General features: G+C 70.0%; 51 protein-coding genes, 1 tRNA gene, 3 pseudogenes and 1 riboswitch (1 of these 56 only partly in view). Of the genes and pseudogenes, 29 read left to right on the forward strand and 26 right to left on the reverse strand.

Translation table 11 applies throughout. The features are described from left to right. A protein-coding gene (locus F8566_RS21825) for an ABC transporter ATP-binding protein (protein WP_318836430.1) crosses the window boundary here: on the reverse strand, positions 1 to 152 show its 5' portion. The gene continues 1603 nt to the left of window position 1, outside the view; the window shows 152 of its 1755 coding nt (coding positions 1–152); its start codon is at positions 150 to 152; its stop codon lies beyond the left edge, outside the window. An 83-nt stretch (positions 153 to 235) separates the two neighbouring features. Between F8566_RS21825 and F8566_RS21830 the strand changes: the two genes are divergently transcribed. Then, a complete protein-coding gene (locus tag F8566_RS21830; protein WP_151562711.1) occupies positions 236 to 649 on the forward strand; it encodes a MarR family winged helix-turn-helix transcriptional regulator in 414 nt (137 codons plus the stop codon). Between the two features lie 19 nt (positions 650 to 668). On the opposite strand, the gene F8566_RS21835 is transcribed toward F8566_RS21830, so the two are convergent. Further along, a complete protein-coding gene (locus F8566_RS21835; protein WP_151562713.1) occupies positions 669 to 1493 on the reverse strand; it encodes an NAD(P)H-binding protein in 825 nt (274 codons plus the stop codon). Between the two features lie 158 nt (positions 1494 to 1651). Here F8566_RS21835 and F8566_RS21840 point away from each other — a divergent pair, with 158 nt between their 5' ends. Both F8566_RS21840 and F8566_RS21845 read left to right on the forward strand, forming a co-directional pair. After that, complete coding sequence (locus F8566_RS21840) at positions 1652 to 2686, forward strand: hypothetical protein (RefSeq protein ID WP_151562715.1); 1035 nt, start codon at positions 1652 to 1654, stop codon at positions 2684 to 2686. 17 nt (positions 2687 to 2703) lie between these two features. Next, positions 2704 to 3705 (forward strand): AraC family transcriptional regulator, encoded by a 1002-nt coding sequence (locus tag F8566_RS21845; protein ID WP_151562717.1) that lies wholly within the window; start codon positions 2704 to 2706, stop codon positions 3703 to 3705. Here F8566_RS21845 and F8566_RS21850 read toward each other — a convergent pair. Together F8566_RS21850 and F8566_RS21855 are read right to left on the reverse strand one after the other, a co-directional pair. After that, positions 3690 to 4598 (reverse strand): SDR family oxidoreductase, encoded by a 909-nt coding sequence (locus F8566_RS21850; RefSeq protein ID WP_151562719.1) that lies wholly within the window; start codon positions 4596 to 4598, stop codon positions 3690 to 3692. The genes F8566_RS21845 and F8566_RS21850 overlap by 16 nt on opposite strands. Continuing rightward, positions 4599 to 5372, reverse strand: coding sequence for an SDR family oxidoreductase (locus tag F8566_RS21855; RefSeq protein ID WP_151562721.1), 774 nt, complete (start codon positions 5370 to 5372; stop codon positions 4599 to 4601). Positions 5373 to 5427: 55 nt separating this feature from the next. Between F8566_RS21855 and F8566_RS21860 the strand changes: the two genes are divergently transcribed. Genes F8566_RS21860 through F8566_RS21875 form a run of 4 tightly spaced genes read left to right on the forward strand, consistent with a single transcriptional unit; the run spans position 5428 to position 8844 of the window. Next, positions 5428 to 6177, forward strand: a complete 750-nt coding sequence (locus F8566_RS21860; protein ID WP_151562723.1) for an enoyl-CoA hydratase family protein — start codon at positions 5428 to 5430, stop codon at positions 6175 to 6177. Between the two features lie 26 nt (positions 6178 to 6203). Next, on the forward strand, positions 6204 to 7052 hold the full coding sequence (locus F8566_RS21865; RefSeq protein ID WP_151563101.1) for a CoA transferase subunit A: 849 nt from the start codon (positions 6204 to 6206) through the stop codon (positions 7050 to 7052). Continuing rightward, positions 7049 to 7780 carry a CoA-transferase subunit beta gene (locus F8566_RS21870; protein ID WP_151562725.1) on the forward strand — a complete coding sequence of 244 codons (732 nt, stop codon included), beginning with the start codon at positions 7049 to 7051 and terminating at the stop codon, positions 7778 to 7780. The genes F8566_RS21865 and F8566_RS21870 overlap by 4 nt, the downstream gene beginning before the upstream one ends. Further along, positions 7777 to 8844, forward strand: coding sequence for an NAD(P)H-dependent flavin oxidoreductase (locus tag F8566_RS21875; RefSeq protein WP_151562727.1), 1068 nt, complete (start codon positions 7777 to 7779; stop codon positions 8842 to 8844). Before F8566_RS21870 ends, F8566_RS21875 begins: the two co-directional genes overlap by 4 nt. Here F8566_RS21875 and F8566_RS21880 read toward each other — a convergent pair whose 3' ends face one another. From F8566_RS21880 to F8566_RS21895, 4 genes are all read right to left on the reverse strand, one after another. Continuing rightward, the gene (locus tag F8566_RS21880) at positions 8845 to 9792 is read right to left on the reverse strand and encodes a quinone oxidoreductase family protein (protein ID WP_151562729.1); all 948 of its coding nucleotides are present in this window, start codon (positions 9790 to 9792) and stop codon (positions 8845 to 8847) included. It lies immediately after the preceding gene. Further along, positions 9792 to 10799 carry an aldo/keto reductase gene (locus F8566_RS21885; protein WP_151562731.1) on the reverse strand — a complete coding sequence of 336 codons (1008 nt, stop codon included), beginning with the start codon at positions 10797 to 10799 and terminating at the stop codon, positions 9792 to 9794. The genes F8566_RS21880 and F8566_RS21885 overlap by 1 nt, the downstream gene beginning before the upstream one ends. 11 nt (positions 10800 to 10810) lie before the next feature. Then, positions 10811 to 11608, reverse strand: coding sequence for an SDR family NAD(P)-dependent oxidoreductase (locus F8566_RS21890; protein ID WP_151562733.1), 798 nt, complete (start codon positions 11606 to 11608; stop codon positions 10811 to 10813). Between the two features lie 116 nt (positions 11609 to 11724). Continuing rightward, entirely contained in the window at positions 11725 to 12591 is an 867-nt protein-coding gene (locus tag F8566_RS21895) for a helix-turn-helix transcriptional regulator (protein ID WP_151562735.1), read from the reverse strand. Between the two features lie 80 nt (positions 12592 to 12671). Here F8566_RS21895 and F8566_RS21900 point away from each other — a divergent pair, with 80 nt between their 5' ends. The 5 genes from F8566_RS21900 (at position 12672) to F8566_RS21920 (ending at position 17658) form a co-directional block, all read left to right on the forward strand. After that, entirely contained in the window at positions 12672 to 13268 is a 597-nt protein-coding gene (locus F8566_RS21900; protein WP_151562737.1) for a hypothetical protein, read from the forward strand. Between the two features lie 76 nt (positions 13269 to 13344). Then, positions 13345 to 14421: an ABC transporter substrate-binding protein gene (locus tag F8566_RS21905; protein ID WP_225993396.1), complete on the forward strand. Its 1077-nt coding sequence runs from the start codon at positions 13345 to 13347 to the stop codon at positions 14419 to 14421. After that, entirely contained in the window at positions 14411 to 15463 is a 1053-nt protein-coding gene (locus tag F8566_RS21910; protein ID WP_225993397.1) for a FecCD family ABC transporter permease, read from the forward strand. The genes F8566_RS21905 and F8566_RS21910 overlap by 11 nt, the downstream gene beginning before the upstream one ends. Before the next feature lie 2 nt (positions 15464 to 15465). Next, complete coding sequence (locus F8566_RS21915; protein WP_151562739.1) at positions 15466 to 16230, forward strand: ABC transporter ATP-binding protein; 765 nt, start codon at positions 15466 to 15468, stop codon at positions 16228 to 16230. A gap of 66 nt (positions 16231 to 16296) precedes the next feature. Further along, the gene (locus F8566_RS21920) at positions 16297 to 17658 is read left to right on the forward strand and encodes an MFS transporter (RefSeq protein WP_225993398.1); all 1362 of its coding nucleotides are present in this window, start codon (positions 16297 to 16299) and stop codon (positions 17656 to 17658) included. On the opposite strand, the gene F8566_RS21925 is transcribed toward F8566_RS21920, so the two are convergent. Genes F8566_RS21925 through F8566_RS21935 form a run of 3 tightly spaced genes read right to left on the reverse strand, consistent with a single transcriptional unit; the run spans position 17607 to position 21864 of the window. Further along, the gene (locus F8566_RS21925) at positions 17607 to 18809 is read right to left on the reverse strand and encodes a CaiB/BaiF CoA transferase family protein (RefSeq protein ID WP_151562741.1); all 1203 of its coding nucleotides are present in this window, start codon (positions 18807 to 18809) and stop codon (positions 17607 to 17609) included. The two genes, F8566_RS21920 and F8566_RS21925, sit on opposite strands and share 52 nt — an antisense overlap. Then, on the reverse strand, positions 18810 to 19991 hold the full coding sequence (locus F8566_RS21930; protein ID WP_151562743.1) for an acyl-CoA dehydrogenase family protein: 1182 nt from the start codon (positions 19989 to 19991) through the stop codon (positions 18810 to 18812). A gap of 52 nt (positions 19992 to 20043) precedes the next feature. Further along, positions 20044 to 21864 (reverse strand): ABC transporter ATP-binding protein, encoded by a 1821-nt coding sequence (locus F8566_RS21935; RefSeq protein ID WP_225993399.1) that lies wholly within the window; start codon positions 21862 to 21864, stop codon positions 20044 to 20046. Between the two features lie 73 nt (positions 21865 to 21937). Between F8566_RS21935 and F8566_RS21940 the strand changes: the two genes are divergently transcribed. Next, on the forward strand, positions 21938 to 22495 hold the full coding sequence (locus tag F8566_RS21940; protein WP_151562745.1) for a TetR/AcrR family transcriptional regulator: 558 nt from the start codon (positions 21938 to 21940) through the stop codon (positions 22493 to 22495). A gap of 22 nt (positions 22496 to 22517) precedes the next feature. Here F8566_RS21940 and F8566_RS21945 read toward each other — a convergent pair whose 3' ends face one another. The 3 genes from F8566_RS21945 to F8566_RS21955 are packed head-to-tail and all read right to left on the reverse strand — an operon-like array spanning position 22518 to position 25976. Beyond that, positions 22518 to 23999 carry a pyridoxal phosphate-dependent decarboxylase family protein gene (locus tag F8566_RS21945; protein ID WP_151562747.1) on the reverse strand — a complete coding sequence of 494 codons (1482 nt, stop codon included), beginning with the start codon at positions 23997 to 23999 and terminating at the stop codon, positions 22518 to 22520. Then, on the reverse strand, positions 23986 to 25377 hold the full coding sequence (locus F8566_RS21950) for an MFS transporter (protein ID WP_225993400.1): 1392 nt from the start codon (positions 25375 to 25377) through the stop codon (positions 23986 to 23988). The genes F8566_RS21945 and F8566_RS21950 overlap by 14 nt, the downstream gene beginning before the upstream one ends. Further along, positions 25374 to 25976, reverse strand: a complete 603-nt coding sequence (locus F8566_RS21955) for a TetR/AcrR family transcriptional regulator (RefSeq protein WP_151562749.1) — start codon at positions 25974 to 25976, stop codon at positions 25374 to 25376. Before F8566_RS21955 ends, F8566_RS21950 begins: the two co-directional genes overlap by 4 nt. A gap of 167 nt (positions 25977 to 26143) precedes the next feature. Between F8566_RS21955 and F8566_RS21960 the strand changes: the two genes are divergently transcribed. Together F8566_RS21960 and F8566_RS21965 are read left to right on the forward strand one after the other, a co-directional pair. Continuing rightward, positions 26144 to 26818, forward strand: coding sequence for an aquaporin (locus F8566_RS21960; RefSeq protein WP_225993401.1), 675 nt, complete (start codon positions 26144 to 26146; stop codon positions 26816 to 26818). Then, positions 26815 to 27381 (forward strand): ferritin-like domain-containing protein, encoded by a 567-nt coding sequence (locus tag F8566_RS21965; protein ID WP_151562751.1) that lies wholly within the window; start codon positions 26815 to 26817, stop codon positions 27379 to 27381. Before F8566_RS21960 ends, F8566_RS21965 begins: the two co-directional genes overlap by 4 nt. 58 nt (positions 27382 to 27439) lie before the next feature. Here F8566_RS21965 and F8566_RS21970 read toward each other — a convergent pair whose 3' ends face one another. The 8 genes from F8566_RS21970 to F8566_RS51445 all read right to left on the reverse strand — a co-directional run bounded on the left by F8566_RS21970 (position 27440) and on the right by F8566_RS51445 (position 38715). Beyond that, a complete protein-coding gene (locus tag F8566_RS21970) occupies positions 27440 to 28594 on the reverse strand; it encodes an acetyl-CoA C-acetyltransferase (RefSeq protein WP_151562753.1) in 1155 nt (384 codons plus the stop codon). Between the two features lie 39 nt (positions 28595 to 28633). Further along, on the reverse strand, positions 28634 to 29251 hold the full coding sequence (locus F8566_RS21975; protein WP_151562755.1) for a TetR/AcrR family transcriptional regulator: 618 nt from the start codon (positions 29249 to 29251) through the stop codon (positions 28634 to 28636). Positions 29252 to 29254: 3 nt separating this feature from the next. Next, positions 29255 to 30034: an SDR family oxidoreductase gene (locus F8566_RS21980; RefSeq protein ID WP_151562757.1), complete on the reverse strand. Its 780-nt coding sequence runs from the start codon at positions 30032 to 30034 to the stop codon at positions 29255 to 29257. Then, entirely contained in the window at positions 30031 to 31227 is a 1197-nt protein-coding gene (locus F8566_RS21985; protein WP_151562759.1) for an acyl-CoA dehydrogenase family protein, read from the reverse strand. Before F8566_RS21985 ends, F8566_RS21980 begins: the two co-directional genes overlap by 4 nt. A gap of 61 nt (positions 31228 to 31288) precedes the next feature. Beyond that, complete coding sequence (locus tag F8566_RS52310; RefSeq protein ID WP_151562761.1) at positions 31289 to 33277, reverse strand: SpoIIE family protein phosphatase; 1989 nt, start codon at positions 33275 to 33277, stop codon at positions 31289 to 31291. Positions 33278 to 33404: 127 nt separating this feature from the next. Continuing rightward, on the reverse strand, positions 33405 to 34688 hold the full coding sequence (locus F8566_RS21995; RefSeq protein ID WP_225993402.1) for a glycosyltransferase: 1284 nt from the start codon (positions 34686 to 34688) through the stop codon (positions 33405 to 33407). After that, positions 34672 to 37629, reverse strand: a complete 2958-nt coding sequence (locus F8566_RS22000) for a bifunctional glycosyltransferase/CDP-glycerol:glycerophosphate glycerophosphotransferase (RefSeq protein WP_151562765.1) — start codon at positions 37627 to 37629, stop codon at positions 34672 to 34674. Before F8566_RS22000 ends, F8566_RS21995 begins: the two co-directional genes overlap by 17 nt. Positions 37630 to 37950: 321 nt before the next feature. Beyond that, the gene (locus tag F8566_RS51445; protein WP_225993403.1) at positions 37951 to 38715 is read right to left on the reverse strand and encodes a CHAP domain-containing protein; all 765 of its coding nucleotides are present in this window, start codon (positions 38713 to 38715) and stop codon (positions 37951 to 37953) included. A gap of 13 nt (positions 38716 to 38728) precedes the next feature. Then, positions 38729 to 38880, reverse strand: a riboswitch (cyclic di-AMP (ydaO/yuaA leader). A gap of 718 nt (positions 38881 to 39598) precedes the next feature. Here F8566_RS51445 and galT point away from each other — a divergent pair. The 3 genes and pseudogenes from galT to F8566_RS53015 form a co-directional block, all read left to right on the forward strand. Next, the gene (gene galT, locus F8566_RS22010; protein ID WP_151563119.1) at positions 39599 to 40615 is read left to right on the forward strand and encodes a galactose-1-phosphate uridylyltransferase; all 1017 of its coding nucleotides are present in this window, start codon (positions 39599 to 39601) and stop codon (positions 40613 to 40615) included. 94 nt (positions 40616 to 40709) lie between these two features. Next, on the forward strand, positions 40710 to 42116 hold the full coding sequence (locus F8566_RS22015; RefSeq protein WP_151562767.1) for a pyridoxal phosphate-dependent decarboxylase family protein: 1407 nt from the start codon (positions 40710 to 40712) through the stop codon (positions 42114 to 42116). Beyond that, positions 42103 to 42477: pseudogene (locus F8566_RS53015) on the forward strand (GNAT family N-acetyltransferase); the annotation flags it as partial. The gene F8566_RS22015 and the pseudogene F8566_RS53015, both read left to right, overlap by 14 nt. A 72-nt stretch (positions 42478 to 42549) precedes the next feature. On the opposite strand, the gene F8566_RS22025 reads toward F8566_RS53015, so the two are convergent. After that, positions 42550 to 43167 (reverse strand): hypothetical protein, encoded by a 618-nt coding sequence (locus F8566_RS22025; RefSeq protein ID WP_225993404.1) that lies wholly within the window; start codon positions 43165 to 43167, stop codon positions 42550 to 42552. A gap of 352 nt (positions 43168 to 43519) precedes the next feature. Here F8566_RS22025 and F8566_RS22030 point away from each other — a divergent pair. The 4 genes from F8566_RS22030 to F8566_RS52660 all read left to right on the forward strand — a co-directional run bounded on the left by F8566_RS22030 (position 43520) and on the right by F8566_RS52660 (position 45843). Further along, positions 43520 to 43593: transfer RNA gene (locus F8566_RS22030), tRNA-Pro, on the forward strand. Between the two features lie 695 nt (positions 43594 to 44288). After that, positions 44289 to 44573, forward strand: a complete 285-nt coding sequence (locus tag F8566_RS22040; protein ID WP_264159375.1) for an HIT family protein — start codon at positions 44289 to 44291, stop codon at positions 44571 to 44573. A gap of 64 nt (positions 44574 to 44637) precedes the next feature. Beyond that, positions 44638 to 44853, forward strand: coding sequence for a P-loop NTPase family protein (locus tag F8566_RS22045; RefSeq protein WP_151562769.1), 216 nt, complete (start codon positions 44638 to 44640; stop codon positions 44851 to 44853). A gap of 741 nt (positions 44854 to 45594) precedes the next feature. After that, positions 45595 to 45843 (forward strand): hypothetical protein, encoded by a 249-nt coding sequence (locus tag F8566_RS52660; protein ID WP_151562771.1) that lies wholly within the window; start codon positions 45595 to 45597, stop codon positions 45841 to 45843. A gap of 172 nt (positions 45844 to 46015) precedes the next feature. Here F8566_RS52660 and F8566_RS22055 read toward each other — a convergent pair whose 3' ends face one another. Beyond that, on the reverse strand, positions 46016 to 46828 hold the full coding sequence (locus tag F8566_RS22055; RefSeq protein ID WP_151562773.1) for a MerR family transcriptional regulator: 813 nt from the start codon (positions 46826 to 46828) through the stop codon (positions 46016 to 46018). 269 nt (positions 46829 to 47097) lie between these two features. Continuing rightward, positions 47098 to 48105 (reverse strand): AraC family transcriptional regulator, encoded by a 1008-nt coding sequence (locus F8566_RS22060; RefSeq protein WP_151562775.1) that lies wholly within the window; start codon positions 48103 to 48105, stop codon positions 47098 to 47100. Positions 48106 to 48289: 184 nt separating this feature from the next. On the opposite strand from F8566_RS22060, the gene F8566_RS22065 reads away from it, so the two are divergent. The 7 genes and pseudogenes from F8566_RS22065 (at position 48290) to F8566_RS22095 (ending at position 54818) form a co-directional block, all read left to right on the forward strand. Beyond that, positions 48290 to 50323, forward strand: a complete 2034-nt coding sequence (locus F8566_RS22065) for an alpha/beta fold hydrolase (protein ID WP_151562777.1) — start codon at positions 48290 to 48292, stop codon at positions 50321 to 50323. Between the two features lie 40 nt (positions 50324 to 50363). Then, positions 50364 to 51317 (forward strand): metal-dependent hydrolase, encoded by a 954-nt coding sequence (locus F8566_RS22070; RefSeq protein ID WP_151562779.1) that lies wholly within the window; start codon positions 50364 to 50366, stop codon positions 51315 to 51317. Between the two features lie 55 nt (positions 51318 to 51372). Beyond that, positions 51373 to 52164: an SDR family oxidoreductase gene (locus F8566_RS22075; RefSeq protein WP_151562781.1), complete on the forward strand. Its 792-nt coding sequence runs from the start codon at positions 51373 to 51375 to the stop codon at positions 52162 to 52164. A 52-nt stretch (positions 52165 to 52216) separates the two neighbouring features. Then, a complete protein-coding gene (locus tag F8566_RS22080; RefSeq protein WP_151562782.1) occupies positions 52217 to 53401 on the forward strand; it encodes an MBL fold metallo-hydrolase in 1185 nt (394 codons plus the stop codon). A 62-nt stretch (positions 53402 to 53463) separates the two neighbouring features. After that, positions 53464 to 53670, forward strand: a pseudogene (locus tag F8566_RS53020) (SDR family oxidoreductase); the annotation flags it as partial. Positions 53671 to 53791: 121 nt separating this feature from the next. Continuing rightward, positions 53792 to 54507 (forward strand): annotated as a pseudogene (locus F8566_RS22090) (transposase); the annotation flags it as partial. Beyond that, positions 54504 to 54818 (forward strand): hypothetical protein, encoded by a 315-nt coding sequence (locus F8566_RS22095; protein ID WP_151562784.1) that lies wholly within the window; start codon positions 54504 to 54506, stop codon positions 54816 to 54818. The pseudogene F8566_RS22090 and the gene F8566_RS22095, both read left to right, overlap by 4 nt. Before the next feature lie 75 nt (positions 54819 to 54893). Here F8566_RS22095 and F8566_RS22100 read toward each other — a convergent pair whose 3' ends face one another. Continuing rightward, positions 54894 to 55370, reverse strand: a complete 477-nt coding sequence (locus tag F8566_RS22100) for a dihydrofolate reductase family protein (protein ID WP_151562786.1) — start codon at positions 55368 to 55370, stop codon at positions 54894 to 54896. Between the last annotated feature and the right edge of the window lie 847 nt (positions 55371 to 56217).

Below are 56217 nucleotides of genomic sequence, written 5' to 3' on the forward strand. Positions count from 1 at the left end.
AGCGCGACATCCAGCACCTCGCGGAGCATGAACGGGGAGGCCAGGGAGACCAGCGAGGACAGGCCGACGAAGAGGGCGACGACGGCGAGCCGGCCGCGGTAGGGGCGGAACAGCCGCAGGATGCGGCGGACCTCTGGTGACGTGGACTGCATGGGCGGCTCCTCGGTAGGCACGCCCGGCATAACTGAGTCAAGCTCATAGTTATTCCACTGAACTATGAGCTAGGCTCTCTTGAATGGAGAAGGATCTGGTGGAGCTTTTCGGCCAGACCGCCCGCATGATCCGCCGCAAGCAGATGGAACGCCTGGCGCCGCTCGGACTCACCCCGTCCCTGTCCCGGGCCCTGCGAGTGATCACGAGCGCCGAGGAGCCCCTGCGCATGGCGGAGCTGGCCGAGCGCCTCGGCGTGGTCCCCCGTTCGGTCACCACCGTGGTGGACGCGCTGGAAGCGGCCGGGCTGGCCGGCCGCGCGCCCGACCCCGGCAACCGCCGTTCGACCCTGGTGTCCCCCACCGCGAAGGGGCGTGCGGCGCGGACGCGGATGGCCGAGGCCCGCCGCGAGGCCGCCGAGGAGGTCTTCCGGCCGCTGTCCGCCGAGCAGCGCGAGCAGCTTCGCGCCCTGCTCGCGCTGCTCGACGAGGACGAATGATCCAGCGAGCACGAATGATCTACGAGGGCCAGCTGCCGTTGGCGGCGGCGGACTTGACGTAGTCCTCGAAGGGGCGTGGGTCTCGGCCCAGGGCACGCCGGACGCCGTCGCTGACCCGGTCGCCCGTGCCCCGGCTGATGCCGTCCAGCAGGCCTGCCAGGAGTTCGGCCACCTCGGCGGAGAGGCCCAGCGCGGTGAGCGACGCCACGAACTCCGGCACCGAGAGCGGGGTATAGCGGATCTCCCGGCCGGAGGCCTCGGCGATGAGCTCGACGGCGGTACGGAACGACAGGGGCTCGGGGCCGGAGAGCTCGTAGATCTGGCCGGTGTGGCCCTCCTGGGTGAGTGCGGCGACCGCGACGTCGGCGATGTCCTCGGCGTCGATGAACGCCTCGCGCCCCTCTCCCGCGGGGAGCGCCAGTTCGCCGGCGAGCAGCGGCTCAAGCAGGAAGTCCTCGCTGAAGTTCTGGGCGAACCAGGCCGGGCGGAGGATCGTCCAGGCGAGACCGGACTCGCGTACGGCGCGTTCGGCCTGCTCCTGAGAGGGCTGCGCCTCCCCGCCAACGCCACGAGCGGACAGGAGCACGATGCGCTGGACGCCGGCCGCGGCGGCCGCGGCCGTGAACTCCGGGACGACGGACTGGTCCACGAACTCGTTCATCGGGACCAGATAGACGGCGGAGACGCCGTCCAGAGCGGCGTTCCAGGTGGCCCGGTCGCCCAGGTCGAAGCCGGTGGTGCGGGAGGCCGCGCGAACAGGGCGGCCGAGGTCGTTGAGGCGTGCGACGACCCTGCGGCCGGTCTTGCCACGGCCGCCGAGCACGAGAATGGTCGATTCGGTCATGCTGATCATGACATCAGGGCCAGGCGAGACGATCCATGAGTGTCCGTCTCGATTCCATGCGCGATCGTCCTGAAGATCACACTTTGGGATGACGCGCCTCCCGCCGAGGACCGCTACCTTGCCACGGAGCGGAGATCGGGTATGACGAGGGTGGCCCCATGCATGAGAAGCAGTGGAACCGGCGGCGCGTGCTGACGCTCGGCGGACGTGCCGCCGCGGCGGTCGCGCTGGGGCCCCTTCTCACCGGCACGCGGACCGCGAACGCCTCGGCCGGATCCGGCACCGCGGTCTCGAGGCGCTTCGACCTCTCCGGCTCCGTTCACTCCCTGCTGTGGAACAAGGCGATCCTTCCGGGCACCGTGATCCAGTCGTTCGGCTTCGACGACCTGCGCGGCCATCTGTACTTCGTGCAGGTCCTCGACGAGGCCGGCGCCGCGCCCGCGGGCCGGCTGCACGTCACAAGGACTGACATGTCCGGCAACGTCCTCGGTGACATGATCCTGCGCGACCGGGCGGGCAAGGGGTGGGGCCACGGGATGTCGCTCGCGGTCGAGTCGACCCCCGGTCATGTCCGTCTGTGGATCGAGGTGGACGGCGCCGTGCGGACGGACGGGCTGGACTGCACCGGCCGGGCGCTCGCCCGGATCCCGTTCGTCGACGGCGCCACGTTCACCCCCGACTCGGCGGGGGTCGAGAAGCACACGCTGATCCGTGGCGCCACCGAGGTCACCTGCGCCCTCGACCCGGTCAACAACCGGCTGGTGCAGCGGTACGTCCTGGCCAACAGGGCACGGTACGCCGTCTACTCGCTGAACGAAGTGATCGCCGGCAGGTACCACCCGGTCGCCTGGTTCGCCGAGCCGATGCTCTCGCGGGCCTTCCGTCCAGGACTGCCGAGCGAGATCTTCGTGGAGGTCCAGGGCTACGCCGCCTACGACCGGCACCTGTACATCCTGGCGGCGAACCTTCAGGACGAGGCACGCCTCACCGCCGTCGATCTCAGGAGCGGACGCACCGTGCAGCGACGCTCCCTCGACTCGGGCCCTTCGTCCGCGTTCCCGCACGTCTACCGGAAGGCCGAGGGGATGGCGATCCAGCAGACCGGGGGCTCGGCGCGGCTCTGCCACGGCTTCGCCGGCGGCGACCCTGGCATCCGCACGACGACGATCTCGTATCTGGAGTCCATGGTCTGATGTGAGATCGTCTCGCTATGGACCTCCTCGACGACCTCCTCTCCGGGGTCCGGGCGCGCGGCGCGACGTTCTGCCGGTCCGTCGCCGAGCCCCCCTGGGCGGTGCATTTCGCCTCGCCGACCCCGCTGGCCCTCGGCACCATGCTGAGCGGGAACGCCTGGATCACACCGGCCGGCGGTGAGCCGGTGGAGGCCAGGGAGGGCGACATCGTCCTTGTGCGGGGCAACGGCTCGTTCACCGTGGGAGACAGCCCGGACACCCCGGCCCAGGTGGTCATCGAGGACGCCGACCGGTGCTGGCTGACGGCGGACGGGCCGGACACCGCCGGGCACAACTTCGTGCTGGGTCCACGGACGTACGGGCTCACGGCCGACGGCTCCGATCTCTTCGTCACGGCCGAGTACGCGATGCGCGGGGACGTCTGCGAGCGCCTCCTCCGGGCGCTTCCGGAGCTGGTCGTCATTCCCGGAGCACCCGAGTTCGCACCGCTGCTCGACCTGCTCGCCACGGAGATCGCCCGCGAGGATCCGGGCCAGCAGGTCATCCTCGACCGGTTGCTCGACATGCTGCTGGTCCGGGTGCTGCGCTCGTGGTTCGCCCGGCCCGACGCCGAACCGCCCGCCGGATACCGCGCGCTGGCCGATCCGCAGATCGGGCAGGCGCTCCGGCTGCTCCATGACGACCCCGCCCGGCCTTGGACGGTGGCCGGGCTGGCCGCCGAGATCGGCATGTCGCGGGCCGTCTTCGCCCGGCGGTTCAGCGAGCTCGTCGGTCAGCCGCCGCTGACCTACCTGACCGAGTGGCGGATGGCAGTGGCGGCCGATCTGCTGCGCGAGCCGGGTTCGAGCGTCACGTCGGTGGCGCGCAAGGTCGGCTACTCGGACGGATTCGCGTTCAGCAACGCGTTCAAGCGTGTGCGAGGCCAGAGTCCGAGCACGGTCCTGCGTGCCACCGCCGCCACCATGGCCGGCGCCGGCGCCGGCGCCGGCTCCACCGCCGGTGCTCAGCTCGCGCCGTAGACCGGCTCGGGCGCCGCCGACCGGGCAAGGAGATCGGTGAGAACGGGAGTCAGCTCGGCGGGATCCCAGCGGGCGCCCTTGTCGACGGCGGGGCCGTGCCGGAAGGCGTCCATCACGCAGATCTTGCCGCCCTCGGCCTCGAAGACCCGGCCGGTGACACCGCGCGACTCCGCCGAGCCCAGCCAGACCACCAGCGGCGAGACGTTCTCGGGCGCCATCGCGTCGAACTCGCCCTCGGCGGGCGCGGCCATGGTCTGCGCGAAGACCTCCTCGGTCATGCGCGTCCGGGCGGCCGGGGCGATCGCGTTGACCGTCACCCCGTACCGGCAGAGCTCGGCCGACGCGACCAGGGTCAGCCCCACGATGCCGGCCTTCGCGGCCGAGTAGTTGCCCTGGCCCACGCTGCCCAGCAGGCCCGCGCCGGACGAGGTGTTGATGACGCGGGCGTCGACCGGCCGCCCCGCCTTGCTCTCGCTCCGCCAGTACCGCCCGGCGTGCTTGAGCGGAAGGAAGTGCCCCTTGAGGTGAACGCGCATGACCGCGTCCCACTCGTCCTCGGACAGGTTGATCAGCATCCGGTCGCGCAGGAAGCCCGCGTTGTTGACCAGGACGTCGAGGCGGCCGAACGTGTCGATCGCGGTGGCGACCAGCGCGGCCGACCCCTCCTCGGTGGCGATGTCGTGGGGACTGGCGACCGCCTGCCCGCCGAGCTGCTCGATCTCCTTGACCACCTCGTGCGCGGGGCCGTCGGAGGCGTCGCCGGTGCCGTCGCGGGCGACGCCGAGGTCGTTCACGACGACCCTGGCACCCTGGCGGGCGAACTCCAGCGCGTGCGCCCGGCCGAGGCCGCGGCCCGCTCCGGTGACGACGACGACCCGGTCCTTGCAGATCATTCAGTCCTCCTTCTTGTTGACGTTGGCGGCGTCCAGGAAGGCAGGGCGCTCGCCCCCGCCGTGCAGCAGCAGCGCGGACCCGCTGATGTAACCCGCGAGGTCGGAGGCGAGGAACGCGCAGGCCGCACCGATGTCGTACGGGTCGGCCAGGCGGCCCAGCGGCACCGTGCCGGCCACGGCGGCGATACCGTCCTCGTCGCCGTAGTGCAGGTGCGACTGCTCGGTCCGGACCATGCCGAGCGTGAGCGAGTTGACCCGGACGCGCGGCGCCCATTCGACGGCCAGCGAGGTGGCGAGGTTGTCCAGGCCCGCCTTGGCCGCGCCGTACGCGGCGGTGCCGGGCGAGGGGCGTACGCCGCTGACACTGCTGATCATGATGATCGAGCCGCCGCCGTCCTGGGCCTGCATGCGCGCGTTGGCGGCCCTCGACATGATCAGTGCCGAGGTGAGATTGAGCTCGATGATCTTGGTGTGGGTGCGGACCTCGCCCTCGGCGACCGGCAGGAACGGGGTGCCGCCCGCGTTGTTGACCAGGACGTCGACCCGTTCGAGACCGTCGAAGAAGGCCTCGGCCGCGGCCGGGTCACGGACGTCGAGCGAGGCGAAGCGGGCCGTCCGGCCACTGGCGGACGGCAACGACTCCGGCTCTCGCCGGGCGACGGCGACCACCTCCGCCCCCGCGTCCAGGAGGGCGCGGCTGATGCCCAGCCCGACCCCGCGCACTCCCCCGGTGACGACGGCGAGCCTGCCGGTCAGATCCAGCGAAAGAGACATCCGGCCCTCCTCTGCTACGGTCTGTTCTAACAAATGTTTGGTGGAAAGGTAGCGCATGGGAATCTCCACCACGACCCACGCGGGCGGGGTCGCCGAGATCGTCGTCGATGCCCCGCCGGTCAACGCGCTGACCGTGCGCGGGTGGTTCGACCTTGCCGACGCCCTGCTCGCGGCCGGGCGCGACCAGAAGGTCGGCGCCGTCGTGCTCCGCTCCGAGGGACGCGGGTTCAACGCGGGCGTCGACATCAAGGAGATGCAGAACACCGAGGGCCACACCGCGCTGGTGGGCGCCAACCGGGGCTGCTACGCGGCCTTCGCGGCCGTCTACGAGTGCGAGGTGCCGGTCGTGGCCGCGGTGAACGGCTTCTGCCTGGGCGGCGGCATCGGCCTGGTCGGCAACGCGGACATCATCGTGGCCGCCGAGGACGCCTACTTCGGCCTCCCCGAGGTCGACCGGGGCGCGCTCGGCGCCGCCACCCACCTGGCGCGCCTCGTTCCGCAGCACCTGATGCGCGCGATGGTCTACACGTGCCGCAACGTGACCGCCGAGGAACTGCACCGGCACGGATCGGTGCTGGAGGTGGTCCCGGCCGCGGAGCTGCGCGCGAAGGCCCTCGAGGTCGCCGGGAACATCGCCGCCAAGGACCCGTACGTCATCCGGCGCGCCAAGGAGTCCCTCAACGGGATCGATCCGATCGACGTGAAGCGCAGCTACCGCTACGAGCAGGGCTTCACCTTCGAACTGAATCTGGTCGGCGCCGGTGACGCCCACCGCGACGCCTTCGTGCGCAAGGAGGGCCGGTGAGCCCGGTGAGTTCAGCGAGCAAGGTCATGGCGATCGACGAGATCGCCGGGTCGCTGGAGAGCGGCATGACGATCGGGATCGGCGGCTGGGGGTCGCGCCGCAAGCCGATGGCGCTGGTGCGGGCCATCTGCAACTCCCCGGTGACCGACCTGACGGTGATCTCCTACGGCGGGCCCGATGTCGGCCTGCTCTGCGCGTACGGCAAGGTGCGCAGGCTGGTCACCGCGTTCGTCACGCTGGACACGATCCCGCTGGAGCCGCACTTCCGGCAGGCGCGGCAGAACGGTGACATCCAGCTGACCGAGTACGACGAGGGCATGTTCATGTTCGGGCTGTACGCGGCGGCGCACCGGCTGCCGTTCCTGCCGACTCCGGCGGGGCTCGGCTCGGACGTGCTGAAGGTCAACCCGGAGCTGAGGACGATCCGTTCGCCGTACGAGGACGGCCAGGAACTGGTCGCGGTCCCGGCTCTCACGATGGACGTCGCCCTCGTCCACATGAACCGCGCCGACGCACGCGGCAACGCCCAGTATCTCGGCCCCGACCCGTACATGGACGACCTCTTCGCCAAGGCCGCCGACCGCACCTATGTCTCGTGCGAACGGCTCGTCGACACCGGCGACCTCCTCAAGGAGGGCCCGCTCCAGTCCCTCCTCATCAGCCGTTCCCAGGTCACCGGGGTGGTCGAGACGCCGAACGGCGCACACTTCACGACCTGCGAGCCCGACCACGAACGCGACGAGGCGTTCCAGAAGCTCTACGCCAAGGCCGCCGCCGACCCCGCCGAGTGGACCGCCTTCCGTGAGCGGTTCCTGTCCGGGGACGAGGCCGCCTACCAGGACGCCGTACGCACGTGGCAGGAGGAGAGCCGATGACGACGGCGACACGAGCCGAGATCTGCGCCGTGGCCTGCGCCGAGCTGTTCCGGGGCGACGGCGAGATCGTGGCCGCGGCCGTCGCGGGCTTCGTCCCGATGCTCGGCTCCCGGCTGGCGCGCGCGACGTTCGAGCCAGACCTCCTCACCACGGACGGAGGCCCGGTGCTGAGCGCCGAGCCCGTTCCGCTCGGCCGGTCGGCCACCGGCATCGAAGGCTGGCTGCCGTTCCGCGACCACCTCTGGCTGGTGCTGAACGGACGGCGCCACGTCGTCATGGGTCCCGTCCAGATCGACCCGTTCGGCAACACCAACATCTCCTGCATCGGAGACTGGGAGCGGCCCAAACGCCAACTCCTCGGCGTGCGCGGCGGCCCTGGCAACACCCTGCTCAACACGACCAGTTACTGGGTGCCCAAGCACTCGACCCGCGTCTTCACCGAGAAGGTCGACTTCGTGAGCGGCATCGGCCACGACCGCGGCGCGCACGAGATCCGCGCCGTCGTCACCAACCTCGCCGTGCTCGACTTCGCCACGCCCACCCGGCGCATGCGCCTCCGCTCCGTGCATCCCGGCGTCTCGGTCTCCGACGTCGTCGGCAACACCGGCTTCGACCTCGACGTCCCCGCCGACGTGCCCGAGACCCGCCTGCCCACCCCTGACGAGCTGCAGGTCATGCGCGAGGTCCTCGACCCCAAGGCCCTCCGCGAACGCGAGGTCCCGTCATGATCGACCAGGTCCTCGACACGCCCCTGACCCGCCTCACAGGCGTCCGGCATCCCGTCGTCCAAACAGGCATGGGCTGGGTGGCCGGACCGCGTCTGGTGTCGGCCGTGGCCAACGCGGGAGCCCTTGGCGTCCTCGCGTCGGCCACCATGACGCTCGACCAGCTCACCACCGCGATCCACGAGGTCAAGGACCGCACGGACGCCCCGTTCGGCGTCAACCTCCGCGCCGACGCCACCGACGCCGGCGACCGGATCGACCTCCTCATCAAAGAAGGCGTACGGGTCGCCTCGTTCGCCCTGGCCCCCAGACAAGAGCTGATCGCCAAGCTCAAGGACGCCGGCACCATCGTGATCCCGTCCGTGGGCGCCCGCCGCCACGCCGAGAAGGTCGCCGCCTGGGGCGCGGACGCGGTGCTCGTCCAGGGCGGCGAGGGCGGCGGCCACACCGGCGCCGTCGCCACCACCCTCCTCCTTCCCCAGGTCGTCGACGCCGTCGACATCCCGGTGATCGCCGCCGGCGGCTTCTTCGACGGCCGCGGCCTGGCCGCCGCCCTCGCGTACGGCGCGGCGGGCGTCGCCATGGGCACCCGCTTCCTCCTGACCGCCGACAGCTCGGTCCCCGACGAGGTCAAGCAGGTCTACCTGGGCACCACCGAGACGGTGGTCACCCGCCAGGTGGACGGCATGCCCCACCGCGTGCTGCGCAGCGAACTGGTCGACACCCTCGAACGCTCCGGCCGCCTGACCGGCCTGGTCCGCGCCCTGCGCAACGGCGCCCGCTTCAAGAAGATCTCCGGCATGTCCTGGCGCGACATGATCGCCGACGGCAGGGCCATGAAGCACGGCAAGGACCTGTCCTGGTCGCAGGTCCTCATGGCCGCCAACACCCCCATGCTGCTGAAAGCCGCCATGGTCGACGGCCACCCCGACCTGGGCGTGATGGCCTCAGGCCAGGTGGTCGCGCTCATCGACGAACTCCCCACCTGCGAAGCCCTCATCGACGCGATCGTCCGCGGTGCCGCCGACGCCATAGCCACCCAGCAGACCCACCTCGTCGACCGCTAGTCAGATCTTGAGGACCAGTTTGCCGGTGGTGGAGCCCGACTCGATGCGGCGGTGGGCCTCGGCGGCGTCCTCCAAAGGAAGCTCTTCGACCTGGAGTCGCAGGTCGCCACCGGCTGCGGCGACCGCCCGGCGTAGGGCGCGGCCTGCTTCGGCTGGGAAGGCGGCGGAGAACGCGGCGAGGTTGAAGCCTGACACGGTCTTGTTGGCGAACCACAGCTCGTTGGCTGATATGCCGACGTCGTCGGCACCGGATGCGTTGCCCATCACGACCATGCGGCCCATCGGGGCGAGCGCGTCCAGGCTGGCGCGGCGGGCCGGGCCGCCGACCATGTCGACGACGATGTCGAAGTCGCCAGTGCCGGTGAGCTCGTCGCGGAGGATCACTTCGTCGTAGCCGAAGGATTCGGCGGTTTTCACTTTGGCGGGGCTGCCCACCGTGCCGGCTATGCGGTTCGCGCCCAGGAGGCGGGCCGCTTGGCCCAGCTGGGATCCGACCCCTCCGGCGGCGGCGTGGACCAGGACGGATTCACCGGGCTCGATGCGGGCCACGCGGTCGAGGACCAGGAAGGCGGTGGTGCTGTTGGACGGCACCGCCGCGGCGACGTGCAAGCTCAGGTTGTTCTCGATCGGGGCCACCAGGTCGGCGGACGTCACCACGACCTCGGCGTAGCCGCCGCTGTCGACGATGGTGAGCGCGGCGACCGGCTGGCCGATGCGGAGGCCTTCGACATCAGGCCCGAGGGAGCGGACGTGCCCGGCCACCTCGATGCCGGGGACGAACGGCAAGGGGACGTTCGCGATGCCTTGGCGATAGAGGATCTCGGCGAAGTTGGCTCCCGCGTAGGTGACGTCGATGGCGACCTGGCCTGGGCCTGGTTCGGGTGTCTCTACGTCGGCGAGGGTCAGGACGTCGGCTTCCCCGAATTGGGGGATGGTGACTGCCTTCATCAGTATCGGCTCCCGACGGCCGCTGGTACGTCGTTCAGCTCGGCCAGGTCGGCCGGGGTGAGGTCGAGGTCGGCGGCCCCGGCGTTCTCGTTCAGGTACTTGGACTTCTTGGTGCCGGGGATCGGGATGACGTGGTCGCCCTGGGCGAGCGTCCAGGCGATGGCGACCTGGGCCGGGGTGGCACCGTGACGTGCTGCGACGCCCTTGACGATGTCGACGATCCGCAGGTTGGCCTTGAGCGCCTCCTCCTGGAAGCGCGGGTTGCGGCCGCGGTAGTCGGAGTCCTCGAAGTCGGCGGCGGTGACGGCGCCGGTGAGGAAACCCCGGCCGAGGGGAGAGAACGGCACGAACACGGCGTTGTTGTCCCTGCACCAGCCGACCACGTCGCCCGGCCCGCCGCCGGAGATGAGGTCGCCGGAGAAGCCTCCGGCGCTGCCGCCCGGCGCGTCCATCGGGTCCCGCGTCCACAGCGACAGTTCTGACTGGATCGCCGCCACCGGGTGGACATCGTGCGCTTCTTGAGCTTGCGAAACGGTCACTTCGGACAGGCCGAGGTGCCGGACCTTGCCTTCGGCGACCAGCTCGGCCATCGCTCCCCAGGTTTCCGCAAGGGGTACCTCGGGGTCGACGCGGTGCAGGTAGTAGAGGTCGACGATGTCGGTGTCCAGGCGGCGCAGGCTGTCTTCGAGCGACCTCTTCACGTGCTCGGGTGAGCCGTCACGCCCCATGGAGGTGGTCGCGCGGTCCGTGACCCGCAGGCCGGTCTTGGTGGCGAGCACGACCCGGTCGCGCCGGCCGGCGAGCGCGCGGCCGAGGAGGGCCTCATTGTCCCCGTCGCCGTAGACCTGGGCGGTGTCGAGGAAGGTGACGCCGAGGTCGACCGCCTCGTGGATCAGCGCGATCGAGGCGGCGTCGTCCCGCTCGGATTCGCCGTAGGCCCAGCTCATGCCCATGCAGCCGAGCCCGACCGCGCCGACCTGCGTGCCTGCGAACGTACGTGTCCTCATGATTCTTCCTTTCAGGCGGGGACGGCCGTGACGAGGCCGCCGTCGATGACCAGGTCCTGGCCGTTGATGTACGAGGCCTCGGCGGAGGCCAGGAAGGCGACCGCGCCGGCCACGTCTTCCGAGGAACCGAGACGGCCGGCGACCACCTGGGCCGCATAGGCGGCCGCCTCCTCCGTGGTGGGCGCGGCGCCGCGGAACATCGGGGTGTCGATGTAACCGGGACTGACGGAGTTGACCCGGATGCGCCGCGGGGCCAGGTCGGCGGCGAGGGTACGGGCCAGGTTGTGCACGGCGGCCTTGGTCGCCGAGTAGACCGAGGCGACCGGAAGGCCACGGTAGAGCGTCCAGGAGGCGTTGATGACGATGGCGCCGCCGTCGCTCATCAACGGCACGGCCTTCTGGACCGTGAAGTAGACGCCCTTGAAGTTGACCGCCACCGTCTCGTCGAAGTCGGCCTCGGTGATCTCGGCGCTCGGCTTGAACGTGCCGACGCCCGCGTTGGCGAAGACCACGTCGAGACGTCCGAACCGGTCCCGGACGGTCGCCATCAGGGTGTCGAGATCGGCCAGGCTCGCGGCGTCCGCGCGCACGGCCAGGGCGCGGCCGCCCGCGTCCAGTTCCTTGACGGTGTCCAGTTCTTTGACGGTGTCCAGTTCCTTGACGGCGGTGTCCAGGCGGGCCTGGTCGCGGCCAGTGATGATCACCTGTGCGCCCTCGGCCAGCAGGCGGGCGGCCGTGGCCAGGCCCATGCCGCTCGTGCCACCCGTGATCAGCGCGATCTTTCCGGTGAAGCGCCCCTCGTTCGTCATGACAACGATCGTGCTGGACGGCCGGGGAGGCGAACAGACGCGGCTTATCCTGGGTGTGGCACCACCAGGATGCCGGGCGCGTCTCGAAGTCGGCGCCCTTGGCCAGCGGTGCGCGCCTAGCTCGCTTGAACGAGGCGGACGTGGCGCATCAGGCGTTCGAGCCGTTCCTGGGTCTCGGTGCCGGGCTTGGGATTGTGCAGCACCAGGTGGTGACCGGGAATCTCCTCCAGCGGCATCGCCAGGGCCTCGAACGCCATCTCCCCCACGTCGGGATGGTCGATGGTCTTGACGGCGGTGGTCTCACCGGTGACCTCGTGGCGGGCCCAGATCTCGGCGAACTCCGGGCTGACCGCGCTCAGGTCCGCGGCGATCCGTCCGAACTCGGGGTCGTCCGGATAGCGGGCGGCGTCGGCGCGGAACCGGCCCGCCACCTTCTCCGCGGCCACGGCCCATTGGGTGTCCCGCGCCCGGTAACGCTCGTTGGTGAAGAACGTCACCACACAGTTGTGATCATGCACGTCGTAACCGAAGACGACCTGCGCGGCCTGGTTGATCGCCGCGAAGTTCCAGTGGCGGTCCCGGACGTAGGCGGGCCGGGGCGACCACGCGTCCAGCACCCGCTGGAGCTCGGGGCTGATCTCCGCCGTGGTGTTCGCCTCGGCCTGGGGCGGGTTGAGCCCGGCGAGGAGGTAGAGGTGCTGCCGTTCGGCCTCGTCCAGCCGCAGCGCGCGGGCGATCGCGTCGAGCACGGCCTCGGAGACCTTGATGTCGCGGCCCTGTTCGAGCCAGGTGTACCAGGACACCCCGACCCCGGCCAGGACGGCGACCTCCTCGCGCCGCAGGCCCGGCGTCCGGCGCCGCCCGGCGTCCGGCATGCCCACGTCCCGCGGCGTGAGCCGGGCGCGCCGCGTCCGCAGGAAGTCCCGCAGTTCATCGCGGCGGAGACCGTGCGACGTTCCCTCTGGGCCGTTCGCGCTGCTCATGCCCCCCACGATAACCGCGGCCCCGCGACGGTCCGGACCCGCACCCGCCCTTGATCACCCGTCGCTCTAGGCTGGCCCCCGTGATCGGTTCGGCGATGGGGCGGTGCATGCGGGGCGGATTTCTCGCTGCCGCCTGCACGCTCCTCGCGCTCGCCGGTCACTCACTGGGCGTCGGCGGCGCGTGCTGCCTGCCGCCCCTCCCCGCGGTGTTCGTGACCGGCACCGTCGTGGGCGTTCTCTGCGTCACAGTGGCCGCGCGGCTGCTCTCGTTCTGGAAGATCCTGGTCGTGGTCGGCTGGGCCCAGGTCGCCTTCCACGTGTCTTTCGCGGTCACGGCCTCCGGTCCGGCACACCACGCGGGCGCCGTGCCCCCGCCGTCCCCGGCCGGGGCTGCGGGGGCGCCGTTCGGTCCGTCGATGCTCGCCGGGCACCTGGTGGCCGCGATCGCCGCCGCCGCGCTGCTCGCCGGTGCCGACCGGGCCCTCTGGTGGCTGCTCACCGCCGTCTTCGCGATCGCGGTCACGTTCGTGTGGCCGATCCCGCGCCGTGTCGAGACGCACCGCCCGCCGTGGGCCGTGCTGGTCGCCACTGACCCGGCGCCGCTCCTCGGCGTGCTGCTCGCCCGTGCCGTCCGGCGTCGCGGGCCTCCGGTGGTACGACCGCACGCCGCCGCCTGATCCCATCGCCCCGGTGGGCAGGTCCGGCGTGCCTTCGTGCATCCGTCCACTTCACCGGAAGCAAGGGAATCCCCCTATGCACGTTCGTACGATGCTGCCTGCCTTCGCCGCGCTGACGCTCGCGACCGCCGCGGCCGGATGCGGAGGCTCCTCCTCCGGAGCCGACACCGTCTCGCCGGGCGCCGACGCCGCCCCGGCCAAGACCGGCTACCCGCTCACGTTCGACAACTGCGGCCAGAAGGTCACCTTCGCCAAGCCACCGCAGCGCGTCCTCATCCTCAACGGGACGTCGGTCGCCGAGGTCGAGAGCTTCATCCTTCTCGGCCTCCAGAAGCACATCCTTGCCAACGCCCAGTCGTACGGGGTGTCGGACGAGCCCTCGATGATCCAGGCCATCAAGTCCCTCCCCACGGGCGGCCTGACGATGAACAAGAACTTCGAGGTGCCCGCCGAGCAGGTCCTCGCCGCCAAGCCCGACCTGGTGATCTCGCACTGGTCGGGCGGCTTCGACGCCAAAAAGGGCATGGCGACGCGCGAGCAGCTCGCCGCCGCCGGCATCACCACCCTCGTCAACCCGGTCAACTGCGCGTACGGCAAGCCGACCGCCACGCAGGCCGAACGGACGAGGTACAAGAACGCCTCCATCGAGTCGTCGCACGACTTCCTGCGGCTCCTCGGCCGCGTCTTCGACGCCCAGCACAAGGCCGCCGAGGTGACCGGCGAGCTCCGGCGCCGCATCGAGGCCGTCCGCGCCCGGACCGCGGGCAAGGCCCCCAAGAAGATCCTCATCGCCTATCCCGGCATGGCGATGATGAACGCGAACGGCCTTCCCGCCGTCTGGACCGGCGGCGTCGCCGACCAGGTGCTCAAGGCCGCCGGAGGCGTCAACTCCTTCGCGGGCCTGGCGCCCGAGGCGGTCTCGTCCATCAACAAGGAGCAACTGGCCACCGCGCAGGTGGACGTGCTCGTGGTGGGCGCGTTCCAGCCGTCGGAGGACCCGGCGGCCGAGGCCCGGAAGCTCTTCGCGCAGTACCCGCAGTGGCAGGCGTCCAAGACCCGCTCGTTCGCGACGGTGGCCGACGGCGTGTTCCTGGGGCCGCTGAACGCCGTGGCCGTCGAGAAGCTCGCCAAGGCGGTGCACGGTGTCGGCTGAGTCCACACGTGGGCCGCACCTGGTCTCCGGGCCGATGACCGGTGTGCTCATCGCCGGGCTGGCCGCCGGACTGGTCCTGATCACTGTCGCGGCCATCTCGATCGGCTCGGTGAACCTCCCGTTCGGCGCCGTCTGGAAGACGATCGGCACGCGGCTCACCGGCGCCGGCGCGGGCGACCCGCTGCGCGACCAGGTGATCTGGGACATCCGGACGCCCCGCGTCCTGGTCGCCGCTCTCGTCGGTGCCGCGCTCAGCGTCGCGGGGGTGGCGCTCCAGGCCCTGGTCCGCAACCCGCTCGCCGACCCGTACATCCTCGGCATCTCGTCCGGGGCGTCGCTCGGCGCGGTCCTGGTCGTCGCGTTCGGCGCCTCCGCGGTGGGCGGGCTCGGGGTCACGGGCGCGGCGTTCGCCATGTCCATCCTGAGCGTGCTGGCGGTGTACGCGCTGTCGCAACGGGGCGGGCGGCTGCTCGACTCCCGGCTGGTCCTGATCGGCGTCGCTGTGGGCTACCTGTGCTCGGCCGCGACCACGTACCTCCAGTTGCAGGTCAACCCGACCGAGCTGCACGGCCTGATGTTCTGGCTGATGGGCAGCGTCGCGGGCGCCACCTGGTCCGACCTCGGGATCCCCGCCGCCGTGATCGCCGCCTGCATGGTGTTCCTGCTGCTCCAGGCCCGCAACCTGAACGCGCTGATGGCGGGCGAGGACGCGGCGGCGGGCCTCGGCACGTCGGTGCGGTCGCTGCGGATCGCGCTGCTGGTGATCGGCTCGCTGCTGACCGCGACCGCCGTGAGCGTGGTCGGCGGGATCGGCTTCGTCGGCCTGATGATGCCGCACGCCGCCCGGTTCCTGGTCGGCGGCGACCACCGGCGCGTGCTGCCCGTGGCGCTGCTGATGGGCGCGGTGTTCCTGGTCGCGGTCGACATCGCCTGCCGCACGGTCGACCGGCCGAACGAGCTGCCCGTCGGCATCTTCACGACCGGGCTCGGCGTGCCGTTCTTCATCTGGCTGCTGCTGCGGCGCCGATCGGGAGGTGCGTGAGGATGCGGCTGGTCATCGAAGGTGTCACGGCGGAGATCGACTCCACCCCGATCGTGTCCGGCGTCGATCTCGTCGCCGAACCCGGCCAGTTCGTCGGGCTGATCGGGCCGAACGGGAGCGGCAAGTCGACCCTGCTGCGCACCGTCTACCGGGCGCTGCGGCCCGCCACCGGGGTCGTGTCGCTGAATGGGGCGGACCTGTGGCAAATGCCCGCCAAACGGGCGGCGCGGCATCGTGCGGTGGTGACGCAGCACGGCGACCTGACGGCGGAGTTCTCCGTCGCGGAGGTCGTCGCGATGGGGCGCGCACCGCACAAGGGACTGCTCGATCGCGAGCACGCCGCAGACCGGGCCGCGGTGGCGGAGTCGCTCAAGCGGGTGGAGATGGCGTGGGCCGCCGACCGGCTGTTCTCGACGCTCTCGGGCGGCGAGCGGCAGCGGGTGCTGCTGGCCCGCGCGCTCGCCCAGGAGGCGCCGCTCCTCGTGCTCGACGAGCCGACCAACCATCTGGACGTACGGGCGCAGCTCGGCTTGCTCGACCTGATCCGTTCGCTCGGGCTCACCCTGCTCACGGCGTTGCACGACTTGGATCACGCGGCCGCGTACTGCGACCACGTCGTCGTGCTGGAGAACGGTGCCGTACGGGCGTCGGGACCTCCGCTGGAGGTGCTCACGCCGGAGTTCGTGGCTGAGGTGTTCGGGGTCCGGGCGCATATCGGCCCGCATCCGATCACCGGCCGGCCGCATATCGCCGTGGCGTCCATGTGAGTCGGATATGAGTCGATATGATCCGTTCTCACGCGTGCGGCCCCGCGCCGCGAGAAGGAGACGCCGGTGTCCCTCGACCCCCCGCCCCCGGCCGCCGCCCCAGTACCCTCCGCCGCCGCCACACCACGCCGTGCCCGCGTGGTCCTCGCGTTGCTGATGGCGTTCATGGCGCTCAACTTCGCGGACAAGGGAGTGCTCGGCCTCGTCGCCGACCCCATCCGCGACGATCTCGACCTGACCGCCACCGAGTTCGGCACCATCGCGAGCGCCTTCTACCTGCTCTTCAGCCTGTCGGCGGTGCTGGTGGGATTCCTCGGCAACCGGATGCGCGCCCGGCCGCTGCTGGCTCTGCTCGTGCTGATCTGGTCCGTGGCGCAGCTTCCCATCCTGCTGCCCGTGGCCGGGTTCGCCGCGTTGCTGGGGACGCGCGTCCTGCTCGGCGCCGGTGAGGGGCCGAGCCTGCCGCTGGCCAACCACACCGCGTTCGGCTGGTTCCCGCAGGATCGGCGGTCGCTGCCTGCGGCGCTCATGACCGTGGGCGGCGCTCTCGGCGCGGTCATCGGCGCGCCGCTGGTCCTCGTCGTCAACGGCGTCCTCGGCTGGCGCGGCTCGTTCGGGGTCCTGGGCGTGCTGGGACTGCTCTGGCTTCTGGCGTGGTGGCGTTGGGGCGGCGACGGCCCGTACTCGTCGGCGACGGCGGCGGAGACCGACAAGTCCAGGGAGAGCGAGAAGGCCGAGGACGCCGAGCCGGATGTCCGTCTGCCCTACCGGCGCGTCTTCCTCACCGGCACCTGGCTCGGCGGCACGTTCTCGATGTTCACTGTCATGTGGTCGCTCGCGCTGGCGCTCACGTGGCTCCCCACGTGGCTGGAGGACCACGTCCACTTCAGCGACGCCGAAGTCAGCGGGGCGATCGGGCTGCCCAGCGTGATGGGGGTCGTCCTCGCCCTGAGCGCGGGCGTTCTCGCGCAGCGCCTGCTGAAGCGGGGTGCCTCGCCGCGGCTCGCGCAGGGCGTGGTCGGCGCGATCGCGGCCCTCGCCGCCGGAGTGTGCCTGCTCGGTCTGACACGGGTCAGCCCGGTCGCGCTGATGTTGCCGCTGATGGCGATCGGTTTCGCGGCGGGCAACGCGCAGACGCCGCTGACCAACGCGGCGATCGCCCGGATCTGCCCGCCCGGGCAGCGCGCGGCCGCGCTCGCCACCTCGTACGCGATCGCCGCGACGTCGAGCATCCTGGCGCCGTACGTCTCAGGCCGCCTGATCGACTCGGCCGCGAGCGAGGCGGCTGGCTTCGATCACGCCTTCGACCTGTCGGGATGGCTGCTGCTGGCCGGCGGCCTGATCGCGTTCCTGACGGTCCGGCCCGACCGGGACGCTCAGGCGACCGCGCCGGAGGACCGCAGCCCGTCGATCGTCCCGGCGTCGTAGCCCAGCTCGGCGAGCACCGCCTCGGTGTGCTCGCCGAGCGCGGGGATCGGTCCCATCCGGGCCTCGGCGTCCGCGAACGTGATCGGCGGCAGGATCGCGGGCAGTGCTCCGACCGGTGAGCCGACCTCGCGCCAGCGGTCGCGCTCGGCGAGCTGCGGGTGGGCGAGCAGGCCGTGGGTGTCGTTGATGGAGGCATTGGGCACACCGGCCTCGTCCAGCCGCCGCACCAGTTCGCCGCGCGTCATGCCGGCGGTCGCCTCGGCGATGAGGGTGTCGACCTTCGCTCGGTTGCGGACGCGGGCCTGGTTGGTGGCGAACTCGGGATCGGATGCCAGGAACGCCCGGTCGAGGACGCGTGTCACCAGGGCCGCCCACTGCCGGTCGTTCTGCACGCCGATGACGACGTCCTCACCGTACGCGGTCGGGTACGCGTCGTACGGAGAGATGAGCGGGTGGCCGAGCGCTGACCGCGGCGGCACCTTCCCGGTGGAGCGGGTGGCGTACATGGCCTGGCTCATCCACTCGGCGACGGCGTCGAACATCGTCACCTCGACCGCCGCGCCCTCGCCGGTGGTCCCCCTCCGGACGAGCGCGGCGAGGGCACCGGAGAACGCGTACATCCCGGCGGCGATGTCGGCCAGCGGCGATCCCGCCTTGACCGGGGTCTCGGGTGTGCCCGTCACCGAGACCAGCCCTGCCTCGGCCTGGACGAGCATGTCGTAGGCACGCTTGTCGCGGTACGGGCCGCGCGAGCCGTACCCCGACATGTCGATCACGATGAGGCGCGGGTGCCGGGCCCGCAGCTCGGCGGCGCCGAAGCCGAGGCGGGCGGCGGCGCCCGGGGCGAGGTTCTGGAGGAAGACGTCGGCCGTCGCGACCAGCTCGGCGAGGATCGCCCGGCCCTCCTCGCGCTTGAGGTCGAGCGCGACCGACTCCTTCGAACGGTTGAGCCAGGCGAAGTGCGTGCCGAGCCCGCCGCTGATGAGCGAGTCGTAGGCGCGGGCGAAGTCACCGCCGTCCACCCGTTCGACCTTGATGACGCGGGCACCGAGGTCGGCGAGCTGCCGGCTGGCGAACGGCGCCGCCACCGCCTGCTCCAGCGCGACGACCGTGATCCCTTCCAGGGGCGGCGTCCCTTGCGAGGGCGCCATCTACGACTCCGCCAGCAGGCGGCGGCCGATGATCATCTTTTGGATGTCGGCCGTGCCCTCGCCGATCAGCAACATCGGCGCCTCGCGGTAGAGCCGTTCGATCTCGAACTCCTTGGAGTAGGCGTAGCCGCCGTGGATGCGGAACGAGTCCTCGACGACCTCCTTGCAGTACTCGCTCGCCAGGTACTTGGCCATCCCGGCCTCGAGGTCGTTGCGCTCGCCCGAGTCCTTGCGCCGGGCCGCCATGACCATCATCTGGTGCGCGGCCTCGACCTTGGTGGCCATCTCGGCGATGCGGAACATGACCGCCTGGTGTTCGGCGATCGGCTTTCCGAACGTCTCGCGTTCCTTGGCGTAGGCCAGGGCCAGCTCGTAAGCGCGCCGTGCCACGCCGCAACCGCGCGCCGCCACGTTGACGCGGCCGACCTCGACGCCGTCCATCATCTGGTAGAAGCCGCGGCCCGGCTCGCCGCCGAGAATCTTCCCCGCAGGAACGCGGTACTCGTCGAAGAGCAGCTCGGTGGTGTCGACGCCCTTGTACCCCATCTTCTCGATCTTGCCGGGAACGGTCAGGCCGGGCGCGACCTCGCCGAAGCCGGGCTCCTTGTCGACGAGGAAGGTCGTCATGCCCCGGTGGCCCGCCGCCGGGTCGGTCTTGACGAGGGTGGCGACCAGGTTGGCCGTGGCGCCGTTCGTCAGCCACATCTTCTGACCGGTGATCGAGTATTCGCCCGGACCGGCCGGCACCGCGCGGGTCTGGATGGCCGACACGTCCGAGCCGCAGCCGGGCTCCGACATCGAGAACGCGCCGCGGATCTCGCCGGTGGCCATCCGCGGCAGGTAGAAGGCCTTCTGCTCGGGAGTGCCGTGATGGCTGATCATCCAGGCCACGATGAAGTGCGTGTTGACGATGCCCGACACGCTCATCCAGCCGCGTGCCAGTTCCTCCACCACCAGGGCGTACGTCAGCAGCGACTCGCCGAGCCCGCCGTACTCCTCGTCGATCATGAGGCCGAAGAGCCCGAGCGCCCGCATCCCGTCCACGATGGCCTGCGGGTAGGCGTCGGCGTGCTCCAGCTCGGTCGCGACCGGGAGGATCTCCTTGTCCACGAACGCGCGGACGGTCGCCAGGATCTCGTGTTGCTCGTCGGTCAGCCCGTATGTCTGCTGCAATCTGCCCACGGTCCCCCACAGTATTAGAACCACATTCTGGAAAGGGAGTCCGGGCCGGTGTTCAGGCCGAACGGGAGCCCGACCGTGAATCCGCGGATGCATCTGAACGTTCGGCGCCGACGGTGACCGGCGGCGATCCCGGCACGCTGAGGGCCGCCACGAGCTCCCGGTAGAGCTCGTCGGCCGCCAGCAGCTCGGCGTGCCGTCCCTGGGCGCGGATGCGCCCCGCCTCCATCACCAGGATGGTGTCGGCGTCGACCACCGTGGACAGCCGGTGGGCGATGGTCACCACCGCGCCCTCGGCGGCACGGCTGCGGATGCAGTCGTGGATGGCCGCCTCGGTGAGCCCGTCGAGCTGCGCCGTGGCCTCGTCCAGGAGCAGCAGGTCGGGGGTGCGGAGCAGGGCCCGCGCGAGCGCGATGCGCTGGCGTTCGCCGCCGGACACCGAGGTGGACGACAGCGGCGTGTCCAGGCCGGCTTCGAGGGAGTCGATCCGGTCGGCCAGCCGGACGTCGCGGAGCACCCTGTCCAGCTCCTCAGCGGTCGCATCCGGATGGGAGAACAGCAGGTTGTCGCGGATCGTGCCCGGGACGATCGGGGTGTCCTGCTCCACGTACGCCAGCCGCTCGCGCAACTTTTCGTGCCCGTGGTGGCTGTACGGCACGCCGTCCAGGAGCATCTCGCCCTCCTGCGGTTCGAGGAAACGCAGGAACAGGGAGAAGAGAGTCGTCTTTCCGGCTCCGGAAGGCCCGACGATGGCGGTGTGACCCCGGCGCGGAATGGCGAGGTCCAGCTTGCGCACCACCGGATCGAGGTCAGGACCGTAGGTGGCCGTGACGCCGCGCATCTCCAGCAGGGGGCCGCCGCCGTCCACGACGCGGGCGCGGGCGGGCACCGCCGGTGCGTCGACCTCCGACTCCAGCGCGTCCACCTCGCGGATCCGCTGCGCGGCGGCCATGCCCGACTGAAGCGTGGTGAGGTTCTGGCTGAGCTCGGTGATCGGGTCGATCAGGCCGAACGCGTACAGCAGGAACGCGATCAGGCCGGACACCTCCAGACCGCCCTGGTCCACCCGCCACGCACCGACGCCCAGGATCAGGATGATCGCGAGCTGGAGTCCGGTCCAGGCGATCGTCCACGCCGTCGCCTCGCGCCGGACGGCCCGTACGCCGTGCACGGCCGAGGCACGGGCGTCGGTCAGGAGCCGCTCACTCTGGCGCTCCTCGGCGCGGCTGACCTTCACCGTCCGGATGGCCCGCAGCGTGCCCTCCAGGACACCGCCGAGGCGCCCGATGTGCTCCTGGACCCGTTCCTGCGCCTTGGCGATCGACGGCATCAGCAGGGCGAACAGCACGATGACCACGGCGAGCGCCGCGATCGTGGTGCCAAGGAGCACCAGGTCGAGCACGCCCATGAGGATCAGGGTGCCGGCGAGCATGACGGCCCCGTTGATCAGCCCGATCACGCTGGAGGACGCGGCCTCCCTCAGCAGCACCGTGTCGGAGGTGACCCGGGTGACCAGCTCCCCCACCGGCCGGGCGGTGATCGCGGGCACCGTCGCGCGCAGGAACCGCCGGACGAGCGACTCGCGCGCGTCCAGCACCACCCGTTCACCCAGTGCACCGAGGAGCGTCCACTGCCAGAACGCGACGCCCGCGCCGAGGACCATCAGCACCAGCAGCGCGGCGATCGGGCCGCTCAGGGAGCGGTCCTCGCCCAGCGAGTCCAGCACCCATTTGGTCACCATCGGCATCGCCAGCCCGAGCGCCGACCCGGCCAGCGCGAGAACGAGGGCGAGGGCCAGCTTGGCCGTGTGGGGACGGGCGAACGACCACAGGATCCGCAGTCTCGGGAAACGTCTCGAGTCGAGTGGAACAGTCATTTCACCAATGGAACACTGGTGTTCCGTTCTAGTCAAATGTGTTTTACTTTGGAGGAGGCGGTACCATCACTGCATGACAGCGGAGACCAAGACCCGGGTGCGGACCCGCCGCGCCATCCTGGACGCGGCCGTCTCGGTCCTCGCCAAGAACCCCGCCGCCTCCCTCGCCGACGTGGCGGCCGAGGCGGCGGTGGGACGCACGACCATCCACCGTTACTTCCCGGAGCGTTCCGACCTGCTGACCGCCATCGGGGCGGACGTGCTCGACAAGATCGCCGCCGCCACCGACCGGTCCCGCCCGGCCGAGGGTCCGTCACTGGAGGCGGTGGCGCGGCTCTGCTCGGAGTTCTTCGATCTCGGCGAGAACCTCACCCTCATCTTCAACGTGCCGGAGTTCTGGGACTGGGAGGGCTGGGAGCAGGAGACCGCAGCCGACCGGGCCATGCTCGATCTCATCAGGCGCGGCCAGGCCGAGGGCGACATCGACCGTGAGATGGACGCGGTGTGGATCCAGCACCTGATCTGGTGCATGCTCTACACGGCCTGGTCGCACACGCACACCAACGGCGTGTCCAAGCACGAGTCCCTGACCCTGTGCCTGCGAAGCCTCAAAAAGGCGATCGCCGCCTGAGCCGGGATCGTCGAGGGCGGCGCTATTCCGGAAGGTGCGGTGAGTAGAGGACCGCGAGGAAGCGGACGAGCAGCGCCTCGCGGGTGGCGGGCGGCAAGGCGTCGAGGATCGTGTTGACCACCGCCATCTCCGGGTCGCCGGCGCCGCCGAGATCGACGCCCACCGACGCGAGCAGGCCGGCGAAGCCGGCGTCGTCGATCGCGTCGAGGTCGAGCCCCGCCAGGGCGTCCACCAGCTCGGCGGGCACGTCGGGCGGCCCGGACGCGCGGGCGGCCACGGCTGATTCGCGCAGCACCGACAGCAGGTCACCGGCTCGGGTGCCGCTCACGCCGGTCAGGGTCATGTGCAGGTTGGCAGGGCTGTCGCCGGACGAGAGCTGCACCTGGAAGAACCAGCCGCGCAGGCGCGCCTCGTCGGCGAGAGTGAAGACGCACAAGCCCGGGTCGTCGGAGGCGATCGCGACCAGAGGGGCGTCCGGCTCGCCGAGGACGCGCAGCCCGGGGATCTCCGCGACACCCGCCACGAGCTGCTCGGTCGCGCGCATGGCGTCGGCCGCCAGGGCGCGGTAGCCCTCCGCACCCAGCGCCTGGAACGTCGCCCACGCCGCGCCGAGCGGACCGGCGCTGCGGCTGCTCTGCACGGTCGTGTTGATCACCGGGTAGCCGGGCCATCCCGCCGAGGCGAAGTAGGCGCGCCGCCGCATCCCCTCGTCCGCGAACAGCACGACCGATGCGCCCTTCGGCGCGTACCCGTACTTGTGCAGATCACAGGAGATCGACGTCACGCCTGGGACGGACAGGTCGAAGGGCGGCACGTCCTGCCCGTTCTCCCGCAGCCACGGCAGCACCCACCCGCCCACGCACGCGTCCACATGGCACGGCACGCCCGCGTCGGCCGCCAGAGCGGCGAGGTCGGCCACCGGGTCGATGACGCCGTGCGGGTAGGAGGGAGCCGAGGCCACGACGAGGGCGGTACGCGGCGTCAGCGCGGCCGCGGTCGCCGCCGGGTCGGCCCGGAACGTCACCGGGTCGACCGGCACGGACACCAGCTCCATGCCGAGGTAGTGCACGGCCTTGGCGAACGCGGGATGCGCGGTCGCCGGCGCCACGACCTCAAGCCGATCGGCCCGGGCCGGGCGGGCGTCGCGGGCGGCCTTGACCGCCAGCATGATCGACTCGGTGCCGCCGCTGGTGAAGATCCCCGGTGTGGCCGCGTCCCCGCCCAGCCGCTCGGCGACCGCGCCGACCAGCTGCCGTTCGAGCGCGACGATGCTCGGGAACGCCGTCGGGTCCAGGCAGTTGACCTCCAGCATCTCCAGGTGTGCGCGGGCCGCCGCGTCGTGCACCTCGGCGCGGCCGGTGTCGTAGACGTAGGCCGTGACGTTGCCGCCGCGCACGGGCAGGTCACGGTCCCGGAGCCGGGCGAGCTCGCCGAGCAGCTCCGTGGCGGAACGCCCGGTCTGAGGCAGCCCTGCCGCACGGGCGGGGTTCTCAAGCGGCGACATGTTCTCCCTTTCCGGAACGATGCGCGGCAGCGAGCCGCCGGTAGACGAGCAGCAGCGGGACGCTGGCCGCGAGCAGTGCCGCCGGAACGAACGTGAACCCCGCTGACAGGCCGGTCAGCGCCGACTCCGGCTGGCTCACGGGCTCGTCGAAGTCGGCGGACCGGAACGACGTCACGGCCAGGATCACGGCGAAGACGCCGGGCCCCAGAGCGAGCGCGCCGGTCTCGGCGGCGGTCCACAGGCCGGTGAACGCCCCGGACTGCGCATGTCCGGTGCGTTCGGCGTCGGCGTGCACGGTCTCCGGCAACAACGACAACGGCAGCAGCTGTGTCGCGGCGTAGCAGAGGCCGATCACGGCGGTGAGCACCAGCACGGCCACGGTCGAGCCCGCGACGATGGCGGGATACAGCGCGGCGGCCGCGATCGCGAAGGCCACGACCGAGGCGACGTAGCAGCGCACGGTGCCGAAACGCCGGGCCAGCGTCCGCCAGAGCGGAACGGCGACCGCGCTTGGAGCGACCATGCAGACGAACATCGTCGAGGTCAGCCCGTAGTCGTCCAGCCTGTAGGTGGCCACGTACGGCGCGCCTGCGAGCATGACCGCGACCGCGAGGGACTGAGCGACGAACGCACCGAGCAGCGCGAAGAACGGGCGGTTGCCCCGGGCCGTGCGCAGCGCCGCGGCCAGCCCGAGCGGGCGCGGCCCGGGCCGCGCCCGGATCCATCGGGTGGCCAGGACGCTCGCGACCATCGCGGCGCCGAGCAGGGCCCCGATCACCACGCCCATCACCGCGTAGCCGCCGCGGCCGTCACCGGCGACGTCCACCAGCACCGGTGCCAGGCCGCCCGCAAGCAGGATCCCGAGCGTCAGGCAGACCACCCGCCAGGCCATGGCCCGCCCCCGCTGGTCAGGTTCGGGCGAGATCTCGGCGGGCAACGCCACGTACGGCACCTGGAAGCAGGCGAACGCACTCGCCGCCAAAAGGAACGCCAGCCCGGCCCAGGCAGCGGCCACACTGGGCGAGTCACCCGGAACCGCGAACATGGCGGCGAACAGCACCGGCAAGGCCAAGGCGCCCACCAGTAGCAGCCGGGTCCGGTGTCCCGTCCGGACGGCCTCCCTGTCGCTCGCCGCCCCGACCACCGGGTTGAGCACCACGTCCCACGCCTTTGGCAGCACGAGCACCACAGCTGCGACTGCGGCGGAAACGCCGAGGACGTCGGTCAGGTAGTAGAGCAGGAGCAGACCGGGCACGGCCGAGAAGATCCCGGTCCCGACGGAGCCGATCCCGTAGCCGAGCAACCGCCCGCGGCTGAGAGGGCTCGTCACTTCGCTGCTGAGCGGGCTCGTCGCTCCGCTGCTGTGCGGGCTTGTCACTCCGCGACCTCGGGCAGGCCGAGCATGTACCCGACGAGACGGTGCAGGTGCGCGCGGAACCGCGTCAGCTGGCGAGGGTCGCCCACGCCGACGCGCCGCCCGTCCGCGTCCAGCACGCCGCCGCGCCCGAAGCCGTGCGTGCACCAGATGACCGTCATCAGGGCGTATTCGAGGTCGGCGTCCTCGCTGACGGCAGGCCTCACCATCTCGGCGACCATGGTGAGCATGGGCCGGACGTAGAGGTTCTCCAGGTGGGCGACGTCGGCCGCGTCCGACAGCCACCGGTGCATCCAGAGCGCAGGCACCTCGGGATGCTCAACGCAGAAATCGAGATAGCCGTCCACGAGCCTGCGCACACCTGCGGCGTCCGGGGTGAACTCCGCGAGGACGCTCTCCAGGGCGGCGCGTTCGGTCCGGTGGGCCCGTTCCATGACGGCCAGGTACAGGTCGCGCTTGCCGCCCACGTGGTAGGCGACCGTGGCGATGTTGAGCCCGGCGGCCTCGGCGATCATGCGGGTCGAGGTCCCGTCATAGCCGAGTTCGGCGAACAAGCGGGTGGCAACGTCCAGCACCCGTTCCGCACCGGAATCGCTCGTCATGGCGGACACGCTAGGCAGGCCGACCGTCCCCGTCAATCGTTTGATGGAGAGAACGCCACGGCCACTCTGGGGCCCAGTGGCGTTCACAGATCCCATAACCTGCGGCAATGCGGCCCGTAATCCTTACGTAAGGAACAGCGGACTTCCATACCAGCGAATTCCGATCCATGATCAGGATCACGATGCTTGGTCTGGAGGCGAACGTGCGAAGTTATGCTGCCGAGTTCATCGGTACGTTCTTTCTCGTTTTCACCATCGGCTGCACCGTTCTGGCAAAGGCGCCTCTCGCACCCTTGGCCATCGGAGCCGTGTTGATGGTGATGGTCTATGCGGGCGGGCATGTGTCCGGCGCTCATTTCAATCCCGCCGTGACTCTCGCGGTCATGCTGCGCGGCCGGATCGGTCTGCGGGACGCGGCCGTCTACTGGGTCGTCCAGGTCGTGGCGGCGGTGCTCGCGGCGCTCGCGGCGGAATACGTAGTCGACCCTGCCCAGGTGGCGGCCCTGTCACCGTCGGGACGCGACATCATGGTGGTCATACTGGCCGAGGTGCTCTTCACCTTCGCACTCGCGTACGTGGTCCTCAATGTCGCGACGAGCAAGGATCACCCGGACAACAGCTTCTATGGCCTGGCCATCGGATTCACCGTGGCGGCCGGGGCCTTCGCCGTCGGAGGGCTCTCCGGCGGGGTGTTCAACCCGGCGGTGGCGGTGGGCGCCGGGACCATGGGCCTGATCGCCTGGTCGAAGATCTGGATCTGGCTGGTGGTCACCCTGGCCGGGGGCGCCGCCGCCGCAGGAGCCTTCCTCGTCCTCAACCCCGAGGACCGAGGACCGCAGTGAAACGCCTGACCGCCCGCGAGATCGTCGAACGTGCGGGCCTGGACGCCGGCGATCTGGTCGGCAGGCTGACATCGGCGGCCGGGCAGGAATTCGCGACCTTCTATCACTACACGATAATGGAGGCTGCTTGTTCGACCGGCGCGGTGGACCAGCGACTGAGCGGCATTATCGCGGACATGCGGGCCGAGGAACGCAGGCATTTCGAGACACTGGTCGAACGGATTTATGAGCTGGACGGATATATGCCCGCGGACATCCATGTCCTCATGGATCTGGCCGGTCGCCCGGAGGCTCCGAATGTGGACGATGAAAGCGATCTGATCACAGCACTTCTGGACACCGAACGCCGCGCCGTCGACACCTACGCCGATCTTTGCGCCCTCACCGAGGGCAAGGACCACCGCACGTACCGCCTCGTGCTCGCCCTCCATGCCGAGGAGGGCGAGCACGAGGCCTGGGTGAGGGAGTTCCTCGGCGAGGAAGGACGAGCGCGGATCCATCGCGGCTTCCGAGGCCGGTCACCGCATGTCAGCCGTTACCGTTCGCCCGGATCGACCGAATGACCGGTGAAGCGGTGAACGGCGGAATGCGGCACGGCCAGCATGAACGGTCACCCTTGGATCAGAGACGTTCCAGGATGGTGACGTTGGCCTGGCCGCCTCCCTCGCACATGGTCTGCAGGCCGTAGCGACCGCCGGTGCGCTCCAGCTCGTGCAGGAGCGTGGTCATCAGGCGCGCGCCCGTGGCGCCGAGCGGGTGGCCGAGCGCGATCGCGCCGCCGTTGGGGTTGGTCTTGGCCGGGTCGGCCCCGGTCTCCTTGAGCCAGGCGAGCACGACCGAGGCGAACGCCTCGTTGATCTCGATGGTGTCGATGTCGGCCATCGTCATGCCGGTCTTCTTGAACGCGTAGGCCGTGGCCGGGATCGGCGCGGACAACATCCGGATCGGGTCCTCGCCGCGAGCCGAGATGTGGTGGATCCGCGCGCGCGGCGTGAGGCCGTGGTCGCGCACGGCCTGTTCGGAGGCGATGAGGAGGGCGGCTGCGCCGTCGGAGATCTGGGAGGAGAGCGCCGCGGTGAGCCGGCCCCCTTCGACCAGGGTCTTCAGCCCCGCCATCTTCTCGCGCGTGGTGTCGCGGCGCGGCCCCTCGTCGGTGGTGACCCCCTCGTACGGGGCGATCTCGCGTTCGAAACGGCCCTCGTCGATGGCGCGGATCGCGCGCTGGTGCGACTCGTACGCGAACGCCTCCATCTCCTCGCGGGAGATGTCCCAGTCTCGGGCGATCTGCTCGGCGCCCGCGAACTGCGAGACCTCGCTGTCGCCGTAGCGGCGCACCCATCCCTTGGATCCGGCGAACGGCCCCTTGTCGAACCCGAGCGGCTCGGCGGCGGTCATCGCGTACGCGATCGGGATCTGCGACATGTTCTGCACGCCGCCCGCGACCACCAGGTCCGAGGTGCCGGACAGCACCGCCTGGGCGGCGAAGTGCACGGCCTGCTGCGACGAGCCGCACTGGCGGTCGACGGTGACGCCGGGGACCTCCTCGGGCAGCCCGGCCGCCAGCCAGCAGGTCCGGGCGATGTCCCCGGCCTGCGGGCCGACGTTGTCGACGCAGCCGAGGACGACGTCCTCGACCGCGGCAGGATCGACGCCGGTGCGCCCCATCAGGGTGGACAGGACGTGGGCGCCCAGGTCGGCCGGATGCACTCCGGCGAACCCGCCGCCGCGCCGGCCGACCGGCGCGCGGACCGCGTCGACGATGTAGGCCTCGGCCATGACGTGTCTCCTAACAGCGAGGGGGACGGCGAAGGTGACTCAGCCCGCCTGGATCCCTTCCAGGACCATGGCGAGGTACTGCTTGGCGATCTCCTCGGCGGACAGCCGCCCGCCGGCGTGGTACCAGGTCGCCGCGACCCACACGGTGTCGCGGATGAACCGGTAGACCAGGGACCGGTCGAGGTCGGGCCGGAACTCGCCCTCCTCGATGCCCCGGTCGAGCAGCGCCAACCACATCTCCTCGAACCGCCGGCGCGATTCGAGGAGGTAGTGGAAGCGTTCGCTGGTGGCCAGATGCTTGGACTCGTTCTGGTAGATGACGACGGCGGGCCGGTGCCGGTCGATCGAGCGGAACGACTCGACGACGAGGGCCTCCAGCGTCTCGCGGGCGCCGAGCCCGGCGGTGAGGACGCGGTCGTAGGCGGCCCACATCTCGTCGAGGAACGTCGACAGGATCTCGTCGGCCATCGACTCCTTGGAGTCGAAGTGGTAGTAGAGGCTGCCGCCGAGGATCCCGGCGGCGTCGGCCACCTTCCGGACCGTGGTGGCGCTGTACCCCTGCTCGGCGAACACCTCGGCGGCGGTGGCGAGCAACTCGGCCCGCCGTTCCGCCCGCGCCGCGGCGGTGCCCTCGGCGTCGCGCCGTCGTGGACTCATTTCCTAGGCTCTCTGAGAGGAGACGGAGACGACCTCGCCCGTCATGTAGGACGAGTAGTCGCTGGCCAGGAAGACGATAACGTTGGCCACCTCCCAGGGCTCGGCGTAGCGGCCGAAGGCCTCGCGGCGCGTCAGCTCCTCCAGCAGCTTCTCCGAGGTGACCTTGACCAGGTGCGGATGCATGGCGAGGGACGGCGACACCGCGTTGATCCGCACACCGAGATCGGCGGCCTCCAGCGCGGCGCAGCGGGTGAGCGCCATGACCCCGGCCTTGGCGGCGGCGTAGTGCGACTGGCCCTTCTGCGCCCGCCACCCGATCACCGACGCGTTGTTGACGATGACGCCGGAGCCCTGGTCGCGCATGCGGCGGAGGGCGGCGCGAGTGCAGCGCATGGTGCCGTTGAGAGTGATGTCGAGGACGCGGTGCCACTGGTCGTCCTGCATGTCGACCAGGTCGGCGGTGCCGCCGAGACCGGCGTTGTTGACCGCCACGTCGATGCGGCCGAAGCGCTCGACGGCGAGCTCGTAGAGCGCCTGGACCTGCTCCTCCGACGTGACGTCACAGGGCAGCGCGGCGACCCTGTCGGTGCCGAACTCCTTCTCCAGCTCGGCGAGCGACTGCCCGAGCCGCCGTTCGTGCGCGTCGGAGATCAGGACGCGGGCGCCCTCCTCCAGGCAGCGCCGCGCGGTCGCCCCTCCGATGCCGGCGCCTGCGGCGGCCGTGATGACGACGACGCGGTCCTTGAGGAGGTCGTGCCCGGGGACGTAGGGGGGCGGTGTCATGGGCGTGCCTCCATGATCTTGGACTCGCGCGGCAGGCCGAGGACGCGCTCGGCGATGATGTTGCGCTGGATCTCGTTCGACCCGGCGTAGATGGTGTCGGAACGCGAGAAGAGGAAGAGCCGCTGCCAGTCGTTCAGGTCGTACGGCTCGCCGTCGGCGACCAGGCCGGAGGCGCCGAGGACGTCCATGGCCAGCTCGCCGAGATCGCGGTGCCAGGTGGCCCAGACCAGCTTGGAGATCGACGATTCGGGGCCGGGCGCGCCGGACGCGATGCCCGCCATCGTGCGCATCGCGTTCAGGCGCATGATCTCCAGGCCCATCCAGGCGCGGGTGAGCCGGTCGCGCAGCAGCGGGTCGTCGATCGCACCGGTGCGCCGGGCCAGCTCGATGACGCCCTCCAGTTCGCGGCGGAAGCCGACCTGCTGGCCGAGCGTGGCGACGCCGCGCTCGAAGCCGAGCGTGGCCATCGCGATCTTCCAGCCGTCGCCGGGCGCGCCCACGATGTTGCCCGCGTCGGTACGGGCGTTGTCGAAGAACACCTCGTTGAACTCTGAGGTGCCGGTGAGCTGCACGATGGGCCGGATGTCGACGCCGGTCTGCTTCATCGGAACCAGCAGATAGGACAGGCCGTTGTGGCGCACGGAGCCCGGCTCGGTACGGCACACGACGAAGCACCAGTCGGACTCCATCGCCAGCGACGTCCATACCTTCTGGCCGTTGATCCGCCAGCCGGCGTCCTCCAGGATCGCCCGGGTCTGCACGTTGGCCAGGTCGGAGCCCGCGTTGGGCTCGGAGTAGCCCTGGCACCAGAGTTCCTCGACCGCGACGATCGGCGGGAGGAACCGTGCGCGCTGCTCGTCGGTGCCGAACGCGATGATCGTCGGCCCGAGGAGGTTCTCGCCGATGTGGCCGACGCGCGCGGGGGCGTCGGCGAGGGCGTACTCCTCGTTGAAGATGACCTGCTGCTCGACGGTCGCCCCGCGCCCGCCGTACTCCTCGGGCCAGCCCACGCACGTCCAGCCGGCCGCGGCCATGTGCCGCTCCCAGGCGAGCCGTTCCGCGAACGCCTCGTGCTCGCGCCCGGGCCCGCCCAGCCCGCGGGCGTGCGCGAACTCGCCCGACAGGTGATGCTCCAGCCAGTCGCGGACCTCGGCCCGGAAAGCCCGGTCCGCAGGGGTCTCGTTCTGGTTCACGACCGGAACTCTACCAAACGGTTGTTAGAAAGAATCAGGCGCCTCCGGGCCTGCCCCGGGATCAGCGGACGCGCAGCGCGAAGAGCGTCGTGTCGTCGGCGAAGCGGTCGTGCCCCATGCCCTTCAGGATGTCGTCCAGCATCTGGTGCAGCTCGCCGTCATGGCTCGCGGCGATCCCGGCCAGCATGTCGATCTGGTCGTCCAGGTCGGTGCCGCGCCGTTCGACCAGGCCGTCGGTGTAGAGCACGACCAGGTCGCCGCTGTGAAGCCGGACGGTGCTCGTCCGGTACTCCATGCCGGGGAACGCGCCGAGCAGCGGATCGGGCTCGCCACCGGCCTCCAGGAGGCTGGTCCGGCCGTCCCGGACCAGGATCGGCGGCGGATGGCCCGCGCCCGCCCAGCACAGCTCGCGGGTCTCGGGATCGAAGTGCCCGATCACGGCCGTTCCCGTGGTGGCCGGGCCCACGTCGTGCACCAGGTCGTTGAGCCAGCTGAGAAGCCGTCCCGCGTCCTCGCCCGTGTAGGCGAGGCCGAGCAGCCCGTTGCGCATCCGCGCCATGTCGGCGGTGGCCGCCAGGCCGTGGCCGCTGGCGTCCCCGACGGCGAACATCGAACGGCCGCCAGGCAGCACGCGCGTCACGTACCAGTCACCGCCGATGCGCGCGGTGTTCTCGGCGGGGATGCTCCGGACGGCGGCGCTCACTCCCGGCGCGCCCGCGAGCACCCGGTCGGGCGGCAGCACCGCGCGGCGCAGAGTCAGCGCCACCTGCCGCTCGCGGGCCGTCTCGCCCTGCAGCCGGAGCAGGTCACGGCGGGTCTCGGCGAGGACGCCCTCGATGGAACGGCGGCTGGTGACGTCCTGCGTGAGCGCGCTGATGTTCGTCAGCAAGCCCGAGCGGTCCAGGGTCGGCTCGGCGTAGAGCCACAGGTGCCGGTTCGCGCCGTCCGGCGTGCGGATCCGGAACTCGACCTGGACAGGCTCGCGCCGGTTGAACAGGACGTGCACGGCCTGCTCGAAGAGGGGCAGGTCCGCAGGCTCGACGATCTTCGGCAGCTCGTCCAGCACGATGGGGCCCTCGTCCTCGGCGCGCCCGTAGTTGGCGAGCATCTGCGGCGACCAGTCGTGTTCGTCGGTGGCCAGGTTCCACTCGGCGAAGCCGATCTTGGCGAGCCGTTCCGAGCGGTCCAGGCGGCGGCGGAGCCGTTCCTCCTCGTCGTGGAAGCGCCAGGTCAGGCACACGCCCGTCGGCACACGGACGCAGCGGATGCTCAGCTGGACGGTGCGCGAGGTGCCGTGGTGCACGGTGGTGTAGTCGAACGGCCCGCGCGCGAACGGCCGTCCCGTCTCCAGGACCTCGACGTAGGCGGGGAAGAGCCCGTTCAGCCGCGAGCCCGGATCGGTGCGCAGCAGCCGGCGGCCGATCAGGTCCTCCGGGCTCCGGCCGAAGACGTCCTCGGCCACGGCGCCGAACGCCGCGTGCAGGAAGTCGACCACATGCCCGTCGACGGCCCGGATCGGGACCAGGAGGCAGGCCGAGCCGAGGGCCGCGTCGAGCACCGCCTGCGCGACCGGATCCTCGGGCGTGCTCGCCAGCAGCCGGGCGTCGGACGCCGCGTCCGCCTCGGCGTGGCTGGTAGATGGTTCGTCCATCGCGCCCGGTTCGCCGCCGCCCGATTCGCCGCCGTCCGGTCCACCCGCTGCCGGTCCGCCGCCTGCCGGTCCACCCCCTGCCGCTCCGCCGCCTGCCGCCTGCTCGACCGTCCGGTACGCCTGGCGCGCGGCCTCCACCGATCTGCGCATCAGCTCGGCGTCCGGCGGCAGATCCGGCACGTCCGCGCCCGCCGGGCTGTGGGCGACGAGCAGCGTCGCCGCGTCCTCGAGCTCCATGCCGAGGTCCCTGGCGAGCCAGATCAGATGTTGCAGGGCCTCGGCCTCATGGCAGCCCAGCCGGTCGGCCAGCACGACCCGGGCCTCGGCCACCACCGCCCTGCCCCGCATGGCCGCCCGGAGCTCTCTCAGGTCGGGCATCTTCATCCCGATGGATCCCATCCTCAGGCACGCTCCAGCAAAGTCCGCATCCCCGAAATATAGGACCGTTCCGCGGCGGCCTCGTCCGAGCGCACCCAAAGGGCTGAACTATCGAGCAAGTCATGGCATCGCCCGATTAAAGGTCAGGTCACGCATCACCCTCCGGAGTCAAAGAGAGCGGCTTGGATTCCACTCCCACGGCCGTTCCGGGCAATGCGGCCGGAAATTCGCCGTCGAACCGGCCCCTTGTTCCGGCTTGCACTGGAAGAGCGGATGTGTCTCGGTGGAGCAGGCAGAACAGCCGTTCCCACCGATCGAGCACCGCGTCCGGGCGGAGGCGCAGGACCGAGACGCGGGCCTGGGCGCCCATCGTGCGGCGCAGCGCGGGATCCTCCATCAGCGTGCCGAGCGCCGCCGCGAAGGCCGCCGTGTCCCCCGGGCCCACCAGCGTGCCCTCCAGGCCGTCGGTGATCAGCTCGCGGACGCCCGGGGCGCAGTCGAAGGCGACCGTGGGCAGGCCGTACGCCATGGCCTCCAGCACCGACATCGGGAACCCCTCGTCCCGGGACGGCAGCGCGAAGATCGATGACCCGGTGAGCGCCGCCTCGACGTCGCAGGTCACGCCCCTGAACTCGACCGAGCCGGCTATCCCTGCGTTCTCGGCCTGTTCCCGCAGTTCGGCCTCCTGCCCGCCGCTCCCGTACAGGTGCAGGCGCCATCCGGGATGCCGGGGCGCGACCTCCTGCCACGCCTCCAGCATCATGTCCAGGCCCTTCTCGTAGGAGAGCCGTCCGACGCAGGTCACGACGGGCTCGTCGAGCGTGGGGAACCGGCTGGGCGACACGTGCAGCGGGTTCGGCATGTGGTCGGCGTTGGTCATGCCGTCCCTGGCCCAGGCGTCGGCGTCCTCGGGAGTGAGGGTGAGCATCCGGTCGACGCCGGCGTAGTGTTCCTTGACCCGCGCGTACCGGGACGAGCGCCGGGTCGCCGCGTACGACTCGTGGCTCATTCCGATGACCTTCAGATCTCGGGTGTCGGCGCGCGCGACCCATTCCATCGCCCAGATCTGAGCGGAGATCACCACGGCCCCCGGGCGGGCGGCGGCGAACAGTTCCGAAAGCCGGTCGGCTCCTCTCCGCATTTCCCTGGTGCGCCATAGGTCGCGCGTGTATGCGGCGACGTTGAGACGTTGAGACGGCCTCCGCGGGCGCCATTTCAGGACGGGCGGGCGCCATTCGTCGTAAAGGACGATCACGCGGTACGAGTCGTCCCGGCCGTGGTCGTGCGGCTCCGGCGCATGGGTGATGCCGACGAGGGTGACGGAGTGCCCCCGGGCCGACAGCAGGCGCGCCAGATGGTGCGCCCACCGCTGGAGTCCGCCCATCGCGTCGGTGTTGTTGCAGACGATGATCACGTCACGCGGCTCGGCCACGCGGGCTCCCTTCCCCGGCTCCACTGGCTTTCTTGCCATCCCTGGCCCTCTTGCCATCCCTGGTTCCCTTGGATTCCCTGGCTCCCTTGGCTTCCCGGAAGAATCGGTCCACCACGGCGCGGGCGGCTGTGCCCCGTTCGTACTCGCCGAACCGTTCGGCGAAGGCCTGGCGGCGGCCCGCCCCCGGGTCGCCCCCGGCGGCGAGCGCGGACAGTTCGGCGACCAGTTCGTCCTCGGTCCGCGTGATCGGGCCGGGCGCGTGCCGGGCGAGGTCGAAGTAGCCGCGCCTGAACGCGACGTCCTCGGGAAGGTGGAAGACCATCGGCCGGTCGAGCAGCGCGTAGTCGAACATGATCGAGGACTGGTCGGTGACGAGCGCGTCCGCGAGCAGCAACAGCAGGGTCACGTCGGGGACGTTGCCCACGTCCCGCATCGAGCTCTGGGCGGCCGGCGGCAGCCGCACGGTGCTGAGGTAGTGGGGGCGGACGAGCAGCAGCAGATCGTCCCCCAGTTCATGGATGAACCGGTCCGGATCGACGGGCGGGTCGAGGTGGCGGGCCGGGCGGCCGTCCGGGCCCGACCGGGAGGTGGGCGCGTACAGCACCACCCGGCGCCCGTCGTCGTTCAGGCCGAGCCGTTCGCGCAGCGCGGCGAGCTCGCCGGCGAGCTCTCGATCGCCCTGTCCCCTGGTGACCAGCGGGTCGTTGCGCGGGTACCCGGCGGGCAGCAGTTCCGAACTGACGCCCAGGCCCTTGACCAGCGTCCGGACGTCGTGTTGTGACCGCACCAGAAAACAGTCGAAGCGCTCCACCATGCGCTGGAGACGTGCCCGTTGGGCGCGCGTTCCGCTTTTCATGCTCGGCTGGTCGAATCCCATCGTCTTGAGGGCCGATCCGTGCCAGGTCTGGATGTAGGTGGTCTCCGGCCGCTTCCTGATGCCGTCGGGGAAACCCTGGTTGTCGACCCAGTACTCGGCCCTGGCCAGTGCGAGGTAGTAGCCCCACGATTCCCGCTTGACGAGTGTCGCGTCGGAGGGGAAGCCACGGGTGGACGCCTCGTAGGACCACACCGCGTGCACGGGGATGCGGGATCGGCGCAGCTCGCGGTAGATGTACTTGGGGTTGTCGGAGTACTGCTTGCCGAGGTGGCTCTCGAAGACCACGCTGCCGGCCCGCACCGGCAACCTGCTGAGCACGCTGTTGAAGACGGCGACCTTGGTCTTGCGGGCGGTGAGCGTACGCCGGAGGGATCGTTCGAGCCGGCGGACTCGCCTCCAGGCGCTGCGGCCCGGCGCGGTGGCGGCCGCCCAGTGCACCGCCGCCATCGTGGCCTGCGTCAGCCTGCTTCCACCCTGGAGTCTGAACGCCAGGTGGCCCGCGTGCGTGACGTAAGAGCGCATGCCGTCGGCGGCGAGCCGGGTGAGGCGAGGCCGTACCGGCAGGACGACCCCGTCGAACGGCTCTCCCTCGCCGGTGCCCTCCCCCGGCAGGGTCACGATCTCCTCACCGTCGACGTCGAGACGCAGGCGCACGTCCCAGATGGGATCGGCGAACCCGTAGGGACGAATCTGCCGTACCGGATCGAAGTCGGCCCACCAGCGGAGCCGGGCCCCCTCATGGGTGACGGTGGCGGGGATTCGGCGCACCCGCGTCGGGCGGCGGCGATCGTTCAGTTCGAGGGTGGCGCCGAGCTCGGCCCGCGCGGAGACGCGACCCAGCACGTTCAGCACATGGCCTTCGAGATGCGCATGGGGGCCCCACATGGCCAGGCCCGTGACCGTGTTGGCGGGTGTCAGCTCGCGGAGCGGCCGCTGGTGAAGGCCAAGGCCGGTCACGTCGAGGACACGACGGGCCAGGGCACTGTCGGCACGTTGGGCGCCCCAGAAGATGCGGCCGTTCTGCTCCCGCAGCTCGGTGCGCAGCTCCAGCCGCTTGCCCCGCCCGTACTCGGCCGCGACGAGCGCGCCGGTCAGGTCACGTTCGCGCAGCAGGAACGCGGCGATCGCCGGGACCGGATGGGCGTCCGCGAAGACCCGCGGATCCAGCTCCGCCAGGTAGGCGGCCGCGAGCTCCAGGAAACTCGCCCGGTAGACGGGGTCGCGGACGCGCAGGTCGCGCAGGTAGAGGAGCAGATCGTGGTTGACGAACTTGGCGTCCTTGGCCCGCTGCAGCTCGTACGCGCCGCGCAGCCGGAACAGCGCGTCGATCCGGCGGTGGATCTCCAGGCGGTCGGCGAAGTTGGCCAGCTCGGCGCGGCGGTTGGAGATCGACGGCGCCGTCACCGCGCTCGGCTCGACGAACCAGTTGTAGACGCGGTGCGGGATGAGGGCGGTCCTGTCGGCGGCCAGGTAGGCCTCGGCGGAGAACAGGAGATCCTCGTAGTGCAGGCATTCGACGAAGCGCAGCCCGTGGTCTTCGAGGAAGCCGCGGCGGTAGGCCTTGTTGGTCGACAGCGTGTCGTAGAGAAGGTCGGGCTTGTCGCGCAGGGACCCGAAGACCGCGCGGCGGGCGTAGAGCCAGGGGTACCACCTGCGTTCCTTGTACGAGGCGTTCTCCAGCACGATCCGCGTGCAGAGGCCGGACACCAGATCTGCCCCGGTCTCCTCGGCGGTGGCGACCAGATTGAGGCAGGCGTGCCGGTCGAGAAGGTCGTCGCTGTCCAGGAACATCACGTACCGGCCGCGCGCGTGCTCGACCCCCACGTTGCGCGGGCGTCCGCAGCCACCTGAGTTGGACGGCAGGCGGATGGCGCGCACCCGCCCCGGGTGCTCGGCCGCCAGCCGGTCGGCCACCTCGCCGGTCCCGTCGGTACTGGCGTCGTCGACGACCACCGCCTCGACCGCGCCGAGCGATTGGCCCAGGACGGAGCCGACGGCGCGCGGCAGCCGCAGTACATCGTTGAAGCCGATCACAACGACCGTCACATCCGGCTGCCCCGGCATCGAACGCTCCCTCCACTCCGTCCCGCCCGTCCCGTCCCGTTCGCCGTCTTCCTTTCCAGAAATGCGGATCATGGGTCTAAGGAGGGGCAAAGCGTCCGAATGATTCGTATTACCCGAGCGACGCCGAACCTCACTTAGAACGCGACCTGACTTGGAACGCGGACCTGACTGAGAACGGGGAGCAGGCAGAAACACCCGAAGGCGCCCGGCAGTAGCCGGGCGCCTTAGAAGCGGGGGTGGGGGTCGGGGAACCTTGGGGGCCGGGGCAGGAGCTCGAGGTGCGGGGGCAGGGCCTTGAGGTCCCGCGGCAGGATCTTGGGGTCAGGCCTTCTTGTAGTCGGCGTAGTCGGGGTAGCCGTAACCCACGACGGACGACTTCGGCCGGACCTTGCTGACCACGGAGTTGCTGATGTTGCCCTCGACGGTGGAAATGGTGCCGTTGCCGTTGTCCTTGACGACCATGCCGACGTGGTCGATGCCGTCGATGCCGCCGGACGAGGCGTTCTGCCAGTCGAAGAAGACAAGGGCGCCCGGCTTGGCCTGCTGGCCCCAGCGCTTGGCCTTCTGAAGCCACCTGGCGTGCTGGACGGTGTAGGCGTCCCAGCCCATGCCCTTGACGCCGGTCTGCGCGCCGATCCAGGACACGAACATGTTGCACCAGGCCGCACCGTTGTATTCGGCGATGTTGCCGCCGTCACGCCGGGCGGTGAGCTTGGCCTCGTTGGTCTTGACGTACCAGTCGTGGAACTTGGTCTGGCCGTTGGGGCCTTCCGTGAGGCCGACCTGCTTCATGGCCAGGCTGATCGCCTGGGCCGAGCTCGCGGCGGCGGTGGCCTTCTCGGCCTTGCGAGCCGCCACGGCCTTCTTGGCCTTCACGGCCTTCTTGGCCTTCGCGCCCTTCCCTGCGACCTTGTGGGCCTGCACCGATCCGGCGACCCGGGCTTCGGCGCGGGCCTCGGTGGTGGCGGCGTTGAAGGGACTGAAGACGGAGAGCCCGAGGGCACCGGCCAGGACGGCGCTGAGGGCGACGCCCACGGCGGAGGTGGGCTCGTCGGACACCGGCTTCACGATTTTGCGGTCAAGCATGAAAAGAGAACTCCCTTACTCCCATGACGCCTACCGGGTTAGCTGACGGATTCGGGCATGGAAGAGCCCTACGGCGCACACGAAGGAGCGCCGATTCACCCCTGGAAATGGGTCCCCGGCTCCGCATCCGGTGGAGGGAGGATGCGGACTCGGCCTGGGCCACCGCGAGCACGGCGCCCGGCTATTCGGATTGATCTCGGAACGAGGCGCGGAACACACGGCCGCGCGTCATGGCCAGGTAAAATAGGCCAAGTTTCGACGGTCAAGGCCCTGCTGGGCTCGAGACCGGAGGCACAACGCATGGGGTGCGTCGCGAGATTGGGATAGAAGGTACCAAACCCTCACGAGATGGCAAACCATCACCAAAGATTCCCCTTGATGGGGTCACAGGATCCCAACGTAAGCATGCTCCGGGCCATTCCCACGCCATCGAAGTCGGGGTCAAGATTGTTTGTCAGGAGAGCGTCCGCGGCGGCCCGGAAGTACGCGAAGGCGGGCCCGCAAGGCGCCTGGGCCGAGGCGTTCACGGGATGCGGCGGCGCGCCGCACGAAGGGCGATCCCGGGAGGGGCGATGGGGCAAGCAAAGTGAGATACGTCACCAATCCGCGACCAAGATCTCTTTACCTGCGGCGTCCACAAGATCGGAAACACTGGCCCGAACGTCCGGCGCGGGCCATGACACAGCGCTCAGTCGCCCTGCCAGACGCGGCTCCAGGTGCGACGCGGGCTTGCCGTCCCGACCGGCTCAGGTGATGGTGCCCACGATGACCAAGTCTGGTCTTCCTAACAGGAATATGCGCGTTCGACCAGATCATCCGGTTGAGCGCACCACCGAGGTTCTGTGTCATGGCAGGCTAAAGCCATGATTCGAGGATGCGGACGGTGAAGCGCACCGTCACGCGGCTGGCGGACGGCCGCGAACTGATCTACTTCGACCGGCGGGACGACGCCGACCGGAGCGCCATGGACGAGCGGCCGCTGCCGGGACGCGCCACGGCGTCGGAGTTGCGGTACGACCCGCTGCTCGACGAATGGGTCGCCATCGCCGCGCACCGCCAGACCCGGACCTTCCTGCCCTCCACGGACGACTGCCCCCTCTGCCCCTCCACACCGGGACGGCCGACCGAGATCCCGGCCTCGGAGTACGAGGTCGTGGTCTTCGAAAACCGATTCCCCGCGTACGGCGACGGCGCCTCCGGTGGGCGTTGCGAGGTGGTGTGCTTCACCTCCGACCACGGCAGATCGTTCGCCGAACTGTCCCCCGAGCAGGTGCAGACCGTCATCGAGGCCTGGGCGGACCGTACCGCCGAGTTGTCCGCGTACCCCGGCGTCGAGCAGGTCTTCTGCTTCGAGAACCGCGGCGAGGCGATCGGCGTCACCCTGCACCACCCGCATGGGCAGATCTACGGCTACCCGTTCGTCCCCCCACGCACGCGGCGCATGCTGGACGTCGCGCGCCGCCATCCCGGTGACCTCTTCGCGGAGGTGCTGTCGGCCGAACGCGAGGAGGGCGTACGCGTCGTCGTGGCCAACGACCTGTGGACGGCGTTCGTGCCGAAGGCCGCCCGCTGGCCGTACGAGGTGCACGTCTATCCGCATCGCCGCGTACCCGACCTGCCCGCCCTGGACGGCGCCGAGCGCGAGGCCTTCGGCGCGCTCTACCTCGACCTGCTGGGGCGCCTCGACCGGCTCTTCGGCATGCCGCTCCCGTACGTGTCGGCGTGGCACCAGGCCCCCGTCCGTACGGACCGCGATCTGGCGTGGCTGCACCTGGAGCTCTTCTCGATCCAGCGCGCTCCGGGGAAGCTCAAATATCTGGCGGGCTCGGAGTCGGCCATGGGCGCGTTCGTGAACGACGTAAGCCCGGAAGACGCCGCCCGCAGGCTCAGGGAGGCCTGACCCCACCAGGCCACTTCCCGAGATTGGACCGCGACACGGCACAAGCACGTTCTCTAGCGTTCATTGGGCTCCCTCCCGACCCCAGGAGACCGTCATGGACGCCCGCCTAGCGGATGACCTAGCCCGAATGCCCGAACTGCTCGAGAACGTGCGGGCACGCGCCGCCGACCTCCTCGCCGGGCTCGCCGAACGCTCCGTCGCGGTCCCGCCCGTTCCCGCCAAGCCGCTTCCCCTCCCGCCGTCCGGAGTCGGCCTGGACAATGCCATGGCCGATTTCGCCGACCGCTGGGAGCCCGGGTTCTCCGGGAGCGCGGGCCCCCGCTACCTCGGTTTCGTCACCGGCGGCGCGACCCCGGCCTCCGTCGCCGGCGACTGGCTGACCAGCGTGCTCGACCAGAACGCCGCCCCCGGCCTGGACTCGTCCGCGCCCGACCTCGAACGGGAGACGATCACCTGGCTCCGCGAGCTGCTGGGAATCGGCGAGGAGCACACGGGCGCGTTCGTCTCAGGCGCGACGATGTCCAACACCGTCGGTCTGGCCCTCGCACGCGAATGGCTGGGTGAACAACAAGGCATCTCAATCGCCGACGCGGGCGTCGGCGCCCTGGCCGACGTGACTGTTCTCTCTGGCACGCCGCACTCCAGCATCTACAAGGCCCTATCCATGCTGGGCATCGGCCGCGACCGCCTCCGCACGATCCCGACCCTCCCCGGCCGCGAGGCCGTCGACATCGACGCCCTCGACTCCGCCCTGGCCGCCCTGCCGGGACCCGCCATCGTCGTGGCGAACGCGGGCACGGTGAACACCGTCGATTTCGACGACCTCGAAGCCATCGCCGCCCTCCGCGAGCGCCACCCGTTCTGGCTCCACGTGGACGCCGCGTTCGGCGCGTTCGCCGCCCTCTCCCCCGCCCACTCGCACCTCGTCGCCGGCCTCACCCTCGCCGACTCGATCTGCGTCGACCTGCACAAGTGGCTGAACGTCCCGTACGACTCGGCGATCCAGCTCACCAACCGCCAGGACCTCCAGGTCCGCGTCTTCCAGAACTCAGCCGCTTACCTGGGCCTGCCGGCCGCCACCCCGGACTTCGTCCACCTGACCCCGGAGAACTCCAGGCGGCTGCGGGCCCTCCCCGCCTGGTTCACGCTCCGCGCGTACGGCCGCGAGGGTCACCGCTCGATCGTCGAGCGCAACATCGCCCAAGCTCAGCGCCTGGGAGATGCCATATCGGTCTCTCCCCGCTGGCGCCTGCTGGCTCCCGTACGCCTGAACGTGGTCTGCTTCACTCTCGCGAACAACCCCACCAAACCAGCCATCGACAAAGTCACCCAAGACCTGACCGCCGCCGGCACGACGTTCCTGACACCCACCGTCTACGCAGGAACCCCCGCCCTCCGCGCCGCGTTCAGCAACTGGCGCACCACCGACGCCGACGTGGAACGAATCGCAAAGGAGATCAATGCAGGAGATCGTCACCTATCTGGAAATGACCAGCCCTGACGACATCAACCCGGCGGACCCCGTCCCCACCGTGACCCTGGCTCCTGCGGATCCCGAGATCCACCGCGCCCTCAACATCAGGATCGGCGAAAGGTACGGCTGGGAGAGCGTCACCTTCACCGAAGCCCAGTGGGCGGATTACCTGGCCGACCCAAGCACCCAAACCTGGCTGATCAGATCCGGCGAGGAGAACGCCGGCCTGGCCCGCTATGCCATCGCCGCACCCGAAGTAGAGATAAGCACGTTCGGCCTGGTCCCCGAGTTCGTAGGCCGCGGCATCGGCGCCCACGCCCTCACCCTGACCCTCCAGAAGGCCTGGGACCTCTCCCCCACCAGCCGCCGCGTGTGGCTGCACACCTCCACGCTCGACCACCCGAACGCGCTGCCCAACTTACCAGAAGCGAGGCCTGCGCCCCTTCCGCACAGAGGTCCGTCAGCGCGAAGACGCCCGATAGAGATCCCGAGTCAGCCGCGTGACCCGCTCGCTGGCGGCCTTGAACGAACTCCCCACAGGCTGCAGCGTCAGCACCACGAAAATCCGCCGGCCCACGATCCCCGTCGTGTGAAGCACCGGCCGCCCGAGCCCGAGATCAGGCCCCGCCACCGGCTTGAACGTCCCTTCCCTGCACCGCACAGCCGGAACGTCCCCGAACCCCGACCACCCCTGCTTGATCGCCCAGGGCTTGGGCACCGCCCGCGGAATCCCGAAGAACTGGTCGAACCCATCGGTCCCGCACTGCGTGGCGCGTCCCAGCTCCCTGACCACGAACTCCCGGTGCCCCTTGGGCGCCTTCTCCAGCAGGTACCGGTAGGTCTTGAGCACATCCCCGGCACTCAAGGCCGTATACCCCCAGAACCCGGGCTTGCCCGCCGGAGGCCCCACGGTCTCCGTCAACCCCGCCTTCCGCGCCATCCGCTGGATGATCTGCCCCTGACCACCCCGCCGCCAGAAGTATGTGGCCGCCTTGTCATCGCTGGACCGGAGCATCTTCCCCATCAGGGCCAGATCCCCACCCCGCCCCAGCTGATCGAGCGCAATCAGGATCTTCACCACGGAAGCCGACCGCACCGTCTGCCGAACCCGATGCTGAAGCAGAACCTTCCGGCTCCTCCGATCGAACACGACATACCCAGCCCGAACCCCCGCAGGCACCTTCACAGAGACAGCCCGCCTAGGAGAAGGAGCCACCGAAGGCGTACCACTGCTGGCCGTCGCCTGAGTACTGGCCGTCGGCTGAGGAGGCTTCTCACCCGCGCACCCACAAATCCCGGCCACCCCGACCGCGACCGCCATCATCAACGACTTCACCCGGCATGCCTACCAGACGATCCATCCCGCCGTATCTCGGTACGCACGAGTGCGCAGACTGCGCTAGAGTAATCACGCCCGCTCAGCCGGGCACCGGGACGTAGCGCAGTTTGGCAGCGCACTTGACTGGGGGTCAAGGGGTCGTGGGTTCAAATCCCGCCGTCCCGACAGAACGCCGAGGCCTGATGATCACGGACTTTTCCGAGGTCACCAGGCCTTTTGCGTATCCGACCACAGCGGCTGACCGTCACTCGACGAGCCGCAGCCGGGGACCATCCGGGGACCGCCGCACGCTGAGGTGAAGGCTCAGCGCCTCCCCCGCCGCCCTGATCGACTTGGCATCCGGGCGCAGATACCGCTGCGTCGTCGCAACCGACCCATGTCCAGCGATCTTCCGCAAGACATGAACCCGGAACCCCGTCATCAGCCATCCAGGTCAACCCGGCCGACTCTGGTTGACCATCTGGTCGTCTGGCTCTGCTCCCGGCCGACCAGGCTGCCGACCAGGCCACCGGCCAAGCTCCCAGCCAGCCACGCTCGCTGTTCTCGGAACGGTGATCTTGCTGTCGTGCTAGCGGACACCCAGAACTGCAGCTGGGCGAACTGGTGGATGCTGGCTGACGAACCGGGACAGTGCTAGGGATTCCAAGGTCGGCCCTCGCGGTTGCCGGTCCCCACGGGCGATCTCTTTTGCAGGTCTTGCAAGCAGGCCACAAGAACGAGTTGGTAGCCGCAATGCGATCTCTATCGTCGGCCGACCGGCCGACCGGCCGATCGGCGCCATCGAGCACGGCTCATACACCTTCTGCAAGATCATCAGCGGGGCGGCGTCCGCGAACATCGTGCGGGAATGGCCGGACACGGTGGCGTTCTTGCCACTCAACCCCGTCACCGAGAGGCACGTCCTGGTGGTCCCCCGCGTCCACGTCGACGACGTCACCAAGGACCCCGCGGTCTCCGCGACGACGATGACGGCCGCGGCCGAGCTGGCCCGCGGGATGTTCCCGTGCAACGTGATCACCTCGACGGGCAGCGAGGCCACTCAGACCCGTCGTCCACCTGCACATCCACATCGTCCCCCGGCGTGCCGGCGATGGCTTAGCCTTTCCGTGGACTCAGCAGGCCAGGTGGACTCACAGGCCCGCTGAGGGCGGTAGGTGATGGCATCTCTGCGCACATGAGCACAGTCAGCGTCATTGATGAAGGGCTGTGGTGGAGATCGTCTTCGGCAATCAAGAGAGCAAGTTCGGCAAGACCACCTCGACGATCAGCCTGGTGGCCTCGTTCGGGCTGCGTGGAGCCGGTCCGCTCATCGTCGATGTGGATGCCGCGTTCCATGCCGAGGTTCCGCAGCAGGTCGACCTGCCGCCAAGCCTCCACCGGCGTCTGGCCATGCTGGATATCGACAGCGAGGGCTGCGACAGCTGAGCTCGCTGGTGCGGCCCTGGTAGGTCTTGCGTGCGCGGCGTGCGAGCGGTGCGCTGTGGACATGCTGGTTTGGACCACGGCCGCCGTCGTAATGACCCTCACAGCCGTTCAGGGCAGACGTGCTCGGGCTGTGTCTCCACTTCAGGCCATCGTCGCACCCCCGGCCCGGATTCCGACTACTGGCGCTGGCCGGCCGTCCACGCGGAACGGGCCCCTCCACCAGCGGCCACAGACGATCGGCTTGCGGGGGCACAGTCACGCGCCACCGCTACCCGACCACACAGATCGGCCCGATTGACGAGCCGCTCGCCACACCCCAACCTTCGAACACGCGTTCGCATCACTGGTGAGCGAACGCAGACGTCGTGACGCATTGCAGGCGCCTTCCCGGCACATGAGCAGCAGATGGGGACACGGGCCAAGCGCCGAAGAACGCGACCAACCGTTCACCGCGACGATCTGCTGCGGTGGAGGGACCTGGAAGCGTCACTGTCGTGGAGCAGCCGCAGCGACCGGCGCACCGTCCCGCCTCCCGGTGCCGACCAGGCAACGCAGGAGCAGGCTCCAGACCACCAGCCCCCCGGCCCTGGCGTGCCGTCTGCCGCCGCTGTTCCCTACGCCGAGTTGCACGCGCACTCGTACTTCTCGTTCATCTTCGAGTCCGGCGGAGCTGGTCCAGGAGGCGGTGCGGCTGGGCCTGACCGCGGTGGCGTTGACTGATCACGATGGGATGTATGGGCGGTGCGGTTTGCCGAGGCCGCTCGGGACACGCCGGTGGCGACGGTGTTCGGCGCTGAGCTGTCGGTCGGCGCCACCGCGCCGCGCGCCGGGTCGCCTGATCCTGACGGCGAGCATCTGCTGGCGCGCGGCGCTGCGGGATATGGCCGCCTGGCGGCAGCGCTCGGCGACGCCCACCTGGCCGGCGGCGCCAAAGGGCGCCCGCACTATTACCTGGACGATCTTGCGCCCAGGGCAATGGTGCGTTGGTGATGCTCACTGGCTGCCGCAAGGGCGCGGTCCGGCGTGCCCTGGCCACCGGCGGCACGCCGGCCGCCGAACGGGCGCTGCGTAGCCTGCAGGAGCGGTTCGGTCCCGCCAAGGTGTAAACCACCACCAACAGCCGTCAATCAGGAGAAAACTCCCACTCAGTGCGACGAGGGGTTCAGCGACGGGCGATCGGCTCTTGCAGTTCGGTCACCGCGTGGTCGCCGCAGTGGGGGCAGGACAGTGTGACCTCACGAGCAGGGCCCATCGAGGTGTAGCCGTTGGCGTCGATCCAGCGGGCAAGCGCCTGGACGCTGGGAATGACCTGCTCGGCCGGCCCCTTGTGCACCAGCGTTGCGGCCTGCACCTCCGGCAGGTCCACCACCGCGAAGTCGTGCGAGGGGTCGGGGTCGGTGTCGACGGGGATGGAGGCATGCACCGTCACCGACCCCTGCGGGTTCTCGTAGTACGCCACGGCCGCGCCGCTCGGCCGCAGCTCGGCGGCCTGCATCCGGCCCCACAGGTCTTCGTAGAGCGAGGTGATCACCGGGACCACCAGATCCGGTTCGAAACTGTCCACAACGGCCGTCAGCTCTGCCACACGCATCGCCGGAACCTGTTTGATCACCACGTCCTCGGGCGGCATCTGCCCCTCACTCTCGATCGATCGGAGCCTGGCCTCGACCTGCGCCAGCCGCTGGGCGTCGGCTGCCATGGCCGACTCCAGCTCCGCCCGGCGCAGCCGCAGCATTCCGCGCAGCTCAACCGCGTCCAGGTCCTCGTCGAGCAGAGCGCGTACCTGCTGCAGGGTGAAGCCGAGACCTTTGAGGGCGATGACGCGGTTGAGCCGGGCCAGTTGGTCGGCTTCGTAGAAGCGGTAGCCGGTGTGCTGGTCGACGTGGGCAGGGCGCAACAGCCCCACGGTGTCGTAGTGGCGCAGCATGCGCACCGACACGCCACCGTATTTGGCGAAAGCTCCGATGTTGAACATGATGCTGTCCACCTCACCGGCTGACACGGTGTGAGAGTCAAGCCCTCTTCCTGCACGCGGCCATCCCTTCAAACCGACAACCGGGCCTGGCCCACCAACATCAGGAGGGCCCGACCATGGCCTTGCGGTGGATCGGGCATCAGCGATGGCGGCACGGTAGGCGGCCACCAGGTCCGGTCGTCACCGTCCAGGTCCAGGCGCAGGCGGTGCAGGTCAGGTAGTTGTTCCACCACAGCCGGGCGATCGCGGCGTTGCGGTCCGAGGTTGGTTCAGCGGGGCACATAGGCCCGGGGTGGTATGCCTTTCCAGCGTTTGAACGCGTTGGTGAAGGCCGGCGTGGCGGCATAGCCGAGGCGGCGGCCGATCTCTTCGACACTCAACGCTTTGGTGGCCAGCAGTTCCTCGGCCAGGTGTTCGCGGACTTCATCGGCCAGCGCGCGGTAGGACGTGCCTTCGGCGGTCAGGCGCCGGCGCAAGGAGCGGGAGCTCATGTGCAGCTCGGCGGCCACTGTCTCAATGTCGGGCATGGCCCCGGGCCGGGCCGCCAGGCGATCGCGCACTTTGCCGGCGATGCCGGCCCGGGCCCGCCGGTCTGCCAGTAGCCGCAGGCACTGGGCTTCGGTGACCGCTGCGGTGTGGGCATCGGCCTGCGGCAAGGCACGGTCGAGCAGCTCGGCGGGGACCATGGCGGCGTTGGCGGCGGCGCCGAAGGTCGGCCGCACGCCGAACGCCTTCTCATACGGTGCGGTCGCAGCGGGCGCCGGGTGGCGGAAGTGCACGCCGATGACGGCGCTCGGGTCCGACAAGAGCTGGCGGGCCAGGTGGACGGTCGAGGCCAGTTCGCGTTCCGCCAGGAAGCAGCGGACATCGGAGGGCAGGTGTGAGTCGTCGAGCACCAGTTGTATCCCGTTGCCCTGCTCGATGGCGGACAACCGGGTGAAGGCGAAGGTCAGGTTCACATACCGCAGGCCGACGGCGACCGCGGTGCGCAGGGTAGGGCTGCTGGACAGGGCGAAGCCCCAGATGCCGTGGGTGGTCAGGTGATACCGCATCCCGGCCTCGATGCCCAACGGCACGTCCTCGCCGAGGGCGGTGAGCAGGTTGCGGATGATCTGTAGCTCCTGGTGGGCGGTCACGGTGGTCTGGGGGTCACCGAGTGCGTCCGGGGCCAGGCGGGTCCCACGCAAGCTGACTTCCTGCGGCACTCCGTGTTCCATGCCCAGTCCGGTCAGCACCAGGGCGCTGGCCGGGGGGCGAGGCAGATCCCAATCGGTCATCGAAGCCTCCCGTGAGCCTGTCCGGAAATAGTAAATCCTTGGCCACGGAGCGGCTCCCGGGGACTGCCAACGGCCTTTAGCGTCGAGGTAATGCCACCCCGCTCCCCAGCCAGGTGCGGCTGTGGCCTCCGATGACTGGTCCTGGCAGTAGCCGACGGCCTCGTGGATCCAAAGGAATACAGCAATGAAGGAACACCGGATCTCCGGCAGCGGCGGGGTCATGCTCTACGCCCGCGAATGGGGCGAGCCGGATGCACCCACCGTGGTGCTGGTCCACGGCTACCCCGACACCTGCGAGGTCTGGAACCCGCTGCTGCCGTACCTGACCGACCGCTACCACGTGGTGGCCTACGACGTGCGGGGCGCCGGCCGCTCGGAGCCGGGGTGGTCCTACGGCGGCTACGAACTCGACCGGCTGGTCGGCGACCTCAAGGCCTTGCTGGACATCACCGCTCCCGGCAAGAAGGTGCATCTGGTCGGCCACGACTGGGGAGCCATCCAGGGCTGGGAGGCCGTCACCGGCACCCGCATCGCCCGCCGATTCGCTTCCTACACCGCCTTCGGCGCTCCCTGCCTGGATCATGCCTCCCGGTGGATCCGCAACAGCCTGAGCCGCCCCGGCCCGCGCCGGCTGGCCACCCTGGCCGACCAGGCGACCCGCTCCTGGTACATCTACACCTTCCACCTGCCCGGCATCGCCCCGCCGCTGGCGTGGCTGTCCGGGGCCGGACGGGCCTGGTTCGACCTGATGCGCCGCCGCGAGGGGATCCGCCCCAGCTCCGAGTACGCCGGCCCGAATGCTGAAGACGCCAAGCGCGGCATGTGGATGTACCGGGCCAACTTCACCCACAAGCTGCTGCATCCCGGCGAGGGGCGCACCGAGGTCCCGGTGCAGATGGTCATCGGCGGCCATGACATGTGCGTGGCCCCGGGGCTGTACGAGGAGACCGCCTCCCGGGTGCCCAACCTGTGGCGGCGGGACCTGCCCGAGGCCGGGCACTGGATCCAGCTGACCCACCCCGAGCGGCTGGCCGCCTGGATCACCGAGCTGGTCGAGGTCACCGAGGACCGCGCCCAGCGCGAGCAGGCCCGGGCACCGGCGAAGAAGCCGCGGCGCGGCACGTTCCACCCGCTGCGCGTCGCGGAGATCGAGCGGCTGACCGCCGACAGTGTGGCGGTCACCTTCGCCGTGCCCGAGGAGCTGCGTGAGGCCTACCGGTTCACCCAGGGCCAGCACGTCACCGTCCAGGCCGACCTGGGAGGCGAGGGCGTGCGCCGCAACTACTCGATCTGCGCACCGATGAGCTCCGGTCGCCTGCGCATCGGTATCAAGCTCCTGCCGGGCGGAACGTTCTCCACCTACGCGATGGAGCAACTGCAGGTCGGGGACGTACTGGAGATCATGACGCCCACCGGGCGGTTCTTCACCGAGCTGGATCCGGCCAACGCCAAACACTACGTGGGCATCGCCGGCGGCTCGGGCATCACCCCGATCCTGTCCATCCTGGCCACGGTGCTCGAGGAGGAGGAAAAGAGCCGGTGCACGCTGCTGTACGGCAACCGGACCTGGGATTCGATCATGTTCCGGGACGAGCTGGCCGCGCTCCAGCGCCGCCACCCTGACCGGCTGCGTATCCGGCACTTCCTCAGCGACGAGCCGGCCGACAGCCCGATCCTCGCCGATGGTGAAGCGGTCGACGGTGACGTGGGCGCCGGGCAGCTGACCCCCGAGTGCCTGACCGGCCTGTTCGAGGAGTTCGTGCCGCCGAAGGACGCGGACGAGTGGTTCCTGTGCGGGCCGCAGCCGATGGCCCTGGCCGCCCGCGACACCCTGCTGGCCCACGGGGCCGATTCCAAGCACGTGCACCTGGAGCTGTTCGTCGCCGGGTCCACCCGCCAGCCCGGGGTGGAAGAACCCGCCGCTCCCGCAGGGGTGACGCCCAGCGAGGTCACCGTGATCATCGACGAGGAGGAGACCTCGTTCCCGCTGGTGCCCGGCACCGAGACGATCCTGGACGCGGCGATGCGCATCCGCGGCGACATGCCCTATTCCTGCCTGGCCGCAGCATGCGCCACCTGCCGAGCCAAGGTCTGCACCGGCAGCGTCGAGATGGCGGCCAACTACGCCCTGGACGACGACGAGATCGCCGAAGGCTACGTGCTGACCTGCCAAGCGCGGCCGACCAGTCCCACCGTCGTCGTGAACTACGACCTGTGACATTCCCGCATCGAACGCTGACCCCCCGGGAGACACCCCCATGAACCCGTCCACCCCGGTCCCCACCTCGCCGGCTGAGGACCACGCCGTGGTCCCCACCGTGCGCCGGGTGAGCTTCGACTGGTCGAACACCCCGCTGCACTGGGTCAAGGCCGACGATCCGTTTCCCGGCCACCTGATCAACGTGTTCCACATGCTGCTGCCCCCGCTGGAGCGCTGGTTCATCCACGACTACCGGCAGATCCTGCCCCGGATCACCGACGAGCTGCTACGCGAACAGGTCCGGGCCTTCATGGGCCAAGAAGGCGTGCATGCCGTGGCCCACACCACCGCCTTGGACCACCTCCGGGCCCAGGAGGTGGACTGCACCGCCTACCTGCAGCGCGTCGAGCACGTCTTCAGCCAGATCCTCAGCGACGACACCGCTCCGCGGGCCTTGCGCAACCGGTGGCTGGAGGCCCGGATCGCCGCCATCGCAGGTCTCGAGCACTTCACCGCCGTGCTGGGCCAGTGGCTCCTGGACGCCAAGGAGTTGGATGCGGTCGGGGCCGATCCGGTCATGCTGGACCTGCTGCGCTGGCACGGCGCCGAAGAAGTCGAACACCGGGCGGTGGCCTTCGACACGTACCAGCACATCTCCGGCAACTACCCGCTTCGTCAGACCGTCATGATGACGCTGGTCTTCCCGAGTCTCATAAAGCTGCTGATCGACGGCGCGGCGTTCTTGATGCTGGCCGATCCCACCGTGGACGAGCCGACCAAGCGCCGCTACCGCGGCAGGCTGCGCGACGTGCAGGTGCTGCGCGAGTGGCGCCGGGCCGCCACGCAAGGACTGCTGCCGCGTCCGAAGTTGCTCTTCGGAGCTATCCCGGAGTTCCTCAACCCCAAGTACCACCCGATCGAGCACGGCTCAACCGCCCAGGCCCAGGCGTATCTGGCGCGCTCACCGGCGGCCCAGGCCGTCCACGGCCCACCGGCCGAGCCCACCCCCTGACCGGCCTGCGCCGTCGCCGCGTCCTCACCACGCCTGCACATCCCAGGAGAAAGCCATGAGCCGTAAGGCCGTCTTCATCACCGGGGCCGCCCGCGGCATCGGCCGCGCCACCGCCGAGCACTTCGCCTGCGCCGGCTATTTCGTCGGCCTGTACGACATCGACGCCCACGGCGCCGCCCGCACCGCCAAGGAAATCGCCGCCACCACCGGCGAGGACACCACCACCTCCAGCGCACTGGACGTGGCCGACCCCGCCGCCTGGCAGGCCTGCCTGGAGCAGTTCCGGGCAGCATCCGGCGGGCGGCTGGACGTGCTGGTCAACAACGCCGGCATCCTCACCACCGGCGACTTCGCCGAGGTGCCCCTGGCCCGGCATGCCGCCATCGTGGAGGTCAACTTCAAAGGCATGCTCAACGGCTGCCACACCGCCTTTCCGTACTTGAAGCGCACCCCGGGTTCGGTCGTGGTCAACCTGTGCTCGGCCAGCGCCATGTACGGCGTACCGGGCCTGGCCACCTATTCGGCGACCAAGGCCGCAGTCCGCTCCCTGACCGAGGCCCTGGACCTGGAATGGTCACGTCAGGGCATCCGGGTGTGCGATGTGCTGCCGACCTTCGTGACCACCGACATGGGTGCGGCGTCCATGCCCGGCACCCGCATCAAACGGCTCTCGGGCAGCCTGACGGCCGAGCAGGTGGCCAAGGCCGTGCTCACCGCGGCCGAGCATCGGCCCCGGCTGCCTCACCCCCACCGCACCGTCGGCCGCCGAACCCAGGCCACCGCCGTGCTCAACCGGCTGCTCCCCTCCTGGGTGACCCGCGAGATGTTCAACAGACTCTCCTGCTGAGCCGCATCCGCACCCCGGAATACCGAGCAATATCCCGATCAGGAGACCCCCGATGGCCCCGACCCCCACCGCCGTGCTCAAGCGGCTCAACCCCCTGCCCTCCGCACCCCCCGTCGCCCCTCCGGCCCAGGCCCACCCGCTGGCCATCCCCGTTCCGGAGGCCGTCGAGCTGGGCGCGCCGATCACCACCTTGGAGCGCATCCACCGCACCGAGGGCGGCCCCGGTGCGGCCCTGCGGATCGCCCGCACCGCCGCGACCGACTTCAAACGCGAGTTCACCGCCACGGGCACCCCCGCGCACGTGTCCACCCACGATCTGGTCACGCTGCCGTACCCGACCAAGTTCGGGCTGTGGCGCGCCCCGGCCTCCCCCTCGCCGTTCTTGTTCATCACCAACCGGTTGGTGATCGTGCGCTGGACCGACTCCGACGGCCGACGCCGGACCCTGCTGTGGGAGCCCAGCGACACCGGGCTGGGTGGCAACACCCCCTACTTCGCCGCCCTGCAGGCCCGCACCCCCAAGCCGCTGCTGGACACCATGGTCCACTTCAAGGCCACGGCGCTCGAGCGCCTCGCGGAGGTGGGCATCGATACGGCCGAGGTGGACTATGTGGCCTTCGACCACCTGCACACCCAGGACGTGCGCCACCTCATCGGCACCATCAAGCCGCAGGCCGACATCTCGCCGAACGCACCGGTGGCGGCCTGGCTGCCGAAGGCCAAGCTGGTGGTGCAGCGCACCGAGCTGGAGGCCATGCGGGACCTGCACCCGCTGCAGCGGCCGTGGTATCAGCCGGACACCTACGTCGATCTGGACCCCGAGCGGATCCTGCCCATCGACGGCGACCGGCTGCTGGCCCCCGGGGTGGCCATCATCCGCACCCCTGGGCACGCCACCGGCAACCAGACCCTGGTCCTCAACACGGGCACCGGGGTGTGGGCGCTGTCGGAGAACATGATCGCCACCGAGTGCCTCACGCCCGAGCACAGCAAGATCCCCGGCGTTAAGGGCTGGGCCCGCACCTGGGGCCAAGAGGTGATCATCAACGCCAACGTGCTGGAGACCATCGCGACGCAGTACAACTCCTGCGTGGTGGAGAAGACCCTGGTCGACCGCTCCCAGCGTGACAGCCGGTTCCTGCAGTTCTTCCCCACCAGCGAGCTGACCGCCCGGCCGGTGTTCAGCCCCGGGACCAGCCCGACCTTCGTCCACGGCAGCCTGCACCACGGTACGTGATACACATCTTCACCACCGGCGGACGAGTTCATCGAGCACACACGGTTGCGCGCCCCGGAATGATGAGGTCGCGGGATGGACCTCCTCGCCGACCGCCGACGCAGGTGGTGGCCGGCGACATCAGCACCCCTGGGGCTTGGCCGGACCACGCCGCCGGCTGCAATCCGGTCGTACACACCGCCGCGGTGGTCTCCAACGCCGTCGACCTGGACGCCTGTTGGCGGATCAACGTGCTGGGCACTCGCAACGTGGTGGAGGCGGCCGCACGCGGCGAGGCCGGGTCACCTACCGCCAGCACGGCAGGAGAAGTAGCTCATGCCCCTCAGTCTGAAAGAGGAGGCCACGGCGGTCAGGCGGAGAAACGACATGCTGCCGGAACTGCGAGTTTGACTCGATCACCCGGCCGTCACCTGGCTACTGGAAAGGCACGGCTCGCCGACCGCCCTCCGCAAAGCCGGACGACGCAGACTCATGGAGCTGATCCGTCCCAAGGCCCCGCGGATGGCCGAGCGGTTGATCGACGAGGTTTTCGCCGCCCTCGACGAGCAGACCGTGGTGGTCCCGGGCACCAGCACGCTCGACCTCGTCGTTCCCCCTGGCTCGTTCTCTGGCAGCCGTTCACCAGCAGCGACGCTCTCTTGAGGGGCAGATCGCAAGCCTGCTGGAAGCTCACCCTCTTTCCCAGGTCCTGACTTCGCTGCCAGGGTCGCGGCCAGGACCGCCGCTGTTCTGCTGGTCACCGTCGGCGACGGCACCAACTTCCCCAGCGCCGCTCGCCTGGCCTCCTATCCCGGCCTGGCGCCCACCACCAAGTCCTCAGGCACTCGATCCACGGTGAACACGCACCCCGAAGGGGCAACCGCCAGCTCAAGAGAGCGATGTTCCTCTCCGCGTTCGCCGCCCTCCACGACCCGGCCTCCCGCAGCTATTACGACCAGTGCCGAGTCTGCGGCAGGACCCATGCCCAGGCCCTGCTCCGCCTGGCCCGGCACCGCATCAGCGTCCTGTTCGCCATGCTCCGCGACGGCACCCTCTACGAACACCGAACCCCAAGGTCCGTGAGACTCTGCAGCCCACACGCATGGGCAACTACGGAGAACACGTGACACTCCAGGAACTGATCGGCCAGCTGACCGAAGCGGACCTGGCCGAAACAGACGACGACCTGACCGTCTTCGCCAGCGAACCTTGGACCGCCGACAGCGACGCTACAGCCACCCCCAACCCCGACGACATCGCCCGGCCGGACCCACAGGGCCGGACCTATCTCCTGGAGATCTCCTTGATCCACGACGTCCTAGAGACCTGGAGCGCTCACCACGCCGGCGCCCGGCCCTCACCACAACAAGCCTGCGAGGCGGTCATCTACTACGCCGAACACGACGCCTACCTCATCCCGGACGACAACCCGGCTTGACCAAGAACATAGAGGCACCCCCCCGCGATGGAGCAGCCAAGCTGTACGTCGGCGGCCTGCGGACCTTTCATGGGTTCACCGGACGGCCGGTAGCGGAAGAACGGACGCCGGCCGATACCCAAAACGAGCAGCATCGCCGGCGTCCAGCAGGGACTGCATGAGTTGCAAGCTCCCCCACAGCCAGATGTCCTTGCCGCTCTGTTCCTTGAGCTCCCGGACGGTGGCGGCCGGGTCACGCGTCACGGTCGCGGCGGGGGAGTCGCCCCAAGGTGCCTTCTCCAGCTTCGACGAGGCCACGAACTTGGTGAGGTTGTTGAGCTTGTCGCCGTACTCACCCTGCTCCTCAGCGTACGCCCAGCCCGTGGACTGGGCGTAGGTGTTCGCGCCGAGAACCAGCGTGTCGACCGCGTCGATAAGCCCCATCACCCTTGCCTTGAACGCAGGATCGGTCTTTTCGGAAAAGGGCTCCACTGACACGAAGCTGAGCCCGCCGTCCTCCTCCGCAGCGATGCCGTCGACGGTGACCCACTGCTGGACTATGAGTTTTCGCATTACTGACCGTACCTTTCGAGTATCTGTCGGCTGAGCATGTCCGCCGGTACGGAGACTTCATGACGGACCCGACGCCGGAGGAACTGCAGCGGTTCTTCTTCTGGACGAGGCCGGTTCATGGCCGCTGGTGCCCCTGGGACGGAGTCGGCACCGCGTTCTCGACATCCTCCAGGGCTCGTGCCCCCAGATCTCGTCAGCGATCATGCCGCTGCGCGTGGGTGCTGCGCATACTGGTGCCGCTGCTGACATCCGAGCCGTACACGCGCAGCGTGATCGCGACCGCATCACCGGTGTTGCGGACCTGGTGGATGTCGCCGGGCGGGGTGACGCCGTCGTGATGACCGAGGAAAGTCGATCGAGACCGTTCTCTGTGGTCGAAATGATCGCTCTAGAGGTAGTGGCCGCTGGCGAGGTGGGGAGGGTTCTGGCATGCCGCACAGTGCCAGGTAGCCCTGTTGGGGGAGGTCGACGCGGACGGCCAGGCCGATGTCTATGGCCCGGTGGTTGGCGGTGATGATGCAGTTGACCAGTGTCTGGCCTTGTGTGGAGGCGAGAGCCTCCCACAAAAGTGTTTCGGCGGTTGCGATGTCTGCGGCGGCACGTGCTTGGGCGGAAATGCAGGTCTTCGTTACCGGCGAGGACCGCCGCCCTACTCTGCGGGCCGAACTGGACCTCGGCTCGAGGAGGGCGGGGTTACTGATCAGGCTCACTCACGGCCCGATGGCGCTGACCGAGATCGCGGAAACCGCGACGTCGATCCCCCTGCCGCCACCATCGCCGTGAAGCAGTTCCAACGGCGTGGACTCGTTCGGAGGGACCGCACTCCGAGGACAACCGCCGAAAGCTC

Source organism: Actinomadura rudentiformis, from assembly GCF_008923185.1.
Lineage (GTDB): Bacteria > Actinomycetota > Actinomycetes > Streptosporangiales > Streptosporangiaceae > Spirillospora > Spirillospora rudentiformis.

Bases quoted from the DNA above. Each gene is read 5' to 3' on its own strand.
- F8566_RS21830 (WP_151562711.1), top strand. From the start codon at position 236: ATGGAGAAGGATCTGGTGGAGCTTTTCGGCCAGACCGCCCGCATGATC.
- F8566_RS21835 (WP_151562713.1), bottom strand. From the start codon at position 1,493: ATGACCGAATCGACCATTCTCGTGCTCGGCGGCCGTGGCAAGACCGGC.
- F8566_RS21840 (WP_151562715.1), top strand. From the start codon at position 1,652: ATGCATGAGAAGCAGTGGAACCGGCGGCGCGTGCTGACGCTCGGCGGA.
- F8566_RS21845 (WP_151562717.1), top strand. From the start codon at position 2,704: ATGGACCTCCTCGACGACCTCCTCTCCGGGGTCCGGGCGCGCGGCGCG.
- F8566_RS21850 (WP_151562719.1), bottom strand. From the start codon at position 4,598: ATGATCTGCAAGGACCGGGTCGTCGTCGTCACCGGAGCGGGCCGCGGC.
- F8566_RS21855 (WP_151562721.1), bottom strand. From the start codon at position 5,372: ATGTCTCTTTCGCTGGATCTGACCGGCAGGCTCGCCGTCGTCACCGGG.
- F8566_RS21860 (WP_151562723.1), top strand. From the start codon at position 5,428: ATGGGAATCTCCACCACGACCCACGCGGGCGGGGTCGCCGAGATCGTC.
- F8566_RS21865 (WP_151563101.1), top strand. From the start codon at position 6,204: ATGGCGATCGACGAGATCGCCGGGTCGCTGGAGAGCGGCATGACGATC.
- F8566_RS21870 (WP_151562725.1), top strand. From the start codon at position 7,049: ATGACGACGGCGACACGAGCCGAGATCTGCGCCGTGGCCTGCGCCGAG.
- F8566_RS21875 (WP_151562727.1), top strand. From the start codon at position 7,777: ATGATCGACCAGGTCCTCGACACGCCCCTGACCCGCCTCACAGGCGTC.
- F8566_RS21880 (WP_151562729.1), bottom strand. From the start codon at position 9,792: ATGAAGGCAGTCACCATCCCCCAATTCGGGGAAGCCGACGTCCTGACC.
- F8566_RS21885 (WP_151562731.1), bottom strand. From the start codon at position 10,799: ATGAGGACACGTACGTTCGCAGGCACGCAGGTCGGCGCGGTCGGGCTC.
- F8566_RS21890 (WP_151562733.1), bottom strand. From the start codon at position 11,608: ATGACGAACGAGGGGCGCTTCACCGGAAAGATCGCGCTGATCACGGGT.
- F8566_RS21895 (WP_151562735.1), bottom strand. From the start codon at position 12,591: ATGAGCAGCGCGAACGGCCCAGAGGGAACGTCGCACGGTCTCCGCCGC.
- F8566_RS21905 (WP_225993396.1), top strand. From the start codon at position 13,345: ATGCACGTTCGTACGATGCTGCCTGCCTTCGCCGCGCTGACGCTCGCG.
- F8566_RS21915 (WP_151562739.1), top strand. From the start codon at position 15,466: ATGCGGCTGGTCATCGAAGGTGTCACGGCGGAGATCGACTCCACCCCG.
- F8566_RS21925 (WP_151562741.1), bottom strand. From the start codon at position 18,809: ATGGCGCCCTCGCAAGGGACGCCGCCCCTGGAAGGGATCACGGTCGTC.
- F8566_RS21935 (WP_225993399.1), bottom strand. From the start codon at position 21,864: ATGACTGTTCCACTCGACTCGAGACGTTTCCCGAGACTGCGGATCCTG.
- F8566_RS21940 (WP_151562745.1), top strand. From the start codon at position 21,938: ATGACAGCGGAGACCAAGACCCGGGTGCGGACCCGCCGCGCCATCCTG.
- F8566_RS21945 (WP_151562747.1), bottom strand. From the start codon at position 23,999: ATGTCGCCGCTTGAGAACCCCGCCCGTGCGGCAGGGCTGCCTCAGACC.
- F8566_RS21955 (WP_151562749.1), bottom strand. From the start codon at position 25,976: ATGACGAGCGATTCCGGTGCGGAACGGGTGCTGGACGTTGCCACCCGC.
- F8566_RS21960 (WP_225993401.1), top strand. From the start codon at position 26,144: ATGATCAGGATCACGATGCTTGGTCTGGAGGCGAACGTGCGAAGTTAT.
- F8566_RS21970 (WP_151562753.1), bottom strand. From the start codon at position 28,594: ATGGCCGAGGCCTACATCGTCGACGCGGTCCGCGCGCCGGTCGGCCGG.
- F8566_RS21975 (WP_151562755.1), bottom strand. From the start codon at position 29,251: ATGAGTCCACGACGGCGCGACGCCGAGGGCACCGCCGCGGCGCGGGCG.
- F8566_RS21980 (WP_151562757.1), bottom strand. From the start codon at position 30,034: ATGACACCGCCCCCCTACGTCCCCGGGCACGACCTCCTCAAGGACCGC.
- F8566_RS52310 (WP_151562761.1), bottom strand. From the start codon at position 33,277: ATGGGATCCATCGGGATGAAGATGCCCGACCTGAGAGAGCTCCGGGCG.
- F8566_RS22000 (WP_151562765.1), bottom strand. From the start codon at position 37,629: ATGCCGGGGCAGCCGGATGTGACGGTCGTTGTGATCGGCTTCAACGAT.
- F8566_RS51445 (WP_225993403.1), bottom strand. From the start codon at position 38,715: ATGCTTGACCGCAAAATCGTGAAGCCGGTGTCCGACGAGCCCACCTCC.
- F8566_RS22015 (WP_151562767.1), top strand. From the start codon at position 40,710: ATGGACGCCCGCCTAGCGGATGACCTAGCCCGAATGCCCGAACTGCTC.
- F8566_RS22055 (WP_151562773.1), bottom strand. From the start codon at position 46,828: ATGTTCAACATCGGAGCTTTCGCCAAATACGGTGGCGTGTCGGTGCGC.
- F8566_RS22060 (WP_151562775.1), bottom strand. From the start codon at position 48,105: ATGACCGATTGGGATCTGCCTCGCCCCCCGGCCAGCGCCCTGGTGCTG.
- F8566_RS22065 (WP_151562777.1), top strand. From the start codon at position 48,290: ATGAAGGAACACCGGATCTCCGGCAGCGGCGGGGTCATGCTCTACGCC.
- F8566_RS22070 (WP_151562779.1), top strand. From the start codon at position 50,364: ATGAACCCGTCCACCCCGGTCCCCACCTCGCCGGCTGAGGACCACGCC.
- F8566_RS22075 (WP_151562781.1), top strand. From the start codon at position 51,373: ATGAGCCGTAAGGCCGTCTTCATCACCGGGGCCGCCCGCGGCATCGGC.
- F8566_RS22080 (WP_151562782.1), top strand. From the start codon at position 52,217: ATGGCCCCGACCCCCACCGCCGTGCTCAAGCGGCTCAACCCCCTGCCC.
- F8566_RS22100 (WP_151562786.1), bottom strand. From the start codon at position 55,370: ATGCGAAAACTCATAGTCCAGCAGTGGGTCACCGTCGACGGCATCGCT.